Source organism: Rhizobium sp. Rhizsp42 (genome assembly GCF_047304155.1).
Classification (GTDB): Bacteria; Pseudomonadota; Alphaproteobacteria; order Rhizobiales; family Rhizobiaceae; genus Rhizobium.
This window is the reverse complement of the sequence record NZ_JBGLYS010000028.1, coordinates 1-56,860: the sequence shown is the minus strand read 5'-3', so window position 1 is coordinate 56,860 and position 56,860 is coordinate 1. Positions and strand designations below refer to the sequence as shown.

Annotated in this window: 54 protein-coding genes and 1 pseudogene (1 of these 55 cut by a window edge); 15 read left to right on the top strand and 40 right to left on the bottom strand. The window is 61.9% G+C overall.

The window, feature by feature from the left end; all coding sequences use genetic code 11:
- From ACCD05_RS23090 to urtA, 15 genes are all read right to left on the bottom strand, one after another.
- Nucleotides 1–527, bottom strand: partial view of an urease accessory protein UreF gene (locus ACCD05_RS23090; RefSeq protein ID WP_413395589.1) — the 5' portion only. It extends 145 nt beyond the left edge of the window; 527 of the gene's 672 nt are visible here — the first part of the coding sequence; its start codon is at nt 525–527; its stop codon lies off the left edge, out of view.
- 3 nt (nt 528–530) lie between these two features.
- A complete protein-coding gene (gene ureE / locus ACCD05_RS23085; RefSeq protein WP_413395587.1) occupies nt 531–1,043 on the bottom strand; it encodes an urease accessory protein UreE in 513 nt (170 codons plus the stop codon).
- A gap of 108 nt (nt 1,044–1,151) precedes the next feature.
- The gene (locus tag ACCD05_RS23080; protein WP_047514517.1) at nt 1,152–1,982 is read right to left on the bottom strand and encodes a GGDEF domain-containing protein; all 831 of its coding nucleotides are present in this window, start codon (nt 1,980–1,982) and stop codon (nt 1,152–1,154) included.
- Nucleotides 1,983–2,323: 341 nt separating this feature from the next.
- On the bottom strand, nt 2,324–4,033 hold the full coding sequence (ureC, locus tag ACCD05_RS23075) for an urease subunit alpha (RefSeq protein WP_018897105.1): 1,710 nt from the start codon (nt 4,031–4,033) through the stop codon (nt 2,324–2,326).
- 3 nt (nt 4,034–4,036) lie between these two features.
- Nucleotides 4,037–4,660, bottom strand: coding sequence for a Urease operon accessory protein (locus ACCD05_RS23070; protein ID WP_413395648.1), 624 nt, complete (start codon nt 4,658–4,660; stop codon nt 4,037–4,039).
- A 16-nt stretch (nt 4,661–4,676) separates the two neighbouring features.
- Complete coding sequence (locus tag ACCD05_RS23065; RefSeq protein ID WP_413395646.1) at nt 4,677–5,069, bottom strand: lysozyme inhibitor LprI family protein; 393 nt, start codon at nt 5,067–5,069, stop codon at nt 4,677–4,679.
- A 38-nt stretch (nt 5,070–5,107) separates the two neighbouring features.
- Nucleotides 5,108–5,413 (bottom strand): urease subunit beta, encoded by a 306-nt coding sequence (locus ACCD05_RS23060; RefSeq protein ID WP_047514525.1) that lies wholly within the window; start codon nt 5,411–5,413, stop codon nt 5,108–5,110.
- Nucleotides 5,414–5,423: 10 nt separating this feature from the next.
- Entirely contained in the window at nt 5,424–5,678 is a 255-nt protein-coding gene (locus tag ACCD05_RS23055) for a DUF1272 domain-containing protein (protein WP_413395584.1), read from the bottom strand.
- 7 nt (nt 5,679–5,685) lie between these two features.
- Entirely contained in the window at nt 5,686–5,988 is a 303-nt protein-coding gene (locus ACCD05_RS23050) for an urease subunit gamma (RefSeq protein WP_018897100.1), read from the bottom strand.
- A gap of 20 nt (nt 5,989–6,008) precedes the next feature.
- On the bottom strand, nt 6,009–6,830 hold the full coding sequence (locus ACCD05_RS23045) for an urease accessory protein UreD (RefSeq protein ID WP_413395582.1): 822 nt from the start codon (nt 6,828–6,830) through the stop codon (nt 6,009–6,011).
- A 161-nt stretch (nt 6,831–6,991) separates the two neighbouring features.
- Nucleotides 6,992–7,687: an urea ABC transporter ATP-binding subunit UrtE gene (urtE, locus tag ACCD05_RS23040; RefSeq protein ID WP_037186079.1), complete on the bottom strand. Its 696-nt coding sequence runs from the start codon at nt 7,685–7,687 to the stop codon at nt 6,992–6,994.
- A 202-nt stretch (nt 7,688–7,889) separates the two neighbouring features.
- Nucleotides 7,890–8,645 carry an urea ABC transporter ATP-binding protein UrtD gene (gene urtD / locus ACCD05_RS23035; protein ID WP_018897097.1) on the bottom strand — a complete coding sequence of 252 codons (756 nt, stop codon included), beginning with the start codon at nt 8,643–8,645 and terminating at the stop codon, nt 7,890–7,892.
- A 5-nt stretch (nt 8,646–8,650) separates the two neighbouring features.
- Entirely contained in the window at nt 8,651–9,814 is a 1,164-nt protein-coding gene (urtC, locus tag ACCD05_RS23030) for an urea ABC transporter permease subunit UrtC (protein WP_413395580.1), read from the bottom strand.
- On the bottom strand, nt 9,811–11,430 hold the full coding sequence (gene urtB / locus ACCD05_RS23025; RefSeq protein ID WP_413395578.1) for an urea ABC transporter permease subunit UrtB: 1,620 nt from the start codon (nt 11,428–11,430) through the stop codon (nt 9,811–9,813). The genes urtC and urtB overlap by 4 nt, the downstream gene beginning before the upstream one ends.
- A gap of 280 nt (nt 11,431–11,710) precedes the next feature.
- Nucleotides 11,711–13,003, bottom strand: coding sequence for an urea ABC transporter substrate-binding protein (gene urtA / locus ACCD05_RS23020; protein WP_413395576.1), 1,293 nt, complete (start codon nt 13,001–13,003; stop codon nt 11,711–11,713).
- 217 nt (nt 13,004–13,220) lie between these two features.
- On the opposite strand from urtA, the gene ACCD05_RS23015 reads away from it, so the two are divergent.
- The 3 genes from ACCD05_RS23015 (at nt 13,221) to ACCD05_RS23005 (ending at nt 18,791) form a co-directional block, all read left to right on the top strand.
- A complete protein-coding gene (locus tag ACCD05_RS23015) occupies nt 13,221–16,607 on the top strand; it encodes an ATP-binding protein (protein WP_413395574.1) in 3,387 nt (1,128 codons plus the stop codon).
- Complete coding sequence (locus ACCD05_RS23010) at nt 16,600–17,496, top strand: response regulator (RefSeq protein ID WP_413395572.1); 897 nt, start codon at nt 16,600–16,602, stop codon at nt 17,494–17,496. Before ACCD05_RS23015 ends, ACCD05_RS23010 begins: the two co-directional genes overlap by 8 nt.
- Nucleotides 17,497–17,606: 110 nt before the next feature.
- The gene (locus ACCD05_RS23005; RefSeq protein ID WP_413395570.1) at nt 17,607–18,791 is read left to right on the top strand and encodes an acyltransferase family protein; all 1,185 of its coding nucleotides are present in this window, start codon (nt 17,607–17,609) and stop codon (nt 18,789–18,791) included.
- A gap of 89 nt (nt 18,792–18,880) precedes the next feature.
- On the opposite strand, the gene ACCD05_RS23000 is transcribed toward ACCD05_RS23005, so the two are convergent.
- From ACCD05_RS23000 to ACCD05_RS22975, 6 genes are all read right to left on the bottom strand, one after another.
- On the bottom strand, nt 18,881–20,005 hold the full coding sequence (locus ACCD05_RS23000; protein ID WP_047514557.1) for a branched-chain amino acid ABC transporter substrate-binding protein: 1,125 nt from the start codon (nt 20,003–20,005) through the stop codon (nt 18,881–18,883).
- Between the two features lie 119 nt (nt 20,006–20,124).
- On the bottom strand, nt 20,125–20,478 hold the full coding sequence (locus ACCD05_RS22995) for a DUF6867 family protein (RefSeq protein WP_018897088.1): 354 nt from the start codon (nt 20,476–20,478) through the stop codon (nt 20,125–20,127).
- Between the two features lie 24 nt (nt 20,479–20,502).
- Entirely contained in the window at nt 20,503–21,231 is a 729-nt protein-coding gene (locus ACCD05_RS22990; RefSeq protein ID WP_018897087.1) for an ABC transporter ATP-binding protein, read from the bottom strand.
- Complete coding sequence (locus tag ACCD05_RS22985; protein ID WP_026282746.1) at nt 21,231–22,103, bottom strand: ABC transporter ATP-binding protein; 873 nt, start codon at nt 22,101–22,103, stop codon at nt 21,231–21,233. The genes ACCD05_RS22990 and ACCD05_RS22985 overlap by 1 nt, the downstream gene beginning before the upstream one ends.
- A complete protein-coding gene (livM, locus tag ACCD05_RS22980) occupies nt 22,103–23,494 on the bottom strand; it encodes a high-affinity branched-chain amino acid ABC transporter permease LivM (protein WP_113008328.1) in 1,392 nt (463 codons plus the stop codon). The genes ACCD05_RS22985 and livM overlap by 1 nt, the downstream gene beginning before the upstream one ends.
- A gap of 4 nt (nt 23,495–23,498) precedes the next feature.
- Nucleotides 23,499–24,401 carry a branched-chain amino acid ABC transporter permease gene (locus ACCD05_RS22975; protein ID WP_413395567.1) on the bottom strand — a complete coding sequence of 301 codons (903 nt, stop codon included), beginning with the start codon at nt 24,399–24,401 and terminating at the stop codon, nt 23,499–23,501.
- A gap of 379 nt (nt 24,402–24,780) precedes the next feature.
- On the opposite strand from ACCD05_RS22975, the gene cysQ reads away from it, so the two are divergent.
- Complete coding sequence (gene cysQ / locus ACCD05_RS22970; protein WP_413395644.1) at nt 24,781–25,563, top strand: 3'(2'),5'-bisphosphate nucleotidase CysQ; 783 nt, start codon at nt 24,781–24,783, stop codon at nt 25,561–25,563.
- 126 nt (nt 25,564–25,689) lie between these two features.
- On the top strand, nt 25,690–26,727 hold the full coding sequence (locus tag ACCD05_RS22965; RefSeq protein WP_413395565.1) for a DUF2793 domain-containing protein: 1,038 nt from the start codon (nt 25,690–25,692) through the stop codon (nt 26,725–26,727).
- Nucleotides 26,728–26,732: 5 nt separating this feature from the next.
- Here the strand turns inward: ACCD05_RS22965 and ACCD05_RS22960 are convergent, their stop codons facing one another.
- Nucleotides 26,733–27,482: a helix-turn-helix transcriptional regulator gene (locus tag ACCD05_RS22960; protein WP_413395563.1), complete on the bottom strand. Its 750-nt coding sequence runs from the start codon at nt 27,480–27,482 to the stop codon at nt 26,733–26,735.
- Nucleotides 27,483–27,881: 399 nt separating this feature from the next.
- Between ACCD05_RS22960 and ACCD05_RS22955 the strand changes: the two genes are divergently transcribed.
- Nucleotides 27,882–28,157: a DUF1153 domain-containing protein gene (locus ACCD05_RS22955; RefSeq protein WP_007533628.1), complete on the top strand. Its 276-nt coding sequence runs from the start codon at nt 27,882–27,884 to the stop codon at nt 28,155–28,157.
- Nucleotides 28,158–28,453: 296 nt separating this feature from the next.
- Complete coding sequence (locus ACCD05_RS22950) at nt 28,454–28,732, top strand: GNAT family N-acetyltransferase (RefSeq protein WP_413395559.1); 279 nt, start codon at nt 28,454–28,456, stop codon at nt 28,730–28,732.
- A 112-nt stretch (nt 28,733–28,844) separates the two neighbouring features.
- Here ACCD05_RS22950 and ACCD05_RS22945 read toward each other — a convergent pair whose 3' ends face one another.
- Complete coding sequence (locus ACCD05_RS22945; protein ID WP_018897078.1) at nt 28,845–29,195, bottom strand: hypothetical protein; 351 nt, start codon at nt 29,193–29,195, stop codon at nt 28,845–28,847.
- A gap of 440 nt (nt 29,196–29,635) precedes the next feature.
- Between ACCD05_RS22945 and ctrA the strand changes: the two genes are divergently transcribed.
- A complete protein-coding gene (ctrA, locus tag ACCD05_RS22940; protein ID WP_003542362.1) occupies nt 29,636–30,337 on the top strand; it encodes a response regulator transcription factor CtrA in 702 nt (233 codons plus the stop codon).
- 134 nt (nt 30,338–30,471) lie between these two features.
- Here ctrA and ACCD05_RS22935 read toward each other — a convergent pair whose 3' ends face one another.
- Nucleotides 30,472–30,834 (bottom strand): response regulator, encoded by a 363-nt coding sequence (locus tag ACCD05_RS22935; protein WP_018897077.1) that lies wholly within the window; start codon nt 30,832–30,834, stop codon nt 30,472–30,474.
- A 127-nt stretch (nt 30,835–30,961) separates the two neighbouring features.
- Complete coding sequence (gene chpT, locus ACCD05_RS22930; protein WP_026282744.1) at nt 30,962–31,612, bottom strand: histidine phosphotransferase ChpT; 651 nt, start codon at nt 31,610–31,612, stop codon at nt 30,962–30,964.
- Nucleotides 31,613–31,797: 185 nt separating this feature from the next.
- Between chpT and ACCD05_RS22925 the strand changes: the two genes are divergently transcribed.
- Both ACCD05_RS22925 and ACCD05_RS22920 read left to right on the top strand, forming a co-directional pair.
- Complete coding sequence (locus ACCD05_RS22925; protein ID WP_112980413.1) at nt 31,798–32,394, top strand: EipA family protein; 597 nt, start codon at nt 31,798–31,800, stop codon at nt 32,392–32,394.
- Nucleotides 32,395–32,510: 116 nt separating this feature from the next.
- Nucleotides 32,511–33,671 (top strand): hypothetical protein, encoded by a 1,161-nt coding sequence (locus ACCD05_RS22920; protein ID WP_413395550.1) that lies wholly within the window; start codon nt 32,511–32,513, stop codon nt 33,669–33,671.
- A 14-nt stretch (nt 33,672–33,685) separates the two neighbouring features.
- Here ACCD05_RS22920 and ACCD05_RS22915 read toward each other — a convergent pair whose 3' ends face one another.
- Nucleotides 33,686–34,507 (bottom strand): TrmH family RNA methyltransferase, encoded by an 822-nt coding sequence (locus tag ACCD05_RS22915; protein ID WP_413395548.1) that lies wholly within the window; start codon nt 34,505–34,507, stop codon nt 33,686–33,688.
- Between the two features lie 5 nt (nt 34,508–34,512).
- Complete coding sequence (locus ACCD05_RS22910; protein ID WP_111564122.1) at nt 34,513–34,899, bottom strand: hypothetical protein; 387 nt, start codon at nt 34,897–34,899, stop codon at nt 34,513–34,515.
- 43 nt (nt 34,900–34,942) lie between these two features.
- Between ACCD05_RS22910 and ACCD05_RS22905 the strand changes: the two genes are divergently transcribed.
- Entirely contained in the window at nt 34,943–35,977 is a 1,035-nt protein-coding gene (locus ACCD05_RS22905) for an RluA family pseudouridine synthase (protein ID WP_413395546.1), read from the top strand.
- A 162-nt stretch (nt 35,978–36,139) separates the two neighbouring features.
- Nucleotides 36,140–37,048, top strand: a complete 909-nt coding sequence (gene rpoH, locus ACCD05_RS22900; RefSeq protein ID WP_018897070.1) for an RNA polymerase sigma factor RpoH — start codon at nt 36,140–36,142, stop codon at nt 37,046–37,048.
- Between the two features lie 53 nt (nt 37,049–37,101).
- Here rpoH and ubiA read toward each other — a convergent pair whose 3' ends face one another.
- From ubiA to ACCD05_RS22885, 3 genes are all read right to left on the bottom strand, one after another.
- Complete coding sequence (gene ubiA, locus ACCD05_RS22895; RefSeq protein ID WP_413395543.1) at nt 37,102–38,016, bottom strand: 4-hydroxybenzoate octaprenyltransferase; 915 nt, start codon at nt 38,014–38,016, stop codon at nt 37,102–37,104.
- A gap of 114 nt (nt 38,017–38,130) precedes the next feature.
- A complete protein-coding gene (locus tag ACCD05_RS22890; protein WP_413395541.1) occupies nt 38,131–40,605 on the bottom strand; it encodes a hypothetical protein in 2,475 nt (824 codons plus the stop codon).
- Between the two features lie 60 nt (nt 40,606–40,665).
- Nucleotides 40,666–41,961 carry an adenylosuccinate synthase gene (locus ACCD05_RS22885; RefSeq protein WP_047514597.1) on the bottom strand — a complete coding sequence of 432 codons (1,296 nt, stop codon included), beginning with the start codon at nt 41,959–41,961 and terminating at the stop codon, nt 40,666–40,668.
- Nucleotides 41,962–42,160: 199 nt separating this feature from the next.
- On the opposite strand from ACCD05_RS22885, the gene ACCD05_RS22880 reads away from it, so the two are divergent.
- Nucleotides 42,161–43,072, top strand: coding sequence for a DMT family transporter (locus ACCD05_RS22880; protein WP_413395539.1), 912 nt, complete (start codon nt 42,161–42,163; stop codon nt 43,070–43,072).
- On the opposite strand, the gene ACCD05_RS22875 is transcribed toward ACCD05_RS22880, so the two are convergent.
- On the bottom strand, nt 43,069–43,914 hold the full coding sequence (locus ACCD05_RS22875) for a GNAT family N-acetyltransferase (protein ID WP_413395536.1): 846 nt from the start codon (nt 43,912–43,914) through the stop codon (nt 43,069–43,071). The two genes, ACCD05_RS22880 and ACCD05_RS22875, sit on opposite strands and share 4 nt — an antisense overlap.
- A 333-nt stretch (nt 43,915–44,247) precedes the next feature.
- On the opposite strand from ACCD05_RS22875, the gene ACCD05_RS22870 reads away from it, so the two are divergent.
- Complete coding sequence (locus ACCD05_RS22870) at nt 44,248–46,110, top strand: SGNH/GDSL hydrolase family protein (protein ID WP_413395534.1); 1,863 nt, start codon at nt 44,248–44,250, stop codon at nt 46,108–46,110.
- On the opposite strand, the gene ACCD05_RS22865 is transcribed toward ACCD05_RS22870, so the two are convergent.
- From ACCD05_RS22865 to ung, 9 genes are all read right to left on the bottom strand, one after another.
- On the bottom strand, nt 46,056–46,682 hold the full coding sequence (locus ACCD05_RS22865; protein ID WP_413395532.1) for a DapH/DapD/GlmU-related protein: 627 nt from the start codon (nt 46,680–46,682) through the stop codon (nt 46,056–46,058). The genes ACCD05_RS22870 and ACCD05_RS22865 overlap by 55 nt on opposite strands.
- Complete coding sequence (locus ACCD05_RS22860; protein WP_413395530.1) at nt 46,679–48,007, bottom strand: hypothetical protein; 1,329 nt, start codon at nt 48,005–48,007, stop codon at nt 46,679–46,681. Before ACCD05_RS22860 ends, ACCD05_RS22865 begins: the two co-directional genes overlap by 4 nt.
- Nucleotides 48,004–49,305, bottom strand: coding sequence for a hypothetical protein (locus ACCD05_RS22855; protein ID WP_413395528.1), 1,302 nt, complete (start codon nt 49,303–49,305; stop codon nt 48,004–48,006). Before ACCD05_RS22855 ends, ACCD05_RS22860 begins: the two co-directional genes overlap by 4 nt.
- On the bottom strand, nt 49,302–50,276 hold the full coding sequence (locus ACCD05_RS22850; RefSeq protein ID WP_413395526.1) for an NAD-dependent epimerase/dehydratase family protein: 975 nt from the start codon (nt 50,274–50,276) through the stop codon (nt 49,302–49,304). The genes ACCD05_RS22855 and ACCD05_RS22850 overlap by 4 nt, the downstream gene beginning before the upstream one ends.
- A 16-nt stretch (nt 50,277–50,292) precedes the next feature.
- Nucleotides 50,293–51,501, bottom strand: a complete 1,209-nt coding sequence (locus tag ACCD05_RS22845; RefSeq protein ID WP_413395524.1) for a glycosyltransferase family 4 protein — start codon at nt 51,499–51,501, stop codon at nt 50,293–50,295.
- A 210-nt stretch (nt 51,502–51,711) separates the two neighbouring features.
- Nucleotides 51,712–53,559, bottom strand: a complete 1,848-nt coding sequence (locus tag ACCD05_RS22840) for a Wzz/FepE/Etk N-terminal domain-containing protein (RefSeq protein WP_413395522.1) — start codon at nt 53,557–53,559, stop codon at nt 51,712–51,714.
- A 154-nt stretch (nt 53,560–53,713) separates the two neighbouring features.
- Nucleotides 53,714–54,322 carry an alpha/beta hydrolase gene (locus tag ACCD05_RS22835; RefSeq protein ID WP_413395520.1) on the bottom strand — a complete coding sequence of 203 codons (609 nt, stop codon included), beginning with the start codon at nt 54,320–54,322 and terminating at the stop codon, nt 53,714–53,716.
- Between the two features lie 14 nt (nt 54,323–54,336).
- Complete coding sequence (locus ACCD05_RS22830; RefSeq protein WP_413395518.1) at nt 54,337–55,269, bottom strand: VOC family protein; 933 nt, start codon at nt 55,267–55,269, stop codon at nt 54,337–54,339.
- Nucleotides 55,270–55,408: 139 nt separating this feature from the next.
- The gene (gene ung / locus ACCD05_RS22825) at nt 55,409–56,110 is read right to left on the bottom strand and encodes a uracil-DNA glycosylase (protein WP_413395516.1); all 702 of its coding nucleotides are present in this window, start codon (nt 56,108–56,110) and stop codon (nt 55,409–55,411) included.
- A 160-nt stretch (nt 56,111–56,270) separates the two neighbouring features.
- Between ung and ACCD05_RS22820 the strand changes: the two are divergent.
- A pseudogene (locus tag ACCD05_RS22820) lies at nt 56,271–56,860 on the top strand (phosphomannomutase); the annotation flags it as partial.

Below are 56,860 nucleotides of genomic sequence, written 5' to 3'. Positions count from 1 at the left end.
ATCGCGACACCATCCTTCTGCCCGGCAACGCCGAGCCGGATGCCGGCGGAAACAGCCTGTGAGACATAGGCATGCAGAAAGGCGGCAATCGCCTTTTCAGCGCCGATCCCATGCGCGCCGGAAACGGCACCGACGGCAACAGGATAAGCCACATGTTTCGACAGCCGTGTGAACACCTCATCAGGCCATGCGCCGGCCGCCGACAGGAACGCGTCGCCGAGCAGCATCGTCTCCTGATGGCGCTCGCGCGATCCCGCCAACGCCTCGGCAAGCTCGGCCACATCGGATAGCGCCGAGGCGTCGCCCTGCACCCTGTTGCTCTCGGCAAGCAGCACGACGTCGTTCCAGATGGCGCCGTGATCCATCATGGCATCAAGCCAATCGCCCAGTGATGCGGCGTCGTGCACCAGCCCGTCATGCACTGCCCGCTCCAGCCCGCCCGAATAGGCGAACGAGCCCACCGGAAAGGCCGGCGAAAGCCATGCCATCAACCGCAGCAGCGCCTGAAGATCACCGTTCTCGGTCATGGCTCAGTCGTGCGAATGGTTGTGCCCATGATCATGTCCATGGTCGTGGCCATGCCCGTGATCATGTCCATGCGAGTGGCTGCCATGGGAATGATAGGCACCGCGCGCCGGCTGGAACGGCTCGGTGACATCAGAGACCGTCGCGCCCAGTCCCTCGAGCATGGCGCGGATGACATGGTCGCGCAGGATCAGGATACGCTCTTCCTCGATCTGCGCACCCAGATGCCGGTTGCCCAGATGCCAGGCGAGCTCGATCAGATGCAGGCGATCACGCGCCTTGATCTCGAAAAGCTTCTCGTCGGCGGCAACGATCTCCACCAGCTCGCCATCGCCGAGCACCAGCATGTCGCCATTGGCGAACAGCACCGGCTCCTTGAGGTCGAGCATGACCATCTCGCCATTGTCGAGATGCAGCAGCTTGCGCCGGAGATGCCTCAGATCATGCGGCAGCACGACCTTGTGCGTGGGGTGGGAAGACGGCGTGCCGGCCGGCAGATAGGAGTTGATATACTGCATGATGTGTCCATTCCGGTTCAGGCGAGGAGCATGCAAAATCGGCTGGAACCGCGCAAGGGTCAAAACGCCGTATTGCGCACTATACGCGTGTCGTTGCAACGCTTTAGACTAATGAATGGCGGACGACCTGCCGTCGACATTGGTTTCATCCTGGCTGAGCCGCATGCGGCGCTGCAGCCCCTCGTCCTCGTGCACGACGCGATTGCGGCCGAGCGTCTTCGCCAGATAGAGCGCCTTGTCGGCCGCGGTATAGGCCGCCTGCCTGCTTCGCCCATCGAAGAGCTCCGCGATGCCTGCCGACATCGTGACATTGAAGCTGCAGCCATCGAGCGCGATCGTCCGCTCGGCAAGCCGGTTGCAGGCCGCACGGATCTGCGCCACCCGCTCCTCCTTGAGCGGCGCGATGACGACAACCCCGAACTCCTCGCCGCCGAGCCGCGCAATAGTCGAATCCGCGCTGAAGGCCGCCGACAGCTCTGCGGCGACAGCGACGATAACAGCATCGCCGCAGGCATGCCCGTAGCGATCATTGACAGCCTTGAAGCGGTCCACGTCGAAGATCGCGAGACAGGCGGGCTCATCGACATCATCGAGCGCCTCGGTAAATGCCCGTCGGTTCAGGAGGCCGGACAGCATGTCGGTGCGGCTCAGCTGCTCGAACTCCGCGCGCGAGACGCTGAGCTGATGCATGGCATAGCCCGCGACCAGGGCCAGCGCTCCCGATACGATCCCGCCGATCACCCAGGAAAGCGCCACGCCATAGATGACGGCATGCTCCAGCGAAACCGGCAGCACACCGGCCCAATCGAGCGGCAACAACAGCACCGCAATACCAAGCGACGAGAGCATCACCGCGGCGAAACTCATCTTCAGCGCATAGGTGTAAATCGTCAGGCGATTCCTGAAATCGCCGAGCTCCGCCTCGAGTAAAATATGCATCCGAATCGACCTTTTTGCCCTCGCCCAAGTCTATTGATGAGACACGAACCGCTGCCGGGGTCTTAAGGGAATCGCTAGGATTTTAACGAGTTTTGTAAATTGTTCGTGCGCTGCACAATGGATCGAAACGCGACGAAAATGGCTCTGGAAGTGTTCGCGAGGCCGCGCAGCTAAGAAATTGATAAATCACATTTTTCAGGATTTAACCGGTCGCCGCGTCCCATTTCGGACGCAACGCCCCATGGTGGAACAGAACACAATCGTGATACAACTTTAAGAATGCATTGCTAAACGTGTAGCCAGAAGTTGGCCGGCACCGTGGCGCCGGCCATTAAAGGTCATCAATACATGAAGTAGCGCTGCGCCATCGGCAGCGAGGTCGCCGGTTCGCAGGTGAGCAGCTCGCCGTCGGCGCGCACCTCGTAGGTTTCCGGATCGACCTCGATATGGGGCGTCAGGCTGTTGTGGATCATCGATGCCTTGGAGATGCCGCCGCGCGTGTTCTTGATGGCGACGAGGTCCTTGGCGACGCCGAGGCGGCCCTTCAGGCCGGCATCGAGCGAGGCTTGGCTGACGAAGGTGACCGACGAGTTGGTGCGCAGCTTGCCATAGGCGGCGAACATAGGACGGTAGTGCATCGGCTGCGGCGTCGGGATCGAGGCGTTCGGATCACCCATCGGGGCAGCGGCAATCGAGCCGGCGAGCAGCACCATCTCCGGCTTCACGCCGAAGAAGGCCGGGTTCCACAAGACGAGGTCGGCGCGCTTGCCGACTTCGATCGAGCCGATCTCGTGGCTGACGCCCTGCGCAATCGCCGGGTTGATCGTGTACTTGGCGATATAGCGGCGGACGCGGAAGTTGTCGTTGTCCCCCGTCTCCTCCTTCAGCGGACCGCGCTGGCGCTTCATCTTGTCGGCCGTCTGCCAGGTGCGGATCGCCACTTCGCCGACGCGACCCATGGCCTGGCTATCGGACGAGATGATCGAGAAGGCGCCGATATCGTGCAGGATGTCTTCGGCCGCGATCGTCTCTTTTCGAATGCGGCTTTCGGCAAACGCGATATCCTCGGGGATCGACGGCGACAGATGGTGGCAAACCATTAGCATGTCGAGATGCTCGGAAATCGTGTTGACCGTATAGGGCCGTGTCGGGTTGGTGGACGACGGGATGACGTTCGACTGGCCGCAGATCTTGATGATATCGGGCGCGTGACCGCCGCCCGCCCCTTCCGTGTGGAAGGCGTGGATGGTGCGGCCCTTCAGCGCTCCGATCGTGTCCTCGACGAAGCCGCTTTCGTTCAGCGTGTCGGTGTGGATCATCACCTGGATATCGTATTCGTCGGCAACCGAGAGGCAGCAGTCGATCGCTGCCGGCGTCGTGCCCCAGTCCTCGTGCAGCTTCAGCGACGACGCGCCGGCCAGCACCATTTCCTCGAGCGCGGCGGGCAGCGAGGCGTTACCCTTGCCGGCGAGCGCGAGATTCATCGGGAAGCCGTCGAAGCTTTCGATCATCCGCTCGATGTGCCAGGCGCCGGTGCAGGTGGTGGCGAGCGTACCGTGCGCCGGGCCGCTGCCGCCGCCGAGCATGCAGGTAATGCCGGACATTAGCGCTTCCTCGATCTGCTGCGGGCAGATGTAATGGATATGCGCGTCCATGCCGCCGGCGGTGATGATCTTGCCTTCGCCGGCGATCGCCTCTGTCGAAGGGCCGACGATGATGTTGACACCAGGCTGCGTATCCGGATTGCCGGCCTTGCCGATGGCGTGGATGCGGCCGTTCTTCAGCCCGATATCAGCCTTGACGATACCGGTATGGTCGATGATCACGACGTTGGTGATGACGGTGTCGACCGCGCCCTGCGCCCGCGTCGCCTGGCTCTGCCCCATGCCATCGCGGATGACCTTGCCGCCGCCGAACTTCACCTCTTCACCATAGGTGGTGAAATCCTTCTCGATCTCGATGAAGAGCTCGGTATCGGCAAGCCGCACCTTGTCGCCGGTGGTCGGGCCGAACATGCCGGCATAGGCGGCGCGTGAAATCTTGTAGGGCATGGGTCAGGCTCCTTGGGAGGACGAACGGGATGCGGACGGATAAAACCGCGTGACGCGGCCGGCGGCGACGTAGGCGTCGACGAGCTGCCTTTCGGCGGCGAAGGGATGCCACTCCCAGCCTTGATGGCCGAAGCCGGCAAGCGCGATCGGGGCATCGGGAAATCGGTTCATGACCTCAGCGATCACGATCATGCCGCTGCTCGGCACGACGTAAAACGCGGGATCAAATGCGGCCAGCGCCTGGTCGACGCCATCATGAATCACTTTGTCAACGACCACATGCACCTTGCCAGCTTCCTTGCAGAAGCTGCTGAATTGACTCGTATAGTCGTCGCAGAAATCGTCGAGCTCTGGATGCGAGACGGCCAGCGGGCCTTTGAGTGCCGCGAACTTTTCCGGATCGCGCACGCTCCAGATTTCGGCAGCCTCGACCACGGCGGGATGCGCGCGCCATGCTTCGGAAGACAGCATCGCCTTTGCGGGACGGCCGGTATTGCAGACGGCGACGACATCGGTGCGGCCGGGGCTCGCCTCATAGGATCGGCATTCGTTGAAACGGATGACGAAGCGTGCTGCGGCGACTGCCGCGGCCCCTTCCGCACCGATCTCACCATTGCCGACGATCATGATGCTCTCTGTCACCTCAGTTGCTCATCGCGTCTTCGAGCGTCTTCAGCTCCTTGGTCCTGGCATCGGTCACGTTGGCGATGCAGCCGGCAACCAGCATCGGCTCCATCGTACCGCCACGCGCCTGAAAGCCGGCTGCCTCGCATTGCGCATCACGGTAAGTAATCCACGCGCGCTGGGCAGTAACCAGAGCTTTCTCCGCCCCCTTCATGTCGTCATCCTGATCGCTATCGATGGCGACCATGGCGGCGCGGGTCTTCTTATATTGAACGTTGAGCGCCTTGTCGGCCTCGTCCTGCCGCGCCCGCTCGCAGAGCGTCATGTCGGTCTGCGTCGTCGGGCTCTTGCAGTCGATCTCCTCGGCGCCGGCGCCACCGGCCGCCATCAACACCAGCAGGCCGAAACCCATAGGCATCAAGAAACGCATCATCTCCTCCCGAGACATGATCACAGCTTGCCCATCACCAGCTGGCGGAAGCCATAGACTTCGCGCTTGCCGGATAGCGGGATCAGCGTCACCGAGCGCGTCTGCCCCGGCTCAAAGCGCACCGCGGTCCCGGCCGGAATATCGAGCCGCATGCCATGCGCCTTCTCGCGATCGAAGGAGAGCCCGGCATTGGTCTCGCCGAAATGATAGTGGCTGCCGACCTGCACCGGACGGTCGCCGGTGTTCGACACCTCGATGGTCACGGTCGGCGCGCCGGCATTGAGTTCGATTTCGCCTGGTGCGGCAATGATTTCGCCTGGGATCATGATTTTCTCCTCACGCAGCCTTCACGGGCGCGCAGCCCTCGGCCTTCAGCACGCGTTTCGTCGATGCCGGGTTGTTGATGAGCTTGGCCGCCGGGCGCACCGGCCGACGCACCAGTTCGCCGCCGCAATTCGGGCAGATGCCTGAAAGCACGTTGTCGGCGCAATCAGCGCAATAGGTGCATTCGAAGCTGCACATCATGGCCTCGCAGCTTTCGGGCGGCAGGTCCTTGTCGCAGCATTCGCAATTGGGTCGAAGCTCGAGCATGATGGCCTCAGCGGATCGGTTCGTGGACGGTGACAAGCTTCGTTCCGTCAGGGAACGTCGCTTCCACCTGCACGTCGTGGATCATCTCGGCGATGCCGTCCATCACCTGGTCGCGGCCGATGACATGGGCGCCGGCTTCCATCAGCTCGGCCACCGGACGGCCGTCACGCGCGCCTTCGACGACGTAGTCGGTGATGAGCGCGATCGCCTCGGGATAGTTGAGCTTGACGCCCCGCTCCAGCCGCCGCCGCGCGACCATCGCCGCCATCGAAATCAACAGCTTGTCTTTTTCTCTTGGTGTGAGGTTCATCGTGCATCCATCTGCTTGAACTAGAGATTCCAGACTTTCGGCACAGGCGCGCCGTTGCGCAAGGCTGAAATGATCGGGATCAGGATTTTTCGAAGTGCGAAGCCATCCGACGCTGCCAGCCGAACGACCAGCTTGCCCGCCCAGCAGCTGGCGCCGCCCATGTGACCGTCGAGCAACGGCCTGACCGCATTGAGATAGCTTTCCGCTTGTGGCCCGACATAAAGCAGCGTTGCGAAGGCGACCTGGCCCGAAAGCACCGCCTGCTCGCGCGTCAGCGCCTGGACCTCGCCCGCGAGCCTCAGATCCTCGGCATGGCAGAGCCGGCCTTCTTGGCGGATACGCCAGCGGTCGCGAAACAGCCCGGAGACAACCGCCTCGCCCATCGCCTTGCGCCCGAGCAGGACCGCCTCGACCGCCAGAAACTCCGCTCCCTCGTCGAGGTCGACATCGAGCCGTCGATAGAGCGAGGAGCGATCGAAGAGGATGGTTTCCTGCGGCAGCCAGTCGACCCGCGCATTGGCGCCGATCTGGATTTTCGTGGTGATCTCGGCGGTGCCGGCGGACGCCTTGTAGATTTTCTCGCAGGCCTGCGTGGTCACGTCGATGCGCGTACCGGGACCCGCCACGACACTCCAGTCCATGCGGTCGCCACCGGTGAGCCCACCGGCCGTGTTTATGATGACGGCTTCCATCGAGGCATCGAACGTATCAGGCAGCCGGATCTTCGCGGCACCCTCCTGATAGAGCTCGCGAATGCGCGTGCGCCCGCCCAGCGACTTCGCGGCCAGATGCCCGCGGCCTTCGGCCCTTTGCGGTCTGGTGGCTGCCGCGGCGTTCGTCATTCCATGCCCTTTTCATGCCGCCGGTTTGCCCGGCCGTTCTCATTCAATCCTGTAACTAATTGAAAGCAAGCAATTTCCGTGCCGCGCGAAGGACACCGCAATCCCGGCGCCGGCCAGCCGCGCGAATATCATCGAGTGCCTTTAAAAGCGGCGAATGCCGATCAGACGGTCAGATGCCGGCGCGCCTCTGGCGTATCCAACGTCTCCGCCAGGCCCTCGTGGACGATCTCGCCGCGATCCATGATGTAGACGTAATCGGCAAGCTCCCGGCAGAAATCGAGATACTGCTCGACCAGCAGGATCGCCATGCCGGTACTATCACGCAGATAGCGGATCGCCCGGCCGATATCCTTGATGATCGACGGCTGGATACCCTCGGTCGGCTCGTCGAGCACGAGGATCTTCGGCCGCGTCACCATCGCCCGCCCGATCGCCAGCTGCTGCTGCTGCCCACCCGAGAGATCGCCGCCGCGCCGCCCGAGCATGGTCTGCAGCACCGGAAACAGGCTGAAGATATCGTCCGGGATGTTCTTGTCGCGGCGCGTAAGCGGCGCAAAGCCGGTCTCGAGATTCTCCTTCACCGTCAGCAACGGAAAGATCTCGCGGCCCTGCGGCACATAGCCGATACCCTGCTTGGCGCGCGCATAGGGCGCAAGGCCATTGAGCCTGGTGTCGTTGAAGGTCACCGTCCCTGAAGACAGCGGATGCTGGCCGGTGACGGCGCGCAAGAGTGAACTCTTGCCGACCCCGTTGCGGCCGAGCACGCAGGTGATCTTGCCCATCTCGGCCTTCAGCGAGATGCCGCGCAGCGCTTGTGCTGCGCCATAGTGGAGGTTTGCGTTTTCGACGGTCAGCATGGTTTTCCCCTATGATGGCTTGCGGTTGTGGCGCCCCCCTCTGCCCTGCCGGGCATCTCCCCCACAGGTGGGGAGATTGGCTGGGCGCACCCGCTCGCTCCAACGGCTATTGATTGACGAGACGCCCGCCACTGGTCGATCTCCCCCCTTGTGGGGGAGATGCCCGGCAGGGCAGAGGGGGGTATCACGCGCACAACGCTCATCACCGCCCCAGATAATTCTCGATCACCTTCGGATCGGAGCTGACGAAATCGATCGACCCCTCGGCCAGCACCGAGCCTTCGGCGAGACACGTCACCTTCACCCCAAGGTCACGAATAAAGCCCATGTCGTGCTCGACGACGACGACCGACCGCGTCTTGGCGATCTCCTTGAGCAGGATCGCCGTCTCCGCCGTCTCCGCATCCGTCATCCCGGCCACCGGCTCGTCCACCAGCAACAGCTTCGGCTCCTGCGCGAGCAGCATGCCGATCTCCAGCCACTGCTTCTGCCCATGGCTGAGATTGGCGGCGAGGTCGTCGCGGCGATGCGTCAGGCGAACGGTCGCGAGGATCTCGTCGATACGCGACCGATCCTCGCTCGACAGCCGGTAGAACAAAGTCGAGAACACGCCGCGCCGGCGGTTCAGCGCCAGCTCGATATTGTCCCACACCGTGTGGCTCTCGAACACCGTCGGCTTCTGGAACTTGCGGCCGATCCCCAGCTGGGCGATGTCGGCTTCGTCGAGCTTGGTGAGATCGGTCTGGCCGTTGAAGAACACCTGGCCGGTATCCGGCCGGGTCTTGCCCGTGATGATGTCCATCATCGTCGTCTTGCCGGCGCCGTTCGGGCCGATGATGGCGCGAAGTTCGCCCGGTTCGATGACGATCGACAGCGAATTCAGCGCCTTGAAGCCATCGAAGGAGACGGAGACGTTGTCGAGGTAGAGAACGCTGTTGGGTTTGACGTCAGGGATCATGGCGCTCACTCCGCTGGCTGGATTTCGGCATCGACACCATCCTCGCGCTTGGCGGGCGGCCTGTCGCTGGAGGATGGCTTGCGTTTGCCGATATACTGGCCAATCGTGCCGACGATGCCCTTGGGTAGGAACAGCGTGACCGCCACGAATAACCCGCCGAGCGCGAAGAGCCAGAATTCGGGGAAGAGGCCGGTAAAGATCGTCTTGCCGCCATTGACCATGATCGCGCCGATGATCGGCCCGATCAGCGTCGAGCGCCCACCGACCGCCGTCCAGATGACGACTTCGATCGAGTTGGCCGGCGCAAATTCGCCGGGGTTGATGATGCCGACCTGCGGAACGTAGAGCGCGCCGGCGATCCCCGCCATCATCGCCGAGACGACGAAGGTGAAGAGCTTGAAGTGCTCGACGCGGTAGCCGAGGAAGCGCGTGCGGCTTTCCGCATCGCGCACGCCGACCAGCACCTTGCCGAACTTCGAGCGCACGATGGCGGACGCGATCAGCAGCGACAGCGCGAGCAGGATCGCGGTGGCCGAGAAGAGAGCCGCGCGCGTGCCGTCGGCCTGGATGTTGTAGCCGATGATATCCTTGAAATCGGTCAGGCCGTTATTGCCGCCGAAGCCCATGTCGTTGCGGAAGAAGGCGAGCAGCAGCGCATAGGTCATCGCCTGCGTGATGATCGAGAGATAGACGCCGTTGACGCGCGAGCGGAAGGCGAACCAACCGAAAACGAAGGCGAGCAACCCCGGCACGACAAGCACCATCAGCGCCGCGAACCAGAAATGGTCAAACCCATGCCAGAACCACGGCAGTTCCTTGTAGTTAAGGAACACCATGAAATCGGGCAGGATGGGGTCGCCGTAGCTACCGCGCGTGCCGATCTGGCGCATCAGATACATGCCCATCGCATAACCGCCGAGCGCGAAGAAGGCGCCGTGGCCGAGCGAGAGAATACCGCAGAAACCCCAGACGAGATCGAGCGCCAGCGCGAGAAGCGCATAGGTCAGATACTTGCCGAACAGCGACATGATGTAGGTCGGGATGTGCACAGGGCTTGATGCCGGCGTCATCAGGTTCAACACCGGCACCAGCACGGCAAGGGCCAGCAGGATGAAGAGCGCGACGATGATCTTGCGATCGAGAGACCGGAGAAGGAAGGCCGTAATCATGCTTCCACCGCCCTTCCTTTGAGTGCGAAGAGCCCACGCGGCCGCTTCTGGATGAAGAGAATGATGAGGACGAGCACCAGGATCTTGCCGAGCACGGCGCCGGCGAAGGGTTCGAGGAACTTGTTGACGACGCCGAGCGACAGCGCCCCCACCAGCGTGCCCCACAGATTGCCGACGCCGCCGAACACCACGACCATGAAGCTGTCGATGATGTAGCTCTGGCCGAGATTGGGCGAGACGTTGTCGATCTGGCTGAGCGCCACGCCCGCCATGCCGGCGATGCCGGAGCCGAGCGCGAAGGTGAAGGCATCGACCCAGCCGGTGCGGATGCCCATCGACGCCGCCATGCGCCGGTTCTGCGTGACGGCACGCATTTGCAGGCCGAAGGCGGAACGCTTCAGCAGCATGAGCAGTGTCACGAACACCGCCATCGAGAAGACGATGATCCAGAGGCGGTTCCAGGTGATCGACAGGCCGCCGAGTTCGAACGCGCCCGACATCCAGCTTGGATTGCGCACTTCGCGGTTGGTCGGCCCGAAGATCGAGCGTACCGCCTGCTGCAGGATGAGCGAGACGCCCCAGGTTGCGAGCAGCGTTTCCAGCGGACGACCGTAGAGATAGCGGATCACGCTGCGTTCGATGACGAGACCGACGAAGCCGGTGAAGATGAAGGCGGCGGGAACGGCGAAGGCCAGCGAATAGACTTCGAGACCGGGGAAAGTCGAGGCGATGTACTGCTGCACCACATAGGTCGTGTATGCGCCGATCATCACCATCTCGCCGTGCGCCATGTTGATGACGCCCATGACGCCGAAGGTGATGGCAAGGCCGATGGCGGCAAGCAGCAGCACCGAGCCGAGCGACAGGCCGTACCAGACGTTCTGCACCACGTCCCAGAGCGCCAGGCTGCGGTTGATCGTGTTGATATGCGTCTGGATCGCGCCCTTGAGTTCGTCAGGCGCGGTCGCCATGGCGGCCGTCAGGATGGTCAGCGCGTTGCGGCCGCCACGGGCGGCGATCGTGTCGATGGCCGCCTTCTTGTCCTCGGCGCCGACATCGCTCTTCAGCACCATCACGGCGCGGGCGGCTTCCATCGTCTCCTTGACCTCGCCGTCCTTCTCAGTGGCAAGCGCGGAGTTCAGAAGTTCGAGATTGGCGGGATCGGCATCGCGCAGCAGCCCCTGGGCAGCCGCAAGGCGGGCGCCGCGATCGGGAGAGAGCAGCGTCAGCTGGCTCATCGCCGTGGCGATGACGCCGCGCAGCGAATTGTTTATCCTGACCTTGGACATGTAGTCCGCGTCGATATCGGCGACAGCCTCGCCGCTGATGGGATCGGAGAATGTCGGCTCGTCCTCCGTGCCGCCCTGAAGCAGAACCGGGCCACCGCTTTCCGAATTCACGTAAAGCTGGCCGTCGCTGAGCTGCTGCAGGATCTGGCTGACATGGGCATCGCCGGATGCGACCAGCGCCTTGATGGCGACCTCGCGCTCCGGGAAATCGCCGACGCCGAGCGCGTCGACCAGCGCGTGGATGTCTTCCTGCGCCTTCAGCGCCGTGGCGAATGCCGGCAGGGCCAGGCACAAGGTCAAAAGCAAAATCTTGATGGCGCGATACATCGGCTTTCTGCCTCGGTTATCGTTGGCCTACAGCATCTGCCCGAAAATCGATCTCGATTTTCGGAAAGCACGATGCTGCAGTTTCTAAAGGCTAGCGCGCTCTTTGTGCGTCCACTTTGGACGCACGGCGCGCCAGCGGCGCAATCGGGGAAATTCAGGCCTCTAACTCGGCAACTGCCGTCCGAAGCCTCAAGGCCACGCTTCGGAGAGAGAACTTCCGCCCGGACAGGAGGGCCGGACGGAAGCTGTTTTCAGGCTTTTAGAGTGAAGGGGTGTCCACTCAGGAGCCCTTGCCGCCGCACTTGCCCGTTGCGACATTGAAGTTGCCGCAGTTCATGGGCTTGCGCCAATCGGAGATCAGGTCCTTGGAGTCAGGCAGGAAGTCGGACCATTCGTCGCCGACCACGGCAGGGGTCTGCTGGACGATTTCGAACTGGCCGTTCGCCTGGATTTCACCGATCAGCACCGGCTTGGTGATGTGGTGGTTCGGCATGACGGTGGCGTAGCCGCCCGACAGGTTCGGAACAGTGGTGCCGATGATCGTGTCGAGAACCTTGTCCGTGTCGGTCGTGCCGGCAGCCTGAACCGCCTTAACCCATGCGTTGAAGCCGATATAGGCAGCTTCCATCGGGTCGTTGGTCACGCGCTTGTCGTTCTTGGTGTAGGCATGCCATTCCTTGATGAACTTCTTGTTGGCCGGGCTTTCGACCGATTCGAAGTAGTTCCACGCAGCGAGGTGGCCGACCAGCGGCTTGGTGTCGAGACCGGCAAGCTCTTCTTCGCCGACCGAGAAGGCGACAACAGGGATGTCGGTTGCCTTGACGCCCTGGTTGCCGAGTTCCTTGTAGAACGGAACGTTGGCGTCACCGTTGATGGTGGAGACGACGGCGGTCTTCTTGCCGGCGCCGCCGAATTCCTTGATCTTGGAGACTTCCGTCTGCCAGTCGGAGAAGCCGAACGGCGTGTAGTTGACGATGATGTCTTCCTTCGGAATGCCCTTCGAGATCAGGTAGGCTTCCAGGATCTTGTTGGTCGTGCGCGGATAGACGTAGTCGGTGCCTTCGAGAACGAAGCGCTTAACGCCTTCCTTTTCCATCAGGTAGTCGACGGCCGGGATCGCCTGCTGGTTCGGAGCGGCACCCGTGTAGAAGATGTTGCGCGAGGACTCTTCGCCTTCATACTGAACCGGGTAGAACAGGATGGAGTTGAGCTCTTCGAACACCGGCAGGACCGACTTGCGCGACGAGGACGTCCAGCAACCGAAGACGGCCGCGACCTTGTCCTTTTCGATCAGCTCGCGTGCCTTTTCGGCAAACAGCGGCCAGTCGGAAGCCGGATCGACGACGACGGCCTCGAGCTTCTTGCCGAGAAGGCCGCCCTTCTTGTTCTGCTCGTCGATGAGCATCAGCATGGCGTCTTTCAGCGTCGTTTCGGAGATCGCCATCGTGCCGGACAGCGAATGCAGAACGCCGACCTTGATGGCGTCGTCAGCCGCAACGGCTCCATGGAATGCGGCCGTGGCCGACATGACGGCGCCGAGCACGGCACCGGAAACATATGATCGCAGATTCATCTGGTTGATCCCCTCTTCTTGTTCCGACAACAGGCCTGAAACGGCGATTAACTGTTGCTTAAGGGACTATCCGGTGCTGCACTGCGAAAGCGTATACGCGAAATGACGTAGGTGACGGGGCGAAATGTGCAGTTTTGCGTTGCACCGCACTCTTAAGCCCCGCACTGTTCCATGTTACGAACGCATGACAAGGGGAACGAAGGGGCCGATTACGGGCATGGCAGCGCGGCAACGCATTATTCCGGTCAGGCGCGAATACAATCGCTGGGTCGCCAACCAGACGCTGGAAGACTATGCGCTGCGCTTCACCGCCAAGAGCGCCCGGCAGTTCTCCTCGCAGCGCATCTCGCAAACGGCGATCGGCGCTATCTCCTTCCTGGCGCTGGAGGCGATCGGCGGCGCCATCACGCTCTCCTACGGCACCACCAACGCCTTCTATGCGATCATCGTCGCCTCGATCGCCATGCTCGCCATCGGCCTGCCGATCAGCCGCTACGCCATCCGCCACGGCGTCGACATCGACCTTCTGACCCGTGGCGCCAGCTTCGGCTATATCGGCTCGACCATCACCTCGCTGATCTATGCCAGCTTCACCTTCATGCTGTTTGCGATCGAGGCCTCGATCATGTCCGGCGCGCTGGAGCTGACCTTGGGCATCCCGCTCTGGATCGGCTACATCATCAGCGCCGTCATGGTCATCCCGCTCGTCACCCATGGCGTCCGGCTGATCAGCCGCTTCCAGCTTCTGACGCAGCCCTTCTGGATCGTCCTCAACATCCTGCCCTTCCTCTTCATCGCGGTGATGGACTGGGAGAAGTTCGATCTCTGGCGCGCCTTCTCAGGCATCCGCCATGCCTCGGGCCCGCCCGGCACCATCGCTCCCTTCGACCTTGTCGAGTTCGGCGCCGCCTCGGCCGTCATCCTGGCACTGATGTCGCAGATCGGCGAACAGGCCGACTTCCTGCGCTTCTTGCCCCCGGAAAAGCAGACTAAGTGGCGCCACCGCCTCGCCGTCTTCCTCGCCGGTCCCGGCTGGGTCATCATCGGCGCGCCGAAGCTTTTGGCCGGCTCCTTCCTCGTCGTGCTCACCTTCGCCTCCGGCGTACCCGCCGACCGCGCCGCCGATCCCGCGCAGATGTATCTGACCGCCTTCGGCTACATGATCCCCTGGCACAACGCCGCGCTGCTGCTGATGGCCGCCTTCGTCATGGTCTCGCAGCTGAAGATCAACGTGATGAACGCCTATGCCGGATCGCTCGCCTGGTCGAACTTCTTCTCCCGTTTGACCCACAGCCACCCCGGCCGCGTCATCTGGCTGGTGTTCAACGTGGCGATCGCGCTGCTGCTGATGGAACTCGGCATCTACCGGCTGCTCGAGGAAACACTCGGCATCTTCTCGATCATCGCCATGGCCTGGCTCTGCACGATCTCGGCCGATCTCTTCATCAACAAGCCGCTCGGTCTCGCCCCTCCAGGCATCGAGTTCAAACGCGCCCATCTCTACGACATCAACCCGGTCGGCCTCGGCGCGATGACGCTGTCGGCGACCATCGCGCTCATCGCCCATTTCGGCGCCTTCGGCACGATCGCGGCGTCGCTCGCCCCATACATCACCCTCATCGTCGCCCTCATCGCCTCGCCCGCGATCGTCTGGGCGACGAAGGGCAAGTTCTACCTCGCCCGCAAGCCGCGCCAGAGCTGGAAGAACCTGACCAACATCACCTGTTCCGTCTGCGAACACCCGTTCGAGCCCGAGGACATGGCCTGGTGTCCCGCCTATGCAGCACCGATCTGCTCGCTCTGCTGCTCGCTCGACAGCCGCTGCCATGACATGTGCAAGCCCAACGCGCATCTGAACGCGCAGGTCGGTTACGTGGCGAGGGCGGTGCTGCCCGAAACCATCGTCCAGAAGCTCACCACCCGGCTCGGCCGTTACGGCATCGCCGTCATTCTGGCGCTGACATCAGTCGGCGCTATCCTTGCGATGATCGCCCACCAGGTCTCCTCCGCCTCGCCGGAGACCGCCGAGGTCGTCAACGGCACGATCCTCATCGTCTTCTTCGTCTTCGCCGTCATCGCCGGCGTCGTCTGCTGGTTCTACGTGCTGGCCCATGACAGCCGTGTCGTCGCCGAGGAGGAATCCTCGCGCCAGAACACGCTTCTGCTTAAAGAAATCGCCGCCCACAAGAAGACCGACGCCGCCCTGCAGGCCGCAAAAGAAACCGCCGAGGCCGCCAACCGCGCCAAGAGCCGCTATGTCGTCGGCCTCAGCCACGAATTGCGCACGCCGCTCAATGCCGTGCTCGGTTACGCCCAGATCCTCGAGCGCGACGAGACCATCCCGACGCCGCGCCAGTCGTCGATCAAGGTCATCCGCCGCTCGGCCGAACACCTCTCGGGCCTGATCGACGGCCTGCTGGATATCTCCAAGATCGAGGCGGGCCGCCTGCAGGTCTATTCCAACGAGATCAACATCCAGGATTTCCTCGACCAGATCGTCGACATGTTCCGCCCGCAGGCGCTCGCCAAGGGCCTGACCTTCAACCACCAGCGCGCCCCCGCCCTGCCGCAGTTCGTGCGCACCGACGAGAAGCGCCTGCGCCAGATCCTCGTCAATCTCTTGTCCAATGCCATCAAATTCACCGACGAAGGCACAGTCACTTTCGACGTCGCTTATCGCAGCCAGGTGGCTACCTTCACCGTGACGGACACCGGACGCGGCATCGCCGAGAAGGACCTGAGCCGCATCTACGAGCCCTTCCAGCGCGGCGAAGCCGACAGCATCCGCCCCATGCCCGGCCTCGGCCTTGGCCTGACGATCACCCAGCTTCTGACCAACACGCTCGGCGGCGAAATTTCGGTGACCAGCGAAAAGGACAAGGGCTCGACTTTCCGCGTGCGCCTGATGCTCTCAGCCGTGCTGCGCGAGATGGCGGCGCCGCCACAGGAAAAGAAGATCGTCAGCTATGACGGCCCGCGCCGCACCATCGTCGTCGTCGACGACAACGAGGACCACCGCGAGATGATGCGCGAGATCCTCGTGCCGCTCGACTTCGTGGTGCTGACGGCGGCAAGCGGCACCGATTGCCTGACGCTGATCGAAGGCATCCAGCCCGATCTCTTCCTCGTCGACATCCTGATGCCGGGCATGAACGGCTGGCAGCTCGTCTCGCGCCTGCGCGAAGCCGGCCAGACCGCGCCGATCGTCATGCTCTCGGCCAATATCGGCGACGCCGCTGCCCATGGCGACAGCGACGACAGCCACAATGACGCGATCGGCAAGCCGGTCGATATCCGTCGCCTGCGCGACAAGCTCGCCCTGCACCTCGGCCTCAAATGGCTCTACGCCGAAGCGGCTCCGGCGGCACTCAAGAAGACCGAGCAAGTCCTGCAAAGCCCCGGCGACGCGCATGTGCAGGAACTGCTGCGCCTCGGCGAGATCGGCTATATCAGGGGCATCGAGGCCAAGCTCGCCGACCTTGCCAAGGTGGAGGCAAATCAGCCATTTACCGAAGAACTTCGATCCTATGTCGCCGCCTTCGACCTGAACGGCTTCATGGCCTTCCTGCACCGCTTCGACGAAAAGGTGGAACACATTGGCTGAACTCCCGCGCGACATCGTTCTCTTGGTCGACGACTCGCCGGAAGCGCTCGGTTTTCTTACCGACGCGCTGGAGCAATCCGGCTTCTCCGTGCTGATCGCCACCTCGGGCTCGGCAGCACTCAACATCGTCGAGCGCATCACGCCGGACCTGATCCTGCTCGACGCGGTGATGCCCACCATGGACGGCTTCGAGACCTGCCGGCGGCTGAAGGCCAACCCGGCGATCAGCCAGATCCCCGTCATCTTCATGACCGGACTGACCGAGACCGAGCACGTCGTCCACGCGCTAGGCTCCGGCGGCGTCGATTATCTCACCAAGCCGATCAACATCGATGAACTGCGCGCCCGCATCGGCGTCCACCTGAAAAACGCCCGCTCTGCGCAAAGCGCCCGCGTGGCCCTCGACGCCGCCGGCCGCCATCTGCTGGCGGTCAAGGGCGACGGCAACATCCATTGGTCGACGCCCCAGGCCACCCGTCTCGTAAACGCCGCCATGGGCAGCGACGACGGCATGGACACGGTGATATCGACCATCGCTGCCTGGATGAAGGACCGCACTGCCTCCACCATCGCCGTCGCCCATGGCGGCCAGGACGTGCTGCAGCTCGCCTTTCTTGGCACCATCGGCCCCGACGAATATCTCTTCCGCCTCACCGCCAGCCAGCGCGCCGACGACCAGGTACTGCGCCAGCGCTTCGCGCTCACCCACCGCGAATCCGAGGTGCTGCTCTGGATCGCCAAGGGCAAGGCCAATCGCGACATCGGCGAAATTCTCGGCCTCTCCGCCCGCACGGTGAACAAGCACCTCGAGCAGATCTACGTCAAACTCGGCGTCGAAAACCGCGCCTCGGCCGCGGTCAAGGCGGCTCATGTGTTGCATGAGACGTAAGCGAGCCCTGACAGTAAAAAAGACGCTCACACTTTAGAAAGCACACATGGATATCCTTGGACGCAACGCCCGCAAGCCGGGCATGGCATCAAGATGATATCCGGCAGGTCATGAAGGACAGGCTCTATTATGTGGATCGGCTGCGGATTTCCGCCTTCGCGATCCTGATCCTCTATCACTCCTCGGCGGCCTTCTTCACCGACATGGGCTGGCTGATCCATAGCGATCGCACCAGCCCTGCGCTCTCGCTGATCATGGAATTCCCGCGCGCCTGGCGGCTGGCGCTGCTGTTCTTCGTCTCCGGCATGGGCGCCGCCTTCTCATTCCGTTCGGATTCCAGCCTCGCCTTCCTGCGCAAGCGCACCATCCGCCTGCTCGTCCCCCTGCTCTTCGCCATGGCAGTCCTCGTCGTGCCGCAGGTCTGGTACGAGCGCATGTACGAGACCGGCTATGACGGCTCGCTGCTGACATTCTGGCTGACGCGCTATTTCACCGAGGGCCGCTATCCGACCGGCAATTTCACCTGGGCGCACATGTGGTTCGTCGCCTATCTGCTTGTGATGTCGGTGATCTGCTATCCGATCTTTCTTTATGTCAGCCGACCGGGCAACGCGATCATGGCCTGGTTCGAGCGTGTCGCGAAGTCGGGCGCCATCTATCTCTTCTTCCTGCTGCCGCTGGTGCTGAACCTTACTCTCTCGCCGTTCTATCCCAAGGAAACCAATGCGCTCTACAATGACGGCGCGTGGTTCGCGGTCTGGGCAAGCTGGTTCGGCCTCGGCTTCCTAGTTGCCCGCAATCATCGCAGCCTGATCGAGCCGATCATCGCCAAGCGCTATCTGAGCGCGGCAATCGCGCTGGCCGTGACGGTCTTCCTCTACGCCTTAGCCTGGCTTGCCCCTGCCGAACAGGCAATAGGCAGCTATGCCGATGAAACCCCGCTCTTCAAGGCCGCGATCTTCCTGCTCGCCTGGTCGATGATCCTGACCCTGATCGGCTTCGCCGCCCGTCATTTCAACCAGCCAGACGCGCGGCTGGTCACGGTCAACCGGCTCGTCTTCCCGCTCTACATCATCCATCAGACGGTGATCGTCGGCGCGCTCTATTATGTGCTGCCGCTCGGCTTGCCCGCCGTGCCGAGCTTTATCATCATCGCGGCCGCAACCTTCTTGCTGTCGAGCCTCTTCGCCATCATGGTGGACTTCATCCCCGGCCCCGCGCGCCTGCTCTTCGGCCTCGAGGTCAGACCAACAGGCAAACCAAGCGGCCGAAAGACGGTCAACGCAGAACGTTAGAGCCGTCCTGCACCAGGCGGTTGGAACGGGTGCCCAAAACGAAAGAAGCCCGGTGCAAGACCGGGCTTCCAAGGTGAGAACGAAAGTTCTTACTTCGCGTCCTGCGGGAAGTAGGAGAACTTGCCGTCCGGGCCCTTCTTCCATTCGTACATGACGTAGCCTGGGATCTTCGGGTCGCCCTTTTCGTCGAACGAGATTTCGCCGAGAACGGTCTTGAACGGACCCTTGGCCTTCATCGCTGCGGCAACGGCTTCAGCGTCGGTCGAAGCAGCTGCCTTGGCAGCTTCAGCGATCGTCTGCATCGCGGCGTAGGAGTACAGCGTGTAAGCTTCCGGATTGAAGCCGGCAGCCTTGAACTTCTCGACGAGTGCCTTGTTGTCGGGGTTCAGCGTTGCGTCCGGGCCGAAGGTGTTCAGCGTGCCGGCGACTGCGTCACCAGCGATCGATGCCAGTTCGTTCGAAACGATACCGTCACCCGATACGAGCGTTGCCTTCAGGCCCTGGTCGGCAGCCTGACGGATGATCAGACCAGCTTCGGTGTGGAGACCACCCCAATAGATGATCGAAACGCCGGCTTCCTTCATCTTGGCGATGAGAGCCGAGAAGTCCTTGTCGCCGACGTTGATGCCTTCGTACATGACTTCGGTGAGACCAGCGGCATTCATGGCCTTCTTGGTTTCGTCAGCGAGGCCCTGGCCGTAAGGTGTCTTGTCGTGAACGACAGCGATCTTGGCGTCCTTGAAGTGGTCGGCCAGATACTTGCCGGCGATGCCCCCCTGCTGGTCGTCGCGACCGCAGGTACGGAACGTGTTCCACAGACCACGCTCGGTGAACTGCGGGTTGGTCGCAGCCGGCGTGATTTCGAGGATGCCGTTTTCGGCGTAAACTTCGGAAGCCGGGATCGAAACGCCCGAGTTGAAGTGGCCGATGACGAACTTGACGCCGTCAGCTGCGAACTTGTTGGCAACCGAGATACCCTGCTTCGGGTCGGACACGTCGTCGCCGAGCACGATCTTGATCTGCTCGCCGTTGATGCCGCCAGCAGCGTTGATGTCGGCAGCTGCCTGCTCGGCACCCTTCTGGAGCTGTGCGCCGAACGCAGCGTTCGGGCCGGTCAGCGGACCAGCAACGGCAACCGTGATGTCGGCCCAAGCGTTGCTGCTGAAGGCGACCATCGCCGTCAGAGCCACTGCCGACAGAAGAGACTTCTTCATTATGTTACTCCCAGTTTTTTAGCGGGTTCCGTTCCATTACCCAGCGCATCACCCACTTTACTGCGCCGGGAAACCTGTTCCACTCGGAGAGGTAATTTGTCCCTAGATTCAACCGGCTGTCAATGTTTTGCCTTCCAGGAGAAGGGCGACGTCTTTTCGTAGAGCCAGTAGTAATTATTGACCATCTGATTGGTCCGGCGATAGCGGTATCCCGCCGTCGCGAAGATCAGGAGAAGGACGAAGTCGATGGCGTAATAGAACACGCTCAGCACAGGTCCGTCGAACAGCGCATGATGCAGGAACTGCATCGCGGCCGCGAGAAGCACGCTGTAGCCGATGACGATAGGATAGTCGCTCCAGCCGTCAGCCGCAGCCTTGCCGGAACGCCACGCGGTCCAGAAGCCGATCAACACGACGATCAGGCGGATGACGCTGCGAACGCCGGTATCGCCTTCAAAGAAAAGTCCCTGCATATCAAAGTCTCCCCTTCGTCATGCTCAATGCCGTCCGCCTTCGAGATAGGCGGCGCGAACTTCAGGATTGGCGAGCAGTTCCTGGCCGGAGCCAGACATCGTCACCTTGCCGTTGACCATGACATAGGCCCGGTCGGACAGCTTCAGCGCCGCGAATGCGTTCTGCTCGACGAGGAACACGGTGAGCCCCTCATCCTTGTTCAGCTTCTTGATCGCCTCAAAGATGCCCTTGACGATCAGCGGCGCGAGGCCGAGCGACGGCTCGTCGAGAAGCAGAAGCTTCGGGCGGGCCATCAGCGCGCGGCCGATCGACAGCATCTGCTGCTCGCCGCCCGAAAGCGTGCCGCCGCGCTGCGTCTGGCGCTCCTTGAGACGCGGGAACATCGCGAAGATCTTCTCGACGTCTTCCTTGAAGTATTTCAGGTTATCGAGGCCGGCGCCCATTTGCAGGTTTTCCATCACGCTCATGCGCGGGAAAATGCGGCGTCCCTCAGGCGACTGCGCAATGCGCAGGCGGGCGATTTCGTGGGTGGGCATCTTGGTGATGTCGCGGCCTTCGAAGATGACCTTGCCGGCACGCGCCTGCGGGCTGCCGCAGATCGTCATCATCAGCGTCGACTTGCCGGCGCCGTTGGCGCCGATCAGGCTGACGATTTCGCCCTGGTTGACGTGGACATCGATGCCGGCGAGCGCGCGAATGTTGCCGTAATAGGTTTCAACACCCTCGACCTTGAGAAGTGGCTGACCGGTCATCAGTGCGTACCTCCTTCGAGGTTTTCGACGTCTGCGATCACCTGTTCCACTTCCTCGTCTTCGACACCGAGATAGGCCGCGATGACCTTCGGATCGTTCTTCACATGGTCTGGCGTGCCATCGGAAATCTTCTGGCCGTATTCGAGCACGACGACGTGGTCGGAAATTTCCATGACCACGGACATGTCATGCTCGATCAGGAGCAGCGACGTGCCCTCATCGCGGATACCGCGAAGAAGCGTGTTCAGCGTCAGCGATTCCTTCGGGTTGAGACCGGCGGCCGGCTCGTCCAGGCAGAGCAGTTCCGGCCCCGTGCACATGGCGCGCGCGATTTCCAGACGACGCTGAGCGCCATATGGCAGGTCGCCGGCGGGATCGTCGGCGCGATCGATCAGATCGGCCTTCTCCAGCCAGTAGCGGGCAAGCTCGATCGCGTTCTTCGCTTCCGCGCTGTAGCGACCGATCCCGAGCAGGCCGAGAATGGTGTAGCCCGATGCCAGCATCAGCTTGTTGTGCTGCGCGACCAGAAGGTTTTCGAGAACCGTCAGGCCGGAGAACAGGCGGATGTTCTGGAACGTGCGGGCGACCTTGGCTTCGCGGGTGATGCGAAAGTCCGGCAGACGCTCGAGCAGGTGTTCTCTGCCGTCCTTGTGGCGCATGGTGATCATGCCCATGGTCGGCTTGTAGAAACCGGTGATGCAATTGAACACGGTGGTCTTGCCGGCGCCGTTCGGGCCGATCAGCGCGGTGATCTCGCCGCGCTTGGCCTCGAACGAGAAGTCGTTGATGGCCATCAGACCGCCGAACTTCATCGACAGGTGCTCGACCTTGAGCAGGGTATCGCTGGACATGTTGGTTTCCTGAGGGCTCATCAGCCGTGGCCCTCCTTGGTGAAGCTTCCCGATACCGATTTCCGTTCCTTGAGGAAGGCCGTCGGTTCACGCGATCCAACGAAGCCGCGCGGCTTGATCAGCATGACGACGACCATCGCCAGACCAAATAGCAGCATGCGGTAGAGTTCCGGCGTGAAGTCGGGTCCGAAGATGAGCTTCAGGAACTCCATTTCGCGCAGCGCCTCGGTACCGCCGATCATGACGATCGCCGCAATCGCGATGCCGGTCAGCGAACCCATGCCGCCGAGAACGACGATGGCGAGGATGACCGCAGATTCCAAGAACACGAAGGATTCAGGCGATACGAAGCCCTGGCGAGCGGCGAAGAAGGAGCCGGCGAAGCCGCCGAACATCGCACCCGTGGCGAAAGCCGTGAGCTTGGTCGTCACCGTGTTGATGCCGAGCGAACGGCAGGCGATTTCGTCTTCGCGAAGCGCTTCCCACGCACGGCCGATCGGCATGCGGCGCAGGCGAATCGTCACGTAGGCCGTCAGCAGGCACAGCGCCAGGATCAGATAGAAGAGGAAGATCTTGTAGTAGGCCGACGAGATCGGCAGGTGGAACAGCTTGGCAAAGCCGTGCGGGCTGGCATCGAAGGGGATGCCGAACAGCGTTGCCTTCGGAATGCTGGCGATACCGAACGTGCCCTTGGTCAGATCCGTCCAGTTGATGATGACGAGGCGGATGATTTCGCCGAAGGCCAGCGTCACGATCGCTAGGTAGTCACCGCGCAGACGCAGCACCGGGAAGCCGAGGATGATGCCCCAGAGACCGGCGAGAATGCCCGACAGCGGCAGAAGAACCCAGAAGGACAGGCCGAAATAGCTGGAGAGCAGCGCGTAGGAATAGGCGCCGACCGCGTAGAAGGCGACGTAACCAAGGTCGAGCAGACCGGCGAGACCGACGACGATGTTCAGGCCCCAGGCCAGCATCACGTAGATCAGGATCTGGATACCGAAGTTGTCGACCCACTTCAGCGAGCCCTGCGCACCGACCAGCGCCACGATGACGACGGGATAGAGCACCAGCGCCAGAAGCGCGATCTTCAGGAAGTGGGCGTGGAAGAAGCCCTTCTTGTCGGAGATGTCGAGCTCGCCGCTGCGCGCCTTGGCAAGCTTGCGGGCATCGAGATGCGGACGCAGGAAGACCACGATCGCAAACCGGCCGACCGCCGCGATGGCGACGAAGATCGCGAGCAGGCCCCAGCGCTGAACCACGACGAGTTCGTTGCTGATGTTCTGCTGCGTGCCGAGACCGACATAGAGAACGAACATGCCGAAGGAGATAACGGCTGCGAAGATAGCTTCTTTAATACCCTTCTGGACAAGTCCGGATGCGGGCTTGCCAGGGGCGTTTTCAACATTTGCCATGACGTTAAACCTTCTCGACTTCCGGCCGGCCCAGGATACCTGTCGGCTTGAAGATCAGCACGAAAGCGAGGATGGCGAAGGTCGCCACATCCTTGTAGGCGATGGTGAAGTAGGCCGACCACAGGCTTTCGATCAGGCCGATCATCAGACCACCGAGAACGGCGCCCGGAAGCGAACCGATACCGCCGAGAACGGCCGCCGTGAACGCCTTCACGCCAGGCACGAAGCCGTCGTTGAAGTTCACCACGCCGTAGTACATCAGGTACATCGTGCCGGCGACGGCAGCGAGTGCGGCGCCCATGATGAAGGTCACCGAGATCGTCTTGTCGACGTTGACGCCCAGCAGCGCCGCCATCTTGCGGTCCTGCTCGGTGGCGCGCTGCGCGCGGCCAAGCGCCGTATGATTGACGAGGTACCAGAAGACGGTGAGCAGCACGGCCGTGATGATGATGATCACGATCTGCTTCAGCGAGATGGTGACGCCACCGATATTGTAAACGCTGCTGATCAGCGGCGGGATCGGCTTGTTGCGCGGACCCTGCGTCACCTGGATGAAGTTCGACAGCGTGATCGACATGCCGATCGCTGTGATCAGCGGTGCCAGACGGAACGAACCGCGCAGCGGGCGATAAGCGACGCGCTCGATCGTCCAATTCCACAAACTCGTCATCAGCATCGCGATAAGCAGCATCAGCAGCAGCAGAACCGCGACCGGCAAACCAGCAAAAATCGATGTGAGGACGAGAAAGACGATAAGGGCGGCGAAGCCACCGATCATGAAAATATCGCCGTGGGCGAAGTTGATCATGCCGATGATGCCGTAAACCATCGTATAGCCGATAGCCACAAGGCCATAGATGGATCCAAGAGTCAGCCCATTGATGAGCTGCTGGACAAAATATTCCATATGTCTTTCCCCTGGACACAGAACCGTGAAAAGCCTGCGTCTCTTGTTATTAGAGCCCTTGTTGAGCCCTTGATTAAAGATTTCATACTGCTTTCAAAGCAAAAGGGAAGCGCAAAATTTCAAAGCTCCAAAGTTCTTTGCCGTTTTGGTGAAAATGACTTTTTGTCGTTCAGAAAGTTGATTTTTTCAACACAATCCGGCCTCTGACGCCACTTTTCACCGCAAATTCACTTTTACCTGGGTTCTTTAGCCTTCGCCGATGGATGGAAAATCGTCAAAGCACACCTGCGTCCTTTTGCGACGGCGGACGAGCCGTGCAATGAAGCGTGAAAACGACTATATGAGAAGCATGATGGAGAAGGGATCGAACCGACCCGCGATGCTCGAGACATTTGAACGCGCCGCCCTTGAGGCTGGCAAAGCGATCATGGATGTGTACCGCGCCGGCTGCACTGCGGCCAGCAAGGCTGACAACAGCCCTGTCACGATCGCCGACGAGCAGGCCGAGCGGATCATTCTGGCTCATCTCTATCGCGATTTTCCCGATATTCCCGTCATCGCCGAAGAATCGGTCGCGGCCGGCATCGTGCCGGCGGTCGGCTCGTCGTTCTTCCTGGTCGATCCGCTGGATGGCACGCGCGAATTCGTCGACAAGCGGCCGGAATTCACCGTCAACATCGCCTTCATCGTCGATGGTCACCCAGCTGCCGGCATCGTCTTCGCACCGGCCCTGGGCGTCGCCTTTCTCGGCGAGAACGGAACGGCCGAGAAGCTTCATATCGGCCCGGACTTCCGCGTGGAAAAGCGGCTGCCGATCAATGTTCGCCTCGCCAAGGCCGAACGCACCGCACTCGCCAGTCGTTCGCACGACAGCCCGCAGACGGCGCGCTTCCTGGCCGAGCAGGCCATCTCGGAGTGCAAGAATATCGGCTCGTCATTGAAGTTCTGTCTTCTCGCGGAGGGAGAAGCGGACGTCTATCCGCGCTTTACCCGAACGATGGAGTGGGACACAGCGGCCGGCGATGCCATCCTGCGCGCGGCAGGCGGCTGCACCGTGACCCTCGACGGCCGCCCCCTCACCTACGGCAAGACCCGGCAGGCCCACGACGCGGACTTTGCGAATCCGGATTTCATCTCCTGGGGCAACGCGCCCCGGCTTTGAGCGCGGGGATATCTTTCGCCAATATCCGTTTGAAATCAGCGCCCGACCCCGCGCGCTGTCCCCGTTTCCCGACACGCCCCTACGATTTGCGGCAGTGAAACCTGCCGCGAACACGGGAGCTAAATCGTGTCGGACCAGACCAACAACCTCGCCTTGCCCTACATTCTCCCCTCCCAGGCGCAGAAACACGTGCCGCACAACGAAGCGCTGCAACGCCTCGACACCGTGGTCCAGCTGACGATCCTCGCCGAACGCCCGGGACCACCCGAAACACCTGTTGAAGGCGACCGCTACCTCGTCGGCGCCGATCCCGAGGGCGCATGGCTCGGCCGGCAGGGGCTCATCTCCGTCTGGCAGGATGGTGCATGGGCCTATCTCTCGCCAAACTCCGGCTGGCGCGCTTTCTTTCTCGATACCCGTCAGCTACGCGCTTTCGACGGTGGGAACTGGAAGGTCATCTCGCTCGACGCGGATGGCGCGCTCCCGATGATCGGCATCAACACAACGGCCGACGCGATCAACCGGCTGGCGGTCGCCTCCGAAGCAAGCCTCTTCAGCCATGCAGGGCAAGGCCATCAGTTGAAGATCAACAAGGCCGATCTGTCTCAAACAGGCACGTTGCTCTTTCAGACGAACTGGTCGGGCCGCGCCGAGATGGGGCTCGCGGGAAGCGATGCCTTTTCGATCAAGGTCAGCGGCGATGGCAGTGATTGGTCGACAGCGCTCGTCGTGGCGCCTGACGGCGTCGTGCGCATGCCGTCTCGGCCGATCGTGCGGACATCGCCCGCTGCCGGCACAGCGTCTCCACCATCGGCAAGCCGCACCGGCTTTACGGATCTCCATGCAGAACAAGGCGGCTTCGAACTTGGCGCCGCCGTACCATCAGGTACCGGCGGGCGGCTGATCGTCCCGGCCGACGGCTTCTATCTGCTGTCGCTCTCTCTGAGCACCCTCACCTCATCAGGCCACGATGTGGCGATCGAGGTCAACGGCGCGACAGTAATCGCCAGCGCAGGCGGACCCGCCTCGACATCACCAACCCGGCAGAACGCAACGACGATCGCCTGGCTGAACCAGGGCGACTGGCTCGCATTGCTTCACACCGGCACTGCGCAATATGAATTTGGACCGGCGAAGACCGAACTCTGCGCCGTCATGCTCTAAGGATGTTAAAGCAGGCGGTAACGGAAGGCCCGGGCAACCGCCTGCATCCGATTGACGGAATCGAGCTTGCGCATCGCACTTTTCAGATATCCGACCACGGTGTGCGGCGAGAGCTCGAGTATGATGGCGATCTCGTCGCTGCTCTTGCCCGCCGCCGACCAGCGCAGGCATTCGATCTCGCGGCTGCTCAAATTCTCCAGCGGCTGCTCGGTCACCTGCAGGCGCGCATAGACGTCGAGGAATTCCATGGCGCTGAACACATGCGCCATCGCCTCTTCGCGCGAAAGATCCGCCCGCGCGCCCGAAAACGCGAAAATATAGGGCTGGCGATCGGCGTCATGCAGGACGAAGGCAAATGTCCGGCGAAATCCGAGCTCGCGAAACAGACCGGTAATCCGCTCGTTCTTCGGGTTCGTCACGCTGCTTTCGAATGCGCTGACACCAAACGATACCGGCAGGCTCGATTTTCGGAGCTCCGAAACAAGCGCACTATTGTGAAACAGGTCATCTTCGTCATAGGCGGCAACGAGACTGCCAGGCCAGTTGCTGAAAATGTGGTTTCCCGCAAAGCCGCCATTGTCGCCATGGGGAAAGCCCGCGAACAAATAGTGGTTGAAACCCGCCGCTTTCGCCAGACGCGCGAGGCGTTCCTTGGAATCGGCCGGGGGATCGGCTGGCGATCGACTGGATTTCTCAGGCGATAAAAAAGCAATATTCACCGCGCCGTCTTGAACGGCACGTTCCTCATTCCGCATCGATTTCGTCCTTCAAAGGCTAAACTTGCCTGAAAACGCTCTTCTGGCAGCAACAATCAAAGTATAGGAAAAGAAAAAACGGTCACTTCGACGTTATGCGAGGCCTGACATTCTATTCCCAACGCACGCAGAACAAACAATCGCGACGACACGCAACATTCTATCTGCCCCTGGGGAGGCTTATAGTTTGCCGAGGACCAGACAACTAATATTCATTGTGCATGGCTCCCATGCACTGATGGCAAATTTACGCAAGGAAAGCCCGCGCGTGGGACACCGAATAGCGCCGTGATGCGACGCGGTTAAATTTATTATCAAAGTGTTACGACGCGTTTAGGCAATTTTTAAATGTGACAAGCTAGAGTGGCTCTCGTGGTCTTGAGTTGTGTAGAGAGTCCAATGACCGAAATGATACGTCCCCGAGTGAAATATGTCATCGGCCCCGATGGCAGCCCGCTGACGATTGCGGATTTGCCGCCGCCGAATACTCGGCGCTGGGTAATTCGCCGTAAGGCAGAGGTTGTCGCAGCTGTGCGCGGTGGCCTGTTGAGCTTGGAAGAAGCTTGCGAACGCTATACCCTGACCGTCGAGGAGTTTCTCTCCTGGCAGTCATCCATCAACAGCCATGGTCTTGCCGGCCTGCGCACCACGCGCATCCAGCAGTATCGCCATTGATTAATTATTGAAGTTGATTGCATTTCAGTTCGGGCCGACCGCACATCGCAGGATGTGAAGCCGGCCCGAAGCTTTTGCTGCTTTCCGGCGTTTATTTCATTGCCGGACTGAACCGACGCTCTGAAGCGCGGCCACCGTCCACAAAGACCACTCGGACAGCGGCTGCGCGAGCAAGGCTCGACAATCCTGTCAGCCACCTCCCCTTTCATCGAACAATCCGTCACCGTGAGCGGCCTTTGCTTTGCGCCGGCGCCATGGCACGTTTGCTTTAGCGCAATCGAAAGGAAGGCAGCTCGATGAAGATCACCAACGAAGAACACCCATCGGGCGGCCGCTACGTCGCCGAGCTCGAAGGCCACCAGGCCGAAATGACCTATTCCCGCACAACGCCGACGCTCATCATCATAGATCATACCGGTGTTCCGGATGCGCTGCGCGGCAAGGGCGTCGGCCAGGCGCTGGCGCTGCATGCGGTCGAAGCCGCCAGAACCGGCGGCTGGAAGATCATTCCGCTCTGCCCTTTCTTCAAGGCGCAGGCGCTTCGCCATGAAGAATGGCGCGACGTCATAAACTGACTTCCTAGAGGGCAGGAAACGCCAAAAGCCATGTATGACGGACAGCACGCCCGTCATGCATGGCTTTTATGAGATGACACCCCAGATGCCCGAAGGCATCTATCATCTTGGCTTAGGCTCGTGCCCGAACCGCCCCGTCGCGCTCTTCGAGCGCGGCAGCGCGTGCATATTCCGCCTGCATCTCTTCGAGCGTCTGCTCCAAGGCCTCTTCCTGCATCCTCAGTTCCTTGATCGAAACCTGAAGATTGTCCGCGCGCTGGCGTGCTGCCTTCGCGAAGGTGGGATAGGCGAAGTGATTCGGGTCGGAAATGCCGGACTTCTTTTCCTCGACGACGATCTGGCTCTCCAGATCCTTCGTCATACGGTCAAATTCAGACATCATCATCTGCAATTGCTGCAGCTGACGACGCTTTTCGTTCACCTGAAACTCTTTCAGACGAACTAGGCTCTCACGCGACTTCATACGCATTACTCCAGTGATGCGAGACCCCGGCTTCACTTGAAACCGCCCATTAGCTGCCGCTGTCATGCGACTTGCCCAAAAAATTTCCCTCGGCGTTAACAAAAACCTACCGCTGGTAACCTTTCGTTTACGGGCATCGTTAATGATAGTGCCGATGATTTAAGGGTCGGTAAACACAACTACGCGATTTCCGGTCCGTTTCATTGGTGAGTCGAATGAATCGCTTGCCGGCCTTTCTTAATGTAACAGTTGAGAAGAGGGCCTTGCGGATTCTCGTTGGAAAACAGCGGAATGGACAAAATATTTAATAAATTGATTACCTCTTGCCAGAGTGAATCAGAATTTGTTAACCATTTCGTGGCAGCTTCCAAATCACGCAGTGACATATCTGTATCGCGTAGGGGCCAGACCACCTTTCGGCGGCGGTAAAGGGGATAAGAATGCGGGTACTACTCATCGAAGATGACAGCGCGACAGCGCAGAGCATCGAACTGATGCTCAAGTCAGAAAGTTTCAACGTCTACACCACCGATCTTGGTGAAGAAGGCGTCGATCTCGGCAAGTTGTATGATTATGATATCATCCTTCTTGATCTCAACCTTCCAGACATGTCCGGATATGAAGTGCTCCGCACTCTCCGCCTGTCCAAGGTTAAAACACCGATCCTGATCCTCTCCGGCATGGCCGGCATCGAGGACAAGGTTCGCGGTCTCGGCTTCGGCGCCGACGACTACATGACCAAGCCTTTCCACAAGGACGAACTGGTTGCTCGCATCCATGCGATCGTCCGTCGTTCCAAGGGTCACGCCCAGTCGGTCATCATGACCGGCGAACTGATCGTCAACCTCGACGCCAAGACCGTCGAAGTCGGTGGCCAGCGCGTTCACCTGACGGGCAAGGAATACCAGATGCTGGAGCTGCTTTCGCTCCGCAAGGGCACGACCCTCACCAAGGAAATGTTCCTGAACCACCTTTATGGCGGTATGGACGAGCCGGAACTGAAGATCATCGACGTCTTCATCTGCAAGCTGCGCAAGAAGCTTGCAAACGCTGCCGGCGGCGCAAACTACATCGAAACCGTCTGGGGCCGCGGCTACGTTCTGCGCGAGCCGGATGGTGCCGAGTACGCCGAAACAGCCTGATATCCGATTTCGGTCCCTACGCCGATCATCCTTAAGATCCCGCCTTCACGGCGGGATTTTTTGTGTCGTGAACACGTCTGGAACGACAAAAGCCGCCCTGAAGGCGGCTTTTGCGATTGAATCGAATTGGAATATCAGGCGGCGATGGCGCGATTGCCGAAGACCGCCGTCAGGATCTTGCGGTCGAAGGGCTTCAGCAGGAAGTCCGTGGCCCCTGCCCGCTTGCCCATCATCAGCTTCTTCAGGTCGGCCTCGATCACGCAATAGTAGATCTTGACCTCCTTGCCGCCTTCCATGGCGCGAACCGCCACGATCAGATCGAGCGCTCCATCCATGGACGAATCGACGATCAGGTAATCGGGCAGCTCCACCTGACAATGGGACAATGCTTCGCTGGCGCTGGAGGCTTCACTGACCATGAAGTCGAGTTCCGAGAGAATCCGCTTCCCGACCTTACGAACGACGTCCGACGAATCGGTGATCATGAACCTTTGCATCGCTGCTCCATTGCCCAGCTTCTGTCCCGGCGGGCATCTTCACGGGCAAGGATAGAAACATTCGGCTAAGGAAGTATTACTTCGATACAAGCAATGTGCCGGGAATCTGTCCCGGCACTGTTTTAGATCAGGCCGGAATGACTTCGGCGGTGAAGACGATCTCTTCGGCGCTGGCGCTATGGCCAAGCTTCATGCCGCACTCTTCCGCGAGCAGCACTGCGTAATAGGGCTGGATCGTGTGGGCGTCGATCGCTTCTTCGATCTCACCAGTCGAGATCTCCACGAACTTCGGCGGCAGGCGCATCAGCTTGCCCTTGGCGACGAGCGTGAACTTGGCGTCGAATTCCGGGTTCTCGAGCGTGATATCGATCTGACCACCGCGCGGAATAGAGGAATAAGCGACGAGGAAGAGGTTCAGTAGCAGCTTGACGCGGTTCTTCGCGATGATGGCGCGCGGTCCGTTCCAGACCACTTCGGTCTTCTTCTCGGCGGCAGCGAAATCCTTGGCGGCGCGCTCTGCTTCGCCGGTATCGATCGAAGCGCCGACAGAGCCGGAAGCGCCGAAGGCAAGGCGTGCGAATTTGAGACGAACCGACGCGTTCAGCGCGCTGGTGCGGATAAGATCCATGGCGTCTGCATCGGCGCCGCCCTCGTCGAGCAGTTCAAGGCCGTTGTTGATCGCGCCGACGGGCGAGATGACGTCATGGCAAACACGGCTGCAGAGAAGCGCGGCCAGATCTGGGCCGGTCAGGGTAAGGTTTGGATTCTTCGACATCATTGTCTCCAAGAGGGCGGTGATTCATTCCGCCACACATATTGCTTCATCATTGCACGAAGTTTGCGAGCGTACTCGGCGCCATAATGACACCATATTTGGTAAACCGATTGTTAAGACCATCCGCGCAAAATGATAGAAACGCCGGAAACGGCACCATGTATCGACCATGATGAACGGATGACACCATGCGCCCCTCAATCCTAGGAAGATTCCTGGCCGACTGCCGGCGGGTCTCGATGCTCGCGATCTCGTGCCTGATGCTCGTCGCGACCCAGGCCGCGGCCCAGCAGGCAAGAAACGACCAATACTCGGTTCAGGAAATCGTCGACGCCGGCCACTCCTTCTTTGGCTCCACCAGCGGCGGCCTTGCCAAGGCGGTCGAGGCGGCCTTCCAGAAGTACGGCTTGCCGAATGGCTACATTCTCGGCCAGGAAGGCTCCGGCGCCTTCATCGCCGGCCTGACCTATGGCGAAGGCCAGCTGAACACCAAGAACGCCGGCGAGCATCCGCTTTACTGGCAGGGTCCGTCGCTCGGCATCGACTACGGTGGCCAGGGCACCCGCGTCATGATGCTGGTCTACGACCTGCCATCGACCGACGCGATCTACGCCCGCTTCGGCGGCGTCAGCGGCCAGGCCTTCGTCATCGCCGGCTTCGGCATGACGCTGCTCAAGAACAACAATGTTCTCGTCGTGCCGATCCGCACAGGCGTCGGCGCCCGCCTCGGCCTCAACGTCGGCTACCTCAAGATTACCCCAAATCCGACCTGGAACCCCTTCTGATAATGCCGTCACGGCGAACTCTGTGTCGCCGTGACCCATCCGCCACTTGCCCTAACGGCGTTGGCCGCTTAATCATTGGCTGACGCAAATCAACTTCTGGAAGCAGTGGCCTCGCCGTGATCGAATACGCGCTCTTGTTCGGATTGGGCTTTCTGGCCGCGGCGTTCCTGGTTTTCCTCGTATCGCCGGCCGTCCATCGCCGTATCGTCTGGTATACGGAAAACCGCATGCGCGCGACGATGCCGCTCAGCCCCCAGGAAGTGCGTGCGCAAAAGGATATGGTCCGCGCGCTTTATGCCGCCGAAAACGCCCGCACCACGCAGGATCTGATTCGCGAACGCGAAAAGTCGATGTCGCTGCAATTGAAGCACGACCAGATCGCCCGCGACGCCGGCCACTTCGCCTCCGAGATAAGCGCGCTTCAGGCCCAGATCGCCGACATGAGCGTCGAGGCCGCCGAGCTGCGCTCGCATCTGCGCAAGGACGAAAACTACATCAGCCAGCTGAAGACGAGCCTGCATATCGCAGAGCAGGCCAGTGCCGCCAAGGAAGGCGAGCTCGACGCGCTGCGTATCCGCCTGAACAAGATCGTCGAGCAGACCGACAATCTGAAGATCGACATGGCCGCGCGCGAGACCGAGCTCGAGAACCTCAATTTCAAGCACAGCGGATTGCGCACCGAGCGCGACGAGCTTCGCCAGGACGTCGGCCTGCTGCAGAAGCGCGCCAAGGATGCCGAACAGAAGCTGACGCAGCAGGAACACGCGGTTCTGCGCCTGGAAGACCGCGCCGAGCGTGACAAGGCAGCTCTTGCCGACAAGGAAGCGCTTCTGACGCGCCGGCAGCAGGACCTGACCAAGCTCAAGGATCAGGTGAAGGCCGCCAATGCCGACATGCGCAAGGCAAACCGCGCACTTCGCTCGGCCGGCCTTGCTCCCCTCGTTCTCATCCCGCCGCAGGAAAAGCCCGTGCCGGAAGAAGCCCCGATCTCAGAACTCGACACCGCCGCGGTCGCAGCGCGCCTCGCCGAAGAAGTGCGCGCCCGCAGCGCCGCCGTCTCCGAAGAGATTCTCGCCGCCAGGCTGAACACCTCCAACGACGGCGCGATCCGCGAGGAGATCGCCACCATCGCCGCCGACATGGTGGCCCTGACCGCTATCAACGAAGGCAAATCCTCGCCGATCCGCGAGCTGCTGCCTGAGACGACGGAGACCAAGGAAGGCGAGCGCATCGACCTCGCCCAGCGCGCCGCCACGATCCTGTCGCAGCCCGGCTGAGCCGCCAAAAGTTCTCAGATACGCTTGGCCGTGGAAGACATGGCAAACAGCGCGATGCCAGTCGCGGTCGCGACGTTGAGGCTATCGAGCCCCGGTGATTGCGGAATGCGGGCGCTACGGAAGCGCGACAGCACCGCCTGCGGCAACCCCTCGCCTTCCGTGCCGACGACCAGCGCCATGCGCTCGGAGGCCGGAATGGAGCGGATATCGACCTCGCCGCGCGGCGATAATGTCCAGATCGCGAAATCCCGCTCGGCCAGTTGCGTGAGCAACTCGACCGCATCACCGCCGCGCTGGTAGGGAACGCTCAACACCGATCCGACCGAAACGCGCATCGCCTTGCGATAGAGCGGATCGCACGAGGTCTCGTCGAGGAAGATGGCATCGGCATCGAAGGCGGCCGCATTGCGAAACATCGAGCCGGCATTGTCGTGATTTGAGATGCCGCAACCGACCAGCACCAGCGAACGCTCGGGCAACCGGTCGATCAGTGCGCCAGCCTGTGGCTGTCGTCGCCCCAGTGCCAGCACGCCGCGATGCAGATGGAAGCCAACGATACGGTCGAGCACATCCTCTTCCGCGACATAGACGGGAACGTCATCCGGCAGCCGCTCAAGAATATCGGCGACGCCCTCGACCCGGTTGCGCAGCAACAGCACCTTCTCGGCCGCGAAATCGCCGCCCGCCCGGTGGGCCTCGGCCAACATGCGCAGCACGACGGTGCCCTCGGCGATAAACCGGTTATGCCGCCCGGTCAGATCGCGTTCGCGAATGTCGCGAAACTCAGCGATCTCGGGGTCGTCGGCATTGTCGATCGCAATCAGCCGAGGGGCCATGGTTCTCAGCCGCCGTTGACGGTCACGTCGGCGATGATGCTTCCGGCCTTGATGTCGAACACCAGCGCCTTGGCCACGCCCTCGGCGGTCTTGCCAAAGAACATGATCTGGCCACCCGAGAGCGAAGAGGACTGAAGCACGAAGCCGGCAGGCAGGTTTGCCGTCACGGAAACCGGCGCATCCGACGGAATCCCGGCGGACGTGATCGCGGCCGGCTCCTTGGCCGGCGCCCGCATCGTCTTGTAGACAACCGCGCCGAAGACCGCCATAAGGCTCACGAACATGATGAAGCCCGAGACGATCTGCAGGCGGATCATCTTGCGTCGGACATTTTCCATTGCCGGATCGAGGGGCTTTTCTTCCTGATCGTCTTCTGGCTGGACATTCGTCATATATGGCGTTCCATTCTATAAAATACTTCGGAGAAGAAGCGTCTTGAGCGACCCCTTTAAACAAGCAGCCGGCAATATGAAAGTCCTGACGGCGGATGAACATGCCGAAGGCCGGCTTGATGCGTGGATGACGGCTCAGCTCGGCGAGGAATTCTCCCGCAGCCGCGTCAAGGTGCTGATCAAGGAAGGCCAGGTCACGTCGAAGGGCGCAGTCGTCGCCGATCCGCAGAAGAAGGTCCGCCCCGGCGACGTCTTCGAGATCAACCTGCCCGAGCCCGAGGATCCCACGCCGAAGGGCGAGAATATCCCGCTCGACATTCTCTATGAAGACGACGACCTCATCGTCATCTCCAAGCCATCCGGCATGGTCGTTCACCCCGCCGCCGGCAACTGGACGGGAACGCTGGTCAACGCGCTGATCTATCACTGCGGCGACAGCCTGTCGGGCATCGGCGGCGTGCGCCGCCCGGGCATCGTCCACCGCCTCGACAAGGACACGACCGGCGTCATGGTCGTCGCCAAGAACGACGTCGCGCATCGCCACCTCTCCGCCCAGTTCGCCGACCACGGCCGCACCATGCCGATCGAGCGCGCCTATCAGGCCGTCGTCTGGGGCCGCCCGCGCACATTGACCGGCAGCATCGACGCACCGCTCGGCCGCGATACCGGCGACCGCACCCGCCGCGCCGTCAAGCGCCCAGGCACCGCCGATGCCGATGAGGCGATCACCCATTACGAAGTGATCGAGCGTTTCCACGAGACGCCGGATGCGCTGTCGCTCGCCTCTCTCGTCGAGTGCCATCTGGAAACCGGGCGCACTCACCAGATCCGCGTCCACATGGCCCATATCGGCCACCCCCTGCTCGGCGACACCGTCTATGGCGCAGGCTTCAAGACCAAGGCCAATCTTCTGCCGGAGGCCGCCAAGAAGGCGGTCAATGGTTTCGGCCGTCAGGCGCTGCATGCCTACATGCTGCAGTTCGAGCACCCGCGCAGCGGCGAGCTCATGCGCTTCGAGGTTCCCCTGCCCGACGATATGGTGGCGCTGGTCGATGCCTTGCGCAATGCCGAGCTGTAACGGCATCGTGAACCGGGCTTGAGCCTTGAACTACGGTTTCGCCACACTTATCTCTACACTGACTTCGTGCGGGCTTTGACAAAGCCGCACGTTCCCGGTTCGCCTTCAAGACGCAGGGACGCGTCCAAGCGGGGATCGGAATTCAGATAGGAGGGTGCAAGAATGGCCCGAAGCAGTTTGCCGTCCATTACCGCCGGCGAAGCCGGTCTCAACCGTTATCTCGACGAAATCCGCAAGTTCCCGATGTTGGAGCCGCAGGAAGAATACATGCTGGCAAAGCGGTATTCCGAACATGGCGACCGCGAGGCTGCGCATCGTCTCGTCACCAGCCACCTGCGTCTCGTCGCCAAGATCGCCATGGGCTATCGCGGCTATGGCCTGCCGATCGGCGAAGTCGTGTCCGAAGGCAATGTCGGCCTGATGCAGGCCGTCAAGAAGTTCGACCCGGAACGCGGTTTCCGGCTGGCAACTTATGCCATGTGGTGGATCAAGGCCTCGATCCAGGAATACATCCTGCGGTCCTGGTCGCTCGTGAAGATGGGCACCACCGCCAACCAGAAGCGTCTGTTCTTCAATCTGCGTCGCCTGAAGGGCCGTATCCAGGCCATCGACGAAGGTGACCTGAAGCCGGAACACGTGGCCGAGATCGCAACCAAGCTGCGCGTCTCCGAGGAAGAAGTGATCTCGATGAACCGTCGCCTGTCCGGCGACGCCTCGCTCAACGCGCCGATCAAGGCGTCGGAAGGCGACAGCGGCCAGTGGCAGGATTGGCTCGTCGACGATCATGACAGCCAGGAAGACGTGCTGATCGAGCAGGACGAACTCGACACCCGCCGGCGTATGCTGGCCAAGGCGATGAGCGTTCTGAACGACCGCGAACGCCGCATCTTCGAGGCACGCCGCCTCTCCGAAGATCCGGTAACGCTGGAAGATCTGTCGAGCGAGTTCGACATCAGCCGCGAGCGCGTGCGCCAGATCGAGGTCCGCGCCTTCGAAAAGGTCCAGGACGCCGTTCGCAAGGACGCGCTCGACCGCGCCAAGGCCGTCCGCGTCGTCGAAGCCACGGCGTAAGCGAACCAATCCCCAAAAGACAAAGGGCGGGTCTCACGACCCGCCCTTTTCGTTTACAGGGTTCCCAGCACTGCCGCGCCCGCCAGCAGCAAGCCCGTCAGGATATTCGCCAGGAACAGCCGATAGTTCACCTCTGGGCGAACAAGGTCGATCCGCCCGGTCTGCCACGCAAGATGGGCGGCAATCACCAGAATTCCGAGCATATAAGGCAGCGGCATCCCGAGCAGCCAGCCGCCGAGCGCCCATTCGCCAACGGCCAAGCCGTAGAAGAGGCCAATGATCGCCTTGCCATGCCGGCCAAACAGGATCGCCGTCGATTTCAGCCCAAGCCGGGTGTCATCCTTGACGTCGACATAGGCATAGACCGTGTCGTAGCCGATCTGCCATGCGATCGCCCCGCCCCACATCAGGATGGCCCCAAGCGGGATGTGTCCGGCGACCTCCGCCCAGGCCATCAGCATGCCCCAGTTGAACGCCGCGCCGAGAACGGCCTGTGGCCAGTGCGTGAAGCGCTTGCAGAGCGGATAGATGAAGACCAGCGGAACGACACAGATCGCGACCAGCCGTGTGTAGGGCGAAAGGAAGAACAGCAGCGACGCAGCTAACGCAAGCTGAACGGCGAGAAAGCTCAGTGCCTGCAGGATGCCAATCTGGCCATTCGCCAGGGGCCGGAAGCGCGTCCGCTCGACATGGCCGTCAAACTTGCGATCGGCGATATCATTGACGGTGGAACCGGCACTTCTCATCAACAAGGCGCCGAGAGAGAATATCACCAGCTCCCGAATATCGGGAAAGCCGTGCGACGCCTGAATGAGCGCCGCCCAGCACGGGAAAAGCGTAAGCCATATCCCGACGGGACGATCCAGCCGCGCCAGACGCGTATAGGGTCGCCATGCTCTGGGAAGCCTGCGCTCCACCCAGTCGTCGAGGTTGATATCGCTCAGATCCGGGCGGCTTGCAGCGGTCATCTTGTCCAAACTCCAAATCCAGAAGGCCCGGCAACGAAGTGGGCCGATCTCGTCAAAAAGGGCACGTCTTGCGACCTGCCCTTTCCTGTATTTGTTCAGTCTGGACGACCGCCCTTACTGGCTGGTCGAGACGTCGCCGGCTGCGTTCCATTCGCGGATCGCGGCGTTGAAGGCTTCGATGCCGGTCTGGCCTTTTTGCATGGTCAGAAGCGCGCGGCGGCCGTTGCGATAGGTGATCGGGATATCGATCCAGTCGCGCGTCGACAGAAGGTCGAGATTGGCCTTGCGGGCATCCGGGTAATCGTTGAGCGCGATCATGTGGAAGTCATCGGTGATCTTCGCCGGCACCGCGACAAGCGCGTCGCCGCGATCCTGCTCGGTCCGCTTCATCGAAATGCGCTGAACGCTGTCGATCGCGCCACCTTCGAAGTTCGCCGGCAGCGAGAACACCATCTCAACGATGTGGCTGGCCGGAAGCGACGGATCGGAATTGCGCTTGAAGTTGATCTGCGCCGTGAGGTTCCGCTCGGGCACCGTCAGCGTGCCCTGCACGGAAGCTTCCTGCTTGCCATCGGCGCCGGCCTCATGGTGCAGGCTCCAGATGATCGAGCCCTGGATCGCCGTTGGCGAGCTCTGGCCGATGCGCTCCTCATAGAGGAACATCTTTTCGCTGGAACCGGCAGGCGCGGTCTGCCCGGCGGCGGGCGGCGTGGCGGATGCTGCGGCACCAGGTGCGGCCGTGCCGGAAGCGGCTGCCGGCGGTGTCGTGCCTGCGGCGGCCGGTGCGACCGGGTCCGCGGAAGCGACATTCTGCTCGGCGACGGACTTGCCTTCGGCGACCTGCGTGCTTGGTGCGGCGGCCGGGCCGCTATCGACCTCGGTGCCATCGGCCATCAGCCGCTGCGTGAACTTGTTGCCGGCGGTCGAACCGTCGGCGGGGGCGGCGCCGTTCTGCGCGGCATCAGGCGTGGTTGCCGGCTTGGCATCGCTCGTCTGGTCCGCAGGCGCCGTGGTTCCGGCAACAGGCGGCGGCGTCTGCGCGGTCTGCGACGGTGCGGCACTGACCAGGCCCTTGACCATTTCGGTCAGCGCGGCCTGGTGCGTATAGGCGGCATAACCGCCGCCGCCGACAACGCCCAATGCGATCAGAAGCGCGATGATGGAACCGATGCCGAAACGACGGCGCTTCGGCTCCATACGGAAATTCTTGCCCTGGAACTTCGAGGCGATGTCATCGTCGCTGTTGCCAACCGACAGGCCATCGTCATCCTCGGCAACGACGCCGCGATTGTCGTAGCCGCGAAGCCTTGTTGCTTCCTGCCAGTCGTCGCCGGCGAGAGGCTCGTTTTTCGGCGTCGGTCCGCCATGAATTTCGGAGAAGAGATCGACATCCTCGTAGGATGTGGCAGCCGGTGTCTTCTTGTCGTTGTCGATCGGCGGCAGATCGTCGAACGCGGCCGCTTCCCAGGAGAAGCTCTCATTGGCGGCCGGCATCTTTGCCGATGCAGCCGGCACCGGCGCCGACGCATAGTCGATGCTCGAAACCACCTCGTCGAAGGCGCGCGCCGCATCATTGGCGGCAGGTGCTGCATGAGAGGTCTCGGAGAACTGGCGCAGCTCTTCGAGCGCCCAATCCGTCGGTTCAACCGTCTTCGTGGACGGTTCCGGCACTTCTTCCGCCGGCTCGTTCCACACCGGATCGAAATGACCGGCGGCGTCGGCGTGAATAGGATCGTCCTGCGTCTGTTCGACGAACTGATGCGGCGGCTCGAACACCGGAACCGGCTCGACGAGACGGTTGCTCAGGTCGAAATCGCGCGCCGCCGACTGCGCCCGCGGCGCATCGTCGATGACAGGCTCGGCATAGGGCTCAACGTCGGGCGCGGCAGCGAAATCATGGCCATGCGTCTCGCGCGCGGCGTCATACTGGTCCTCGACCGGCAGCTGCCAAGGCTCGACCGTCTCCGGCTCAGGCTCAGCGGCGGACACATGCGGCGCTTCCTCAAACACGGGCTCGTCATGCGAATGCGCGGGCTCGTGATAGATTTCCGGCTCAGGCCGAACTTCAGGCTCTTCGTGAACCTCGGCGGCATGCACCGGCGCCGGCTCTTCGTAAACCGGCTCCTCATGCACGACAGGCTCGTCAGCAACCGGAGCCTCGGGCTCGACGGGCGCTTCATAAGCCGGTTCCTCGTACGCGGGTTCTTCGTGCGCAGGCGCCTCGTAGGCCGGCTGCTCGTAAGCCGGTTCGGCCTCCGGTGCCTCTTCAGCGACTGGCTCGGGTGCCGCGGCAACCTCGGGCTCGCGCGCGGCTTCGGGCTCCGCCGGCGCTTCCGTCACCGACTCCGCGACAGCGGCCTGGTCATCGGCCGGCAGCGCATCGGCATGCTCGGCTTCGACTTCACGAATGGCGGCTTCGAGCTTTTCCAGCTGGCGCTGCAGCATGGCCTCGGGCGGACGCGGCTTCATGTTCTCGAGCTGCCGCTGTACGGCACCGCGAGCACGCTCGTAAACCTTCACCCGCATATCGGGAGTGTTGTCGGTCAGGCCGTCAACCGCCCGCCGGATAACTGCGATAAAATCCGCCATACGTACTTTCTCTAAGAGTGTGGTTCGCCGCGCGAACCACACAAATAATCATATAAAACCTTAATCCTCAAAAGGATCGGTCACAAGTATGGTGTCATCGCGCTCAGGACTTGTAGACAGGAGAGCGACGGGGGCGCCGATCAGCTCCTCAACCTGGCGGACATACTTGATCGCCTGGGCCGGCAGATCGGCCCAGCTGCGCGCGCCGACGGTCGATTCCTTCCAGCCCTCAAGCGTGATGTAGACGGGCTCGACGCGCGCCTGGGCAGCCTGGCTGGCCGGAAGATAATCGATCTCCTTGCCGTCGAGCTTGTAGGCGACGCAGATCTTCAGTTCGTCGAGACCATCGAGAACGTCGAGCTTGGTGAGCGCGATACCCGTGATGCCCGAGGTCTTCACCGTCTGGCGAACCAGAACGGAATCGAACCAGCCGCAGCGGCGCGGACGGCCGGTGTTGACGCCGACTTCGCGGCCGACGGTCGAAAGATGCTTGCCGACTTCGTCGTTCAGTTCGCACGGGAACGGGCCTTCACCGACGCGGGTCGTGTAGGCCTTGGTGATGCCGAGAACATAACCGATCGCCGTCGGGCCGAGACCAGAACCTGCGGCAGCCTGACCGGCAACCGTGTTCGACGAGGTGACGAACGGATAGGTGCCGTGGTCGTTGTCGAGCAGCGCGCCCTGCGCGCCTTCGAACAGGATGCGGGCGCCGGCCTTGCGCTGGTCGTCGAGGATACGCCAGACCTGGTCGACATAGGGCAGAACCTGATCGGCGACGTCGTTCAGTTCCTTCTCCAGCGATTCCACCGAGATTTCCGGCAGGCCGAGGCCGCGGCGCAGAGCGTTGTGGTGCGTCAGAAGACGATCGATCTTGGCCGGCAGCGCTTCCTTGTCGGCGAGGTCGATGGCGCGGATCGCGCGGCGGCCGACCTTATCTTCATAGGCAGGACCGATGCCGCGGCGGGTGGTGCCGATCTTGGTGCCGCTGTTGGAGGCAGCATCTTCACGGAAGCCATCGAGATCGCGATGCAGGGAGAGGATCAGCGGCGCGTTGTCGGCGATGCGCAAAATCTCGGGCGATACGTTGACGCCCTGGGCGCGCAGCTTCTCGACTTCGGCGACGAAATGATGAGGATCGACGACGACGCCGTTGCCGATGACGCTGAGCTTGCCGCGCACGAGGCCCGACGGCAGCAGCGCCAGCTTGTAGCTGACACCATCGATGACCAGCGTATGGCCCGCATTGTGTCCGCCCTGATAGCGCACGATCACATCGGCACGTTCCGAAAGCCAGTCGACAATCTTGCCCTTGCCTTCGTCACCCCATTGCGAACCGACCACAACTACGTTCGTCATTCACGTCTTCCTGTTAAAGGCGGATTTAACCGCTCCCTGCTCAAACCCGCGCATCTATAAGGCTTTGTTTTTGGGAAAGCGACCCTGTATTGCCGTCTGAATTGGCTTTTTACGTGACAAATCAGCTATTGGCAGGCTATTTGCCGCCGTAGTCGGAGGAAGTTCTGCGCCCGCGCAGCCGACCGGGAGAGAATCGGCCGTGCAGTTCGCCGCCTACATATGCCTTGTCGTTGCCGCGATGTGCTGGGGTGGCAATACCGTTGCCGGAAAACTGGCGCTCGGTCACGTCAGCCCGATGATGCTGACATCGCTGCGCTGGTTCGTCGCAACCGCGATCATTGCCGCCATATCCGTGCCGCAGCTGAAACGCGATTGGCCGGTCGTGCGCAAAAACCTCCCTCTGCTCTTCTTCTACGGCATCGTCGGCTACACGCTCTTCAATGCCATGCTTTATTCCGCGGTAAAATATACGACCGCCATCAATGTCGCAATCGAGCAGGCAGGCATCCCGATGCTGATATTCCTGCTCAACTTCCTATTCTTCCGCACCGGCGTGTCGCTCGCCCAGATCCTGGGCTTCGTGATGACCTTGCTCGGCGTAGCGTTGACGGCCGCCCATGGCAGCCTGACCACGCTTCTGGAGCTCGGTCTCAACACCGGCGACGGCCTGATGCTGGTCGCGGTCGCCGCCTACGCCGTCTACACGATCTTCCTGCGGTGGAAGCCGCCGCTCGACTGGCGCACGCTGATGGCCGTACCCGCGCTCGGCGCCACCATCAGCGCACTGCCACTTCTGGCCTGGGAGGCATCGAAGGGCGCGGCTGAGCTTCCCGATGGAACCGGATGGCTCATCACCATCTACACGGCGATCTTCGCCTCGCTGATGGCGCAGGTCCTCTACATCAAGGGCGTGGAATGGATCGGCGCCAACCGCGCAGCGCTCTTCATCAATCTGGTGCCCGTCTTCGGCACGCTGTTTTCAGTCGCGCTGCTCGGCGAAGCGCTGCAAACGTTCCACATCGTGGCACTGGTCTTGACGCTCGGCGGCATCGCCATCGCCGAGAAGGGCCGCCCCAACCGAACGGCGCCCGCCACGTCGGACGCGAGCTAGCCCAGCTCCAGCGTGGTGACGCCGAAGACATTCTTCAGCGGAACGGTGGGAACAGCACCGCGATACATGCGAGATGTCTCGAACACAGGCTCCAGCCCCATGCCGACGGCAAGCGCCACTGCTTCGCGATTGTCGGAGGGGATATCGATGAACACCCGCGCGCCCTTCGCCTCCTGCCCGAGCGTGGAAAGCAGTGCTGCGGCGCTATCCGCATCGGCGGCAAACAGCGGCCCGATCTTGTATCCGTCATAACAGCGGCGGATGGTGCCATAGCCACGGATCTTGCCGCTCTTGCGAACGACGGCCGTGCGCCGGTGCTTGCGGTTGGTGCACCATGAGGTCACGAAAGCCGGGCGCTGTGCCGAAAACACGCTGGCGTCATAGCGTACCAGCCCGTCCAGCTTGTCGGTCACGGGTGTAGCAGTCAGCGACGACGACGGCAGCGCGCCGATCACGCCGCCATAGCGAACCGTCTTGTAGGCTTCCTCGAAGCCGGCCTTGCGGTAATTCTCCTGCTGGGCAACGACACCGTCGAGCCCGATGCTGCGGCCATTCGCCGAGGCGATGCCGGCATCCCAGATCGCCCTGCCGTAACCCTTGCCGCGAAATTCCGGGTGAACCATGTAGAGCCCGAGAAAGGCCAAGTCGTCGCCATACTTGACGACGGAGATCGAGCCAACCGGGACTTCGCCGACCGCACCGACGAAAAACCCCGATGGATCCGCGTCGTGAAAGGGAAGCGAATCGTCGAGACCTGGATTCCACCCCTCCTGGCGCGCCCATTCGAGCACTAGCTCCAACTCACCGGGCCGCATGGGGCGAACGGCAAACTCCGAATTCATGCAATCTTCCCAATCAGGCCCACGGCGAGCGCACACAGGCGGCGTAATGTGATGAAATCAAGTCTAGCGGCCGCAATACGCGATCGATGACCAGGAAACATGTTCTTCGCGGAAGCGATCTGCATCGATCGACATGACGTCGGACACAGAAAACCTTCCGGCCGGAATCATCATGGAACAAGGAAACTGTAATCTCAAGATAATTACTTAAGAGACCATGAAGCTCACTGGGCTTTGCGAGGCTTGAACGGAAAAGAACTTGCACTGACAGGTCATCCCCGTCTCCCGGCACTGAATTAGGATATTTTTCCCAGTTCTTACAGGAGACCCGCAATGCTTCTCGGTATCGGCCTTTCGACTGCCCAATCCCCCGCTCCGCGACGCCCCGGCCCTCGCGCGATCATCGCATTCGGCGACAGCCTGACCGAGGGTGCCGGCGCATCATCCCGCGACACCACCTTCCCTGATATCGCCGCCAGCCTCTTCGATCCGCCGAGGACGATCATCAATCGCGGCATCGGCGGCCAGACCTCGACCGAGATCGCTGCCAGGCAAGGCGGCGTGCCGCTCAAGCTTGCCGTGGCTGGCGGCGATATCAGGAACCTCTATCCGCATACGCGCGACTGGATGAACCGCTTCGAGACCGGCATCGTCAATGGTCTCACCCACGAATGCGTCAACAAGAGCGCCGACGAGAACGGCCTGCCCTATGGCGACGTCAGGATCCATGGGACGGCGGCAGCCGGCTTCACCGACATCGGCCGACAAATCTACGGCGCCATCGCCGCCAACTACGCCGCGGAGCCGGGCACCCCCTGCACGATCTCAAGCGCGGTCCAGATGATCGCCGGCTCCACCTCGGGCATAGCGGGCATGCGCCTTCTGCTCATCGAGGCCGACGAACTCGGCGGCTACCTCGCCGAAATCGCCGCCCCCGCTTTCACCCTTGATAGAACGAGGAGCCACGTATCGGCGACGGCGACCAACACCCATGGCTTCATCCGCTCCACGCATCTGCTTGATATCATCCCGGGAAGCGCGATCGACATCACCCTGCGCATATTCCCCGGCCAGTTCGAACAGGGTGCGGCCGCGACCGCGCTGCAGCTGACACCCGGCGACGGCGAAATCCCCGCCTATCACCCCGAGTTCTCGCGGCTCTATCGTTTCGATCAGGACAACGACGGCTGGCTGCCCCGCATCCAGGACGGCCACGCAGCGCCGGTCGTCACGCGCGACGGCAGGCTGGTCGTCGAAAACGACGACGCTGGCGTGCTGCGCGGCTGCGAACTCGCCATCGCCGAAATCCCCGGCGGCCAGATCATCCCGGGCGGCAAGCTCATCCACATCGCCTTCGACCTCGAGATCCTCGACGGCAGCGGCCAGATCCATGTCGGCGGGCTCGGTGCACCGGGCGGCGGCTGGGCGACGACGACATCGGGCGGCGATCCGACGTGGCCGATCTCGGCAAGCGGCCACTATGAACTGGTCTTCACCGCCGGCAATCTCGCCAACGCCAATCCGACCTGCGGGGCAATCGCCTTCCTCAGCAGCGGCAGCCTTCTCCACTGGTCGCTCGACAACATCGTCATCGAATGGGGCGACGAGAGCCCACAAGTGGAGGTCCTCTATCAATCGATCGAGGCGCTGCACGGCGCCAATGGCGCCATCGGCCTGCGCGGCACACTGGCCGGCGTGGAGGGGACGCTGACGACCGATGGCGGCACGCGGCATCTCTTCACACGCAGTCATGCGGGCGATGCCGTGGCTGTCTCATACGCCACGCCCTTCCACCCCAGCGATGCAACCGCCGGCCAGATCCAATGGCTGTGGGCCGGCCGCAACAATGCGGCGACACCCGAGACCGTTCTCTCCGACATCGCGGCCATGGCATCCCATGCCCCAGGCGGCCGCTACCTGGTCGGCTCGATCCTGCCTTCCGCCTCGGATACCCCCGAAACCCGCCAGACCATCGCCACCCTGAACGCCAATCTGGCCGCCCTCTACACGACACGCTTCGTCGATCTCCACGCCGCCCTTACCGCCGCCGCGAACCAAACGACAGAGGACCAACAGGACATCGCCGCCGGCTTGGCGCCGAGGTCGCTACGTGCCGACGCGCTGCATCTGAACGACCAGGGCTATGCGATCGCCGCCGCAGCCTGGGTGACGGCGACCACGGCTATGGGCTGGTGACGAGCGCGGATCAGCCGCGCCGGATTGCCGGCATAAACGGTCCATGCGGCAAGATCGCTGAAGGAAACGCCCCGCGCGCCAAGCACTGCCCCCTCCCCGATCAAAACTCCGGGGCCGACAAAGGCTTCGGCTGCAACCCAGGCGTCAGCGCCAATGGTGATCGGTCGAGCCGTAAGCTGGAACGACGCATCATCGATATCATGCGAGCCGGTGCACAGATGCGCGCCCTGCGAGATCACCACACCGCGCCCGATGCGAACCGGCGCAATGCAATAGATGATCGCCCCGCGACCAATCAGCGTATTCTCCTCCATGACGAGATGCGGCGGATACCAGATCCGCGCCGATCCATGCACCCGCGCATTGCGCGCCAAACGCGCACCAAATAGCCGCAACAGAAACGCCCGCCACCGATGCAGCGGCGCCGGCGTCCACGCCGCCAGCAGCGCCCAGACGATCCCCCAAACCAACCGCAATGCACGATGCCCGACACTAAAGCTCGGCCCGCCCTCACGCGAGCCGGATCGGGCGGCGTCGAGTATGCCGAAATGTTCCTCCGCGCTATCTCTCATCGTCGCAACCGTTCCCTATAGAGCAGCGCCGTATAAGCTTGGTCCCGGACCGGCCGCGACAAAGCCAAAGCAACCGCGATCTGGCAGACGAACAACGGCAGCACGGCGCCGACGGGGCCACGCAAAAGGATCGGCAGCGACGAGGCGATGAGAATACGCAACACGCTGACGCCGCCGAACACGCCCCACTCCGCCATCAGCACCGACCGCAGCAACATGGCCGCAACGACACCGCCGAGCGCGACGCCTGCAAAGCCGAAATCCATGTAGAGATCGCAGCCGACGAAGAAGGACAGGTTCGGCGTCCCGTACATGCCCGCCGCAAACAGCTCGTTGCCGACATCAAGCCCGCCCACGACAGGCTTTCCGGGCCAGACCGCGCGCGGCACGAAGAACAACAGGATGGCGGTGAGCTTCTCGCCCCACATCTGATCATGCGTCGACATGAAGCGCACCGCATGAACCGCCATGTCGAAAACGTCGACCGAGGGAATATCGAAGAAGTTGCCGAAGACGGATATCTCGGAGAGACCACCCACGCCATCCAGTCCAAGCCGTGTGGTGACGTTCAGCACCGGAAAAAGGATCGTCAACGCCAACAGTCCGACGACATAAAACCACGCAGCTGAAACCCGGCCACCGCAAAGCGCCAGCATGACCGGCCCCCAGACGGCCAGCAGCATGAAGCGCGGCGCATTGAACGGATTTCGCGAGATCGCCAGCAAGGCGATAACGAGAAGCAGCGGCACGAGAGAAGTCAGTCGCGACCGGGCGCCATGAAACCGCACCGCGACAAGGCACGCGGTCACCGATTGCAACCCGAGAAAGAACAGGCTGCCGATAAAGGCCTGCGAAGGGTCCTGCTCCAGCCGCGACGACAACAGCCGCTCCATTCCGCCTTCGGATGCGACGAAGGATGCGAAGGCGAGACTGTTCAAGGCCAGCAGAACCGGCATCGGCAATATCGAACCACCCGCTTCGGAGGCCGGCTCGTCGCGCTCCATCGAGACAAACAGGAACGGCAGGCAGAAGAGCGCCACGATCAGCATCGCAGTAATGAACTCGTGCGGCTCATAGGCATAGGCCGTGATCGCCGTCGCGCCGCCGATCCGGTCCCGATGCATGCGCTGCAGCGGTGAGATCACGAAGTAGACAAAGAGGCAGAACCAGAAGACATCGCCGACCTGGAACTGGCGCGACCGAATCCGATACAGCCCGACCAGCACCATAAGAAACATCGGCAGCGTCAGCAGAACGACGAAGAGGCTGTCGGCGAACGGCAGATTGGCGAGATAGAGCGCCGCGACGGTCCAGAGCCTGATCATGCGCTGACCCTCAGTGTCTTCCGCCCGTCCGCTCGCCGGAACACCGAAGCCCAGATCACCAGCGCCCCAACCACATGCGCCACCACTTCCGCCACCGCCAGCCCGACAAGCCCAAGCAACGCCGCGAGACCGGCGCTCGCTGCAAAGCCGATCAACATGGCCAGCACGGCGGCAAGGGCCACGACGCGAAAGCGGCCAAGCCCTTGGGCAGCCTGCGCCAGCGTCTGCGACAGCGCCCCCGTCATCACCCCGACAGAAAAGAGCGCCACCACCAGACCCGATTGCGCAAAGGCGCCGCTCAACAGCAAGAAACAGCCGCCGCCAACCAGCATCAATCCAAGCGTCAACGCGATCGCAAGCAGCGTCGCCAGCTGCTGCGCCGCAAAGCCCGCTCTCACTGTGGCGCCAGCCGGTTGAAGAGCGCGGACCATGCCAGGAAAATGCGCGCGCCGCACAAACTCCAGAACCTGCGACGCAGCAGCCGCGATCTGCCTGCCATAGACGAACAGTCCCACACCCGCCTGCCCCAGAACCGCCGCGCAGACCACGATCTGAAACCGAAACGACAGCTGCCCCGGCAGGATCGCGAACAGAACGCCCAATCCCTCACGCGCAAACGCGCCGCAATCCGCGAAGCTGGTCGTCCCCACACGCATCGGGCAACCCAACCGCCAAAGCACGACCAGTTGCGCGACCACCGCGATGCCATAGCCCACCGATAGCGCCACCCCAAGGATCACGCCCGCATCGCCCGATTGAGCGCCGGCCGCGACCAGTGCGACAGCGGACGCGATATAGGCGAGCATCCCGGTCAACCCGCTGATGCCGCTGAGCCCCAGCCCATCGAAGATGCCCGCCGCATTGAACGCCGAGATCAACAGCGCCGGGATGGCGGCCGGAATATAGGCCCGCGAAAATCCGTCTCCGCCAATCCAGGCATAGATAAAGGCCGCCACCGACAGCACGAGCGCAACGCCAAGCCGAACAACCGATGCCTGCCAGTAGCAGCGCCGCGCCACATCGAGCATCTCGCCGTCCCCCGCGAGCGAAATCCGCCTTGCGACGACCACGGGCACGCCGAAGTCGACGATGATCAAAGCCAGGATCGCAAAAGAGAAATGCGTCGCGAACGCCGCCAGGAGATCGAGCGCGCCGAGATGGATCAGCCATGTCTGCGCCAGGAAGATCGATCCCTGCCCGACCGCGAAGCTCACGATCAACAACACCGCGTTGGTCGAGCCACGCGGCCGTCCGCCCATCGCCGAGAGCCTATCCCACTGGAGAAAGCCGCTTCTCACGCGGCACTCCGCAGCAGTTGGCTCTCGATCCACGCATAGGTCTTTTCCAGGCCATCCATCAGGCGCTGCGTCGGCCGCCAATGGAGGGTCTCGGCAATCAGCCGATTGTCCGATCTGCGCCCGCGAACGCCCGTCGGGCCGGTCACATGCCGCTTGTGCAGCCGCTTGCCGGCGATCTCGCACACCATATCGACCAAGCGGTTGATGCTCACCATCTCATCCGAGCCGATATTGACCGGCCCGGCAAAATCCGAGCGCATCAGCCGGATCGTGCCCTCGATGCATTCATCGATATAGAGGAAGGAGCGTGTCTGCAGGCCATCGCCCCAGATCTCGATCTCGCCGCCATGGTCGGCCCGCGCCACCTTCCGGCAGATGGCCGCCGGCGCTTTTTCCCTACCGCCGTCCCAGGTTCCCGATGGGCCGAAGATGTTGTGGTAGCGGGCGATGCGGCAGGTCATGCCGTAGTTGCGGGCATAGGACTGATAGAGCCGTTCCGAAATCAGCTTCTCCCAGCCATATTCGCTGTCGGGTGCTGCGGGATAGGCGGACGTTTCCTCGCAGTTCGGGTTATCGGGATCAGCCTGGTTGACGGCGGGATAGACGCAGGCCGAGGACGAGAAGAACACGCGGCCAACGCCGCGCCGACGGCACAGATCGGCGATGTTAAGATTGATCGTTGCCGAATTGTGGATGATGTCGGCATCGTGCTGGCCGGTGAAAATATAGCCGGCCCCGCCCATATCGGCCGCGAGCTGGTAGACCTCGTGGAAATTGCGATCCACCACCCGTTCGCAGAGGTCGATTTGCCTGAGATCTCCGACGATGAATTCGTCGGCCACGCTTTCCTCATAATCAGGCAATTTGAGATCGACGCCGCGAACCCAGAAGCCGTCGCGCTTCAGTCGGGCAACGAGGTGGCTGCCGATAAACCCTCCGGCGCCGCAGACAAGTGCAGTCTTCTCCAGCATGCAACGCCCCCCAGCGCTAGATTGCCTGTTTCTCCATCTGATAAAGGCCGGCGAAAATGGCCTCGAAACGGTCGGTAATCGGCTCGATCGCGAAATGTGCGCGGGCATAGGCGTGACCATTCGAGCCAAGCCTGCGCCGCAGCCCAGCATCGTCAGCGAGCTTTCGAAGATTGCCTATAAACCCCGCCGCATCATCAGGATCCGACGCAAGACCGGCATCAGCGCGCTCGATGAGCCGTCGCGCCAGGTTGTTGCGTGGAACGGAGGCCAGCACCGGCCGGCCGCATCCAAAATAGGTCAGCACCTTTGATGGCACGCAGAAGGCCCCAGCGCCCTCTTCGATCATCGCGACCAGAATATCGGCTGAGCCGAGCACATCGGGCAGATCGGCAAACGGCACCCAAGGCTTTACGCGCAGATTAGTGATACCCTCCGCGGCTGCCCTGCGCGCCAGGCTTTCAGCAATCGCGCCCTCGGAATGGACATCGATCGCAATAGGCAGCACTTTCGCCGCCTGCAGCAGCAGATCGGGATTGTGCTTGTAGCCGAGCGTGCCGGCATAGATCGCGCGGATCGGACTATTGCCGCTTTCGCTCTCGGACGCTGCCCGTTGGGCTAAGCACATATCCTCCAGCGGCGCCCAGTTCTCGATGACGGATATCCGATCGGGCGTGATGCCGTTCACTAGGAGATAAGGAACGAAGTCGTCGGTGATCGCGACGACATGATCGCTTGCCCTCAGCAGACCGAATTCCAGCCGCTGATATCGGCGCGCCACCGCATTCCCGATCAGCGGAAACGCTGCTGGCAGGAAGCGGCCGATGGCCTCGCTATAGATATCCTGAAGCCAGAACACGAACCGCGCTCCGCAGGCGCGCGCAGCCTTGTGAATGACGGCTTGCGTATCGAGCGGCGCATTGGCGGAGAGCACGATGTCAGGCTGAAACCGCCTGATCTCAGCGGCCACCAGCCGTCCAAACTCGATCTCTTGCGCCCGCCGCTTCAGGAAGCTCGATTTCTGGAACGGCTCGGACAATGAAAGGCCGGCGATACGAAACCCTGACGGATCATCCGGCCGCGCGGCGAGATCACCCTTCGGCGTCTGGAAGCTTTCGGAATAGACGTGGAGAACCTCATGCCCTCGCCGTGCAAGCGAACGGGCAAGCTGCACCTGAAACGGATGACCGGAATAATCATGGACGAGAATGCGCCTTGCACGGACCATGCGTCGCTCTTCAACGAATGAGTGAAATCGCTATTTCAAATGCCTGCAGTCGAGCGCCACCGAGAAAAGCCGGGGCGCAGCCATGACGCGAATAAGGTTGCATTGATGAATGAATTAAACCTTTAGTAACACAATCTGCATGTCAAGCGCATGCCGCCGATAAACGTCTGGATTGCACCTAAAGAGGTAGGCCAACGGACACCGCTTAGACTATCCAGCATAGGCCGTGCGCCACAGAGGCTTGGCCTTGAAGCTGAACCAGTGGCGCTGGTCCTGCCCGTTCAGCACCGCGATCACAGGCGTGCCGCCGCCGACATTCCCCTTCAGCGCCGCCACCGCCTTGCGCGCGACGTTCTGCGGCGTCCGCGCCCAGCGAACCACGAAGAGCGCGACATCGCAGAGTCTCGCCAGATAGAGCGCATCCACCGCCGCCTCGACCGGCGGCGTGTCGATGACGACGTAGTCGAAATGCAGCCGCGCCCGAGAGAGAAGCGCCCGCACCCGCGCGCTCATCAGCAGCTCGTCGGTCGCAAACTCCGCCGGCCGCGCGCCCAGTATGACGGAGAGGTTCGTGGCGTGATCGACCGCCACCATGCTGGCGAGCCCAGGATCGGCCTCGCCGCGCAGAAGATTGACGAAAGCGGGCGTCGGCTCGCGATCGACATGACGATGAATGCTGGGCTTCCTGAGATCACAGTCGATGAGCAGCGTGCGCTTTCCCGCAAGCGCGTAGGTGCGCGCCAGCGCCGTCGCGAGCGTCGATTTGCCCTCCCCCGGAAGGCTGGAGGACACCATGATGACGATGCCCTCCTCACGGGCATCCTCCAGCACAGGATGTCGGTTGAGAAGCGCCTGCTCGACCGAAACCCGGATACGCCGGATCGATTCTGAAAAGACCGAAAGCGGCGCCGTCATGATCCGGTCGGAGAGCCCGCGCCCATGCGGCCGCTCCAGCTCGCCACCCTCTTCATGCGGCACGACCGAGGCCAGCTGGATGTTCAGCACCGCCTCGACCTGATCCTCCCCGGTAAATCCGCCAACGAAGAACTCCCGCAGAAAACCCGCCCCGATACCGAACCCAAGCGCGACGAGGCTCATGACAGCAAGGACCGCAGCAACCCTCGGATAGGATGGCTCGATCGGCGGTAAGGCCTCCGAAATCACCCGGCTGTCTGCCAGTTGCAGGCTGGCCTGCGCCTCGAAATCCTGCAGTCGCGTGAGGAGGTTCTGATATTGCGCCCGCGCGATCTCAGCCGATTGCTGCAGGCTGTAGAACTGCGTCAACGTCTCGGAGGGCGGCGGCAGCTGCGGCGTGCTTGTCGGTAGCGTGGCCGCCCGATTGAGCTGCGCATCTGCGACGCGCAAACCCATATTGCCGTTGCTGAACGCATCGCGCATGCCGGCATTGGCGGCAAGGAAGGCATCCAGCCGCCCCTCGTGGCTCGCAAGGCTGTCCTTGGCGGCGCTCACCCGGGCCTGCAGGCTGTTGCGGGCCGCGATCGTGCCCGCCACCTTGGCGTCGATCTGATGCCTGATGTAAACCGACGCTACGCGATTGGCGAGAAACGCGGCCTTCGCGGCATCCTCGGACGTGACGCCAACGGTAATGAGATAGGTCAGCCCCTCGCGACGGACACGGACCGCCTCCTTGAACGAGGCCAGCGTTTCGCGCTCGGCGTCATCGGTAGTCTGGGAGGATGCGCCGCCGAAGCGAGCAAAGATGCCCGTAAGATAGCCGGATCGCGGCGCGAACTCCGGATCATCAGTGAGCTTGCCCTCACGCACGACATCCAGGAGCACCGCGTCGGACTGCGCGATCCGCACCTCCCCCTCCACCCGCGCATTGTCGGAAGCATTGGCGATTGCCGCGCTATCAGGCGCCAGCAGGTTCTTGGCGCTGGTGTCGACGACCACAAGCGCCTGCGCGGTATATCGCGGCGTCAACACCGTCAGGACGATAGCGGTCAAAGAGAGAATGGCGGCCGCAGTGGCCAAGACCACCCATATCTGGCGACGGAGAAGGCCCAAGATCATCCTGAGGTCGGCAATATCGCTCATACGAATGCATTTCCTCGGACAATGAAACCCTATACCCGCTCCAGTATCAATGATGAAAAATTACCACAGAAGATTGAAGGCATGACCCTAGATCAAAGTGGTAGTGCGCAGGAAGCCATCGGGCAGACCCCGAAAGGTCTGCCCGATAATGTTCTTACCTGTACGGCTCGAAGAGCGCCTTGATCGCATCGACCTCGTTCGGCCGGATCTCGTGTCCGCCCGGATGCCATACGGTGGTCACCTCAGCCTTCTGGCGTTCATAGTAATCGGCCAGCGCCTTCGTGACCGGCACGGGGCTGATCGGGTCGCGCTCGCCAGCGGTGATCAGGATCTTGCGTCCAGCCAGACCTGCGTTGGCCTTCGGCTGGAAGGGAATGAGCGGATGCATCAGCGCAGACGCATCGAACACCCCCTTCTCGATCAGCACGTTGGCGAGAATGTTGGCGCCGTTCGAAAAGCCCAGTCCGAGGATCGCCGAAGCCTGGTGCTCCCTTGCGAGCTCGCTGACGTAACCGGCCAGCTTGTCGGTCGCCCGCGCCAGATCGGCCATGTCGTAAACACCCTCGCCGGTGCGCTTGAAGAAGCGCGCGGCGCCGTATTCCGAAACGTCGCCACGCGGCGAGACAATGGTTGCCTCGGGCAGAAGCTGCCGCGCGAAGTCGAAGAACTGGTTCTCGTCCCCGCCCGTCCCATGCAGGGTGAAGAGAACAGGCTTGCCCGCGGCACCGGCATGCAGCCGGTGCACATATCCATGATCGGTCATATCGATATCCTTACTTATGCTTCCAGCGGTTCGAGATGCTGTTCGAGCAGCGAGCGCAGATGCTCGTGCTGCGTCGGCAGCTTCAGCGCTTCGCCCAGATGCGCCGTATCCTCGTCCCGGTCGAAGCCCGGTTCGTTGGTGGCTATTTCAAACAGCACGCCGCCTGGCGTGCGGAAGTAGATCGCCCAGAAGTAATCGCGGTCGATAACCGGCGTCACCTGGTATCCGGTGTCCATCAGGGCCTTGCGGACCTCCAGCTGCTTCGCGCGGTTTTCGACGGCGAAAGCGACGTGATGCACAGAGCCGGCACCCGGAAGCGCCCGCGAGATGTTCGGCATCGTCTCGAGATCGATCAGGTGCGCGCCGTTGCCGCCAGGAATGGTCAACCGCTTGACGCCGTCGCGTTCCTCTTGGACCTGATAGCCCATGAACTTCAAGAGTTCCGATGTCGCGCCGTCGTCGCGCAGCCGCATGGCGACCGAATGGAAACCGCGGATCGCGTGATCCTGATCAACGCCGCCATGCGTCCAGGGCAGACGGGCATCGTCCTTGACCTCGACGAGCGCGAAGCCGTCACCATCGGGACCGGCAAAGTTCAGCCGCTTCTCGCCGAATGTCTCCTCGGCCTTCAGACCGGTCACATTCAGCTTGGCGAGGCGATCGCTCCAGAAGCCGATCGAACCCTGCGGAATGGAATAGACCGTCGTTCCCACTTCGCCGGTGCCCGGACGGCCCTGCGCCATCTTCGGGAACGGGAAGTAGGTCATGATCGTGCCCGGCGCACCGTTCTCGTCGCCATAATAGAGGTGATAGACATCGGGCGCGTCGAAGTTGACGGTCTTCTTGACGCGGCGCAGGCCGAGCGCGTTGGTGAAGAACTGATTGTTCGTCTGGGCGTTCGCAGCCATCGACGTAACGTGGTGAAGACCCTTGATCTGGTCGAGCATTTGAGACCCCTTTCTGGCCCGCCTGGCGGGCTGTTCGATGGGTCATAGATGATCCTTATCCGGCCGTTGGAATAGTCCCAGCGACCGGAACGCATTGTCTACTTTTAGTGAACGACAGCACGATGTCGTTCATCGCAAGCTATTCATCGGCAGGATTCTCGGGAAGCTGCCAGTCGATCGGCGAACGGCCATGCTCCTTGAGAAAGGCATTCGCCTTGGAGAAGTGATGGCAGCCGAAAAAGCCGTTATGCGCCGAAAGCGGCGACGGATGCGGCGATTTGAGAACGAGATGCCTTGATGTGTCGACGAACGCAGCCTTGCGCTGCGCATAGGCGCCCCACAATATGAAGACCACGGCATCGCATTCATCGTTGACCTTGCGGATAACAGCGTCGGTGAAAGTTTCCCACCCCTTGCCCTGATGCGATGCGGCCTGCGCCTCCTCGACCGTCAGCACGCTGTTCAAGAGAAGAACGCCCTGCCGCGCCCAATGTTCGAGAAAGCCGTGGCGCGCCGGCGTAATGCCGAGATCGGCCTGCAACTCCTTGTAGATATTGACCAGCGACGGCGGAATTCTGATGCCTGGCTGCACGCTGAAACACAGACCATGCGCCTGGCCTGCGCCATGATAGGGGTCCTGCCCGAGGATCACGACCTTCACATCCTTAAGCGGCGTCAGATCAAGAGCCCTGAAATATTCCGGCCCTCTCGGAAAAATCCGTTTCCCCATCTGCTTTCGCTCGATAAGGAAGTTTTTCAGCCTTTGCATGTAGGGCTGTTCGAACTCGTTGGACAAGGCGCTCTTCCAGCTGTCTTCGAGTGCGATCGTCTGTTCATTCATGCAATTGCCTCCACCGGCTCGCCAAAACGAGCTGTAAACTTGCGTCGAAAAAGGATTTGGCGGATATTTTACCGGTCGCCTGCCATCAAAGTTTACGAACGTTGAGTAGTCTGCTTTCAAAACACGGTCGAATTCAAGCGTTGCCGAGGGCTTATTCAGAATGAAATTTGGGACAAGCGGGCTTCGAGGCCTTTCCGAGGATCTGAAAGGCCGGGCTTCGGCGCTCTATGCGACGGCGTTTGGCCGCTATCTCATCGAAAGCGGCCGGGCAAAAGCGGGAGACCCGATCCTTATCGGCCGCGACTTTCGTGATTCCAGCCCTGAGATATCAGCCGACTGCATCAAGGCACTCGGCAAGCTCGGCTTCGCGATGATCGATTGCGGCGCGGTGCCGACACCGGCGCTGGCGCTCTACGGCCTGCATCTCGGCGCCGCCTCGTTGATGATCACCGGCTCCCACATTCCGGCCGATCGCAACGGCATCAAGTTCTATCGGCCGGATGGAGAGATCGACAAGGCCGATGAAGCCGCAATCACCGCGGCGGCAACCGATCTCGACCGCACCGGCTTCGAATGGCCGCTGAGCGACGTTCGGGCCGAGGATCGGTCGGCCGAGTGTGTCTCTCTCTTCACGAAACGCAACGCCAGCCTGTTGCCCGCCAATGCACTCGCGGGCCTGAAGGTCGGCGTCTACCAGCACAGCACCGTCGCCCGCGATCTCATGGTCGGCCTGCTTGAGCACTTCGGCGC

Excerpts from the sequence above, each read along its gene's own strand:
- ACCD05_RS22915 (WP_413395548.1), bottom strand. The coding sequence starts at position 34,507 with ATGGCCCCTCGGCTGATTGCGATCGACAATGCCGACGACCCCGAGATC.
- ureE (WP_413395587.1), bottom strand. The coding sequence starts at position 1,043 with ATGCAGTATATCAACTCCTATCTGCCGGCCGGCACGCCGTCTTCCCAC.
- rpoH (WP_018897070.1), top strand. The coding sequence starts at position 36,140 with ATGGCCCGAAGCAGTTTGCCGTCCATTACCGCCGGCGAAGCCGGTCTC.
- ACCD05_RS22960 (WP_413395563.1), bottom strand. The coding sequence starts at position 27,482 with ATGCGGAATGAGGAACGTGCCGTTCAAGACGGCGCGGTGAATATTGCT.
- ACCD05_RS23000 (WP_047514557.1), bottom strand. The coding sequence starts at position 20,005 with ATGAAGAAGTCTCTTCTGTCGGCAGTGGCTCTGACGGCGATGGTCGCC.
- urtD (WP_018897097.1), bottom strand. The coding sequence starts at position 8,645 with ATGATCCCTGACGTCAAACCCAACAGCGTTCTCTACCTCGACAACGTC.
- ACCD05_RS22945 (WP_018897078.1), bottom strand. The coding sequence starts at position 29,195 with ATGAAGTCGCGTGAGAGCCTAGTTCGTCTGAAAGAGTTTCAGGTGAAC.
- ACCD05_RS23005 (WP_413395570.1), top strand. The coding sequence starts at position 17,607 with ATGAAGGACAGGCTCTATTATGTGGATCGGCTGCGGATTTCCGCCTTC.
- ACCD05_RS23015 (WP_413395574.1), top strand. The coding sequence starts at position 13,221 with ATGGCAGCGCGGCAACGCATTATTCCGGTCAGGCGCGAATACAATCGC.
- chpT (WP_026282744.1), bottom strand. The coding sequence starts at position 31,612 with ATGATGTCGAAGAATCCAAACCTTACCCTGACCGGCCCAGATCTGGCC.
- ung (WP_413395516.1), bottom strand. The coding sequence starts at position 56,110 with ATGAATGAACAGACGATCGCACTCGAAGACAGCTGGAAGAGCGCCTTG.
- ACCD05_RS23065 (WP_413395646.1), bottom strand. The coding sequence starts at position 5,069 with ATGGGTTTCGGCCTGCTGGTGTTGATGGCGGCCGGTGGCGCCGGCGCC.
- ACCD05_RS22990 (WP_018897087.1), bottom strand. The coding sequence starts at position 21,231 with ATGACCGGTCAGCCACTTCTCAAGGTCGAGGGTGTTGAAACCTATTAC.
- ACCD05_RS22845 (WP_413395524.1), bottom strand. The coding sequence starts at position 51,501 with ATGGTCCGTGCAAGGCGCATTCTCGTCCATGATTATTCCGGTCATCCG.
- ACCD05_RS22995 (WP_018897088.1), bottom strand. The coding sequence starts at position 20,478 with ATGCAGGGACTTTTCTTTGAAGGCGATACCGGCGTTCGCAGCGTCATC.
- ACCD05_RS22835 (WP_413395520.1), bottom strand. The coding sequence starts at position 54,322 with ATGACCGATCATGGATATGTGCACCGGCTGCATGCCGGTGCCGCGGGC.
- ACCD05_RS23050 (WP_018897100.1), bottom strand. The coding sequence starts at position 5,988 with ATGAACCTCACACCAAGAGAAAAAGACAAGCTGTTGATTTCGATGGCG.
- ACCD05_RS23055 (WP_413395584.1), bottom strand. The coding sequence starts at position 5,678 with ATGCTCGAGCTTCGACCCAATTGCGAATGCTGCGACAAGGACCTGCCG.
- ACCD05_RS22950 (WP_413395559.1), top strand. The coding sequence starts at position 28,454 with ATGAAGATCACCAACGAAGAACACCCATCGGGCGGCCGCTACGTCGCC.
- urtE (WP_037186079.1), bottom strand. The coding sequence starts at position 7,687 with ATGCTGACCGTCGAAAACGCAAACCTCCACTATGGCGCAGCACAAGCG.
- ACCD05_RS22830 (WP_413395518.1), bottom strand. The coding sequence starts at position 55,269 with ATGCTCGACCAGATCAAGGGTCTTCACCACGTTACGTCGATGGCTGCG.
- ACCD05_RS22870 (WP_413395534.1), top strand. The coding sequence starts at position 44,248 with ATGCTTCTCGGTATCGGCCTTTCGACTGCCCAATCCCCCGCTCCGCGA.
- ACCD05_RS22925 (WP_112980413.1), top strand. The coding sequence starts at position 31,798 with ATGCGCCCCTCAATCCTAGGAAGATTCCTGGCCGACTGCCGGCGGGTC.
- ACCD05_RS22985 (WP_026282746.1), bottom strand. The coding sequence starts at position 22,103 with ATGAGCCCTCAGGAAACCAACATGTCCAGCGATACCCTGCTCAAGGTC.
- cysQ (WP_413395644.1), top strand. The coding sequence starts at position 24,781 with ATGCTCGAGACATTTGAACGCGCCGCCCTTGAGGCTGGCAAAGCGATC.
- ctrA (WP_003542362.1), top strand. The coding sequence starts at position 29,636 with ATGCGGGTACTACTCATCGAAGATGACAGCGCGACAGCGCAGAGCATC.
- ACCD05_RS22890 (WP_413395541.1), bottom strand. The coding sequence starts at position 40,605 with ATGGCGGATTTTATCGCAGTTATCCGGCGGGCGGTTGACGGCCTGACC.
- livM (WP_113008328.1), bottom strand. The coding sequence starts at position 23,494 with ATGGCAAATGTTGAAAACGCCCCTGGCAAGCCCGCATCCGGACTTGTC.
- ACCD05_RS23045 (WP_413395582.1), bottom strand. The coding sequence starts at position 6,830 with ATGACGAACGCCGCGGCAGCCACCAGACCGCAAAGGGCCGAAGGCCGC.
- ACCD05_RS22850 (WP_413395526.1), bottom strand. The coding sequence starts at position 50,276 with ATGCTGGAGAAGACTGCACTTGTCTGCGGCGCCGGAGGGTTTATCGGC.
- ACCD05_RS23060 (WP_047514525.1), bottom strand. The coding sequence starts at position 5,413 with ATGATCCCAGGCGAAATCATTGCCGCACCAGGCGAAATCGAACTCAAT.
- ACCD05_RS22865 (WP_413395532.1), bottom strand. The coding sequence starts at position 46,682 with ATGAGAGATAGCGCGGAGGAACATTTCGGCATACTCGACGCCGCCCGA.
- ACCD05_RS22910 (WP_111564122.1), bottom strand. The coding sequence starts at position 34,899 with ATGACGAATGTCCAGCCAGAAGACGATCAGGAAGAAAAGCCCCTCGAT.
- ACCD05_RS22860 (WP_413395530.1), bottom strand. The coding sequence starts at position 48,007 with ATGATCAGGCTCTGGACCGTCGCGGCGCTCTATCTCGCCAATCTGCCG.
- ACCD05_RS22875 (WP_413395536.1), bottom strand. The coding sequence starts at position 43,914 with ATGAATTCGGAGTTTGCCGTTCGCCCCATGCGGCCCGGTGAGTTGGAG.
- ACCD05_RS23080 (WP_047514517.1), bottom strand. The coding sequence starts at position 1,982 with ATGCATATTTTACTCGAGGCGGAGCTCGGCGATTTCAGGAATCGCCTG.
- urtC (WP_413395580.1), bottom strand. The coding sequence starts at position 9,814 with ATGATTACGGCCTTCCTTCTCCGGTCTCTCGATCGCAAGATCATCGTC.
- urtA (WP_413395576.1), bottom strand. The coding sequence starts at position 13,003 with ATGAATCTGCGATCATATGTTTCCGGTGCCGTGCTCGGCGCCGTCATG.
- ACCD05_RS22935 (WP_018897077.1), bottom strand. The coding sequence starts at position 30,834 with ATGCAAAGGTTCATGATCACCGATTCGTCGGACGTCGTTCGTAAGGTC.
- ACCD05_RS22840 (WP_413395522.1), bottom strand. The coding sequence starts at position 53,559 with ATGAGCGATATTGCCGACCTCAGGATGATCTTGGGCCTTCTCCGTCGC.
- ACCD05_RS23070 (WP_413395648.1), bottom strand. The coding sequence starts at position 4,660 with ATGATCGTCGGCAATGGTGAGATCGGTGCGGAAGGGGCCGCGGCAGTC.
- ubiA (WP_413395543.1), bottom strand. The coding sequence starts at position 38,016 with ATGACCGCTGCAAGCCGCCCGGATCTGAGCGATATCAACCTCGACGAC.
- urtB (WP_413395578.1), bottom strand. The coding sequence starts at position 11,430 with ATGTATCGCGCCATCAAGATTTTGCTTTTGACCTTGTGCCTGGCCCTG.
- ureC (WP_018897105.1), bottom strand. The coding sequence starts at position 4,033 with ATGCCCTACAAGATTTCACGCGCCGCCTATGCCGGCATGTTCGGCCCG.
- ACCD05_RS22975 (WP_413395567.1), bottom strand. The coding sequence starts at position 24,401 with ATGGAATATTTTGTCCAGCAGCTCATCAATGGGCTGACTCTTGGATCC.
- ACCD05_RS22955 (WP_007533628.1), top strand. The coding sequence starts at position 27,882 with ATGACCGAAATGATACGTCCCCGAGTGAAATATGTCATCGGCCCCGAT.
- ACCD05_RS22885 (WP_047514597.1), bottom strand. The coding sequence starts at position 41,961 with ATGACGAACGTAGTTGTGGTCGGTTCGCAATGGGGTGACGAAGGCAAG.